We start from the raw sequence: 55,242 nt of genomic DNA, 5'->3' as shown, positions 1-55,242 counted from the left end.
GGTTGATCAAGGAGTTTGCGTCACGATCGCCGGCGTGTCGTGACGCAGACCCCTTGATCAACCCGGCGGGGGTGGGTGGGTTAGGGGGTGGCGGCGGTGTCGACGGTGGTGAGGAGGGTGGCCAGGTCGAAGTCGCCGTCGTGGCGGGTGTCGTTGACGAAGAGGGTGGGGGTGGCGTTCACCCCGCTGCGGATACCGCCGACGAAGTCGTGTCGGATCCGGTCGGCGTTGCCGTGCCGCCCGATCTCCGCGTCCACCTCCTCGACGGGCAGGCCGAGCTGCTCGACGCCGAGCGTCAGGTGCACCGGGTCCAGCTGGTCCTGGTGCTCGAAGAGCCAGTCGTGCATCTCCCAGTACCGGCCCCGCCGCCCGGCGGCCTCCGCCGCCTCGGCGGCGCGTTCGGCGTACGGGTGGAGGTTGGCGATCGGGAAGTGGCGGTAGACCAGGCGGACCGTGTCGGCCCGTTGGCGCAGCACCTCCCGAAGGTTGGCGTGCGCGAGCCCGCAGAAGGGGCACTGGAAGTCGCCGTACTCGACGATCGTCACCGGCGCGTCCGCCGGGCCCCGGACGTGGTCGCGTTCGGTGACGGGAGTGCGGAGCCGCGCAGTGACCTGCAGTGGCGTGGTCAGCCGATCGGTCATGAGTGCCAGCCTCGTACCCGGCCGGGTGAGGGCGGCTCACCCGGCCCGGGTGGTCAGCGCAGCACCGGGGCCACCGCGATGTGGTTCTGTACCTCGCGGATGCCCGGCGCGGACCAGACGACCCGCTCCACCTCGGCCCGTTCGGGCATCGAGTGCACCAGTCCGCCCAGCAACACCGTGTCACCGTGTACGCGCACCGTGACCTGCTCCGCGGCGGTGGCCCGGTTGCGGGCCAGCGCGTCGACGATCCGCTGGGCCAGTGCCCCGCCGTCCGGGCGGACCGCCGGCCGGACGGTGATCCCGCTGCTGACCCCGCGTACGCCGGTCAGCCCGCCGACCGCCTGCTCGGCGGCGCGGCGCTGGTACTCCCACTCGACCTCGCCGTGCAGGGTGACCCAGCCCTGCGAGACGGTCACGTCGAGTTCCTCGACCGGCACGAACGCGTGCCACTGGAGGGCGTGTTCGACGGCCGTGGCGATCTCCGGGTCGGTGCGCTCGGCGCCGGTGACCAGTCGTACGGCGATGTCGTTGGCGACCGCCCGGACCTGGCCGACCCGGTGGGTGGCTCGCTCCGCCGCCCACTTCTTGGCGTAGCTGTCCACCCGCCCGGTCAGGGACACCACGCCCTCGGAGACGGTCACCCCGATCTCGTGCGGTTGCACCCGGGGTTCCCAGTCGAGTTCGTCGAGCACCGCGCTCTGGATGTCCTGGTCGGTGCGGTTGATCGTCGAGATGTTGGCCATCGGTCGCTCCTCTCTCGGAGGCGGTGCGGACCGGGAGGGCGGCCCGCCGTGGAACGAGCCTGGTGACCGATCGGGTGATCCGGCCTCACCCGGACCGGACGAGGCGATGGGAGCGCTTCCAATCCACTTTCGGAAGGGCTAGGGTGAGCGCATTCCTCGGGTGCGGGAGCCGTCGCGCCGGTAGCCGGAGTCAGGGCAGCTCCGACGGGTGTTCCGCGTACGTCGCCCGCCCCGCGTGGGGCACGGGCGTGTCCCCCGAGAGGAACCGCAGATGCGGAGAAGTTTCGTCGGCGCGGTGGTGTCCGCGCTGGTCGCCGCCGCGGCCGTGGTGGCGGTGCCGCTCACGGCCTCCTCGGCGCCGACCGCGCTGGTCGCCGCCGAGGCGTACACCTGGAAGAACGTCCGGATCGACGGCGGTGGCTTCGTCCCGGGCATCATCTTCAACCCCACCGAGAGAAATCTGATCTACGCCCGGACGGACATCGGCGGCGCGTACCGGTGGGACCAGTCGAGCCAGTCCTGGATCCCGCTGCTGGACTGGGTCGGCGAGAACCGGTGGGGGTGGAACGGCGTGGTCAGCCTCGCCACCGACCCGGTGCAGACCAACCGGGTGTACGCGGCCGTCGGCATGTACACCAACAGCTGGGACCCGAACAACGGGGCCATCCTGCGCTCCACCGACAAGGGCAATACCTGGCAGGCGTTCGAACTGCCGTTCAAGAACGGCGGCAACATGCCCGGCCGGGGCATGGGGGAGCGGCTGGCCGTCGACCCGAACCGCAACAGCGTCGTCTACTACGGCGCCGAGGGCGGCAACGGCCTGTGGCGCAGCACCGACTACGGCGCCACCTGGGCGAAGGTGGCCAACTTCCCCAACGTCGGCAACTACCGCGCGGATCCGAACGACAGCAGCGGCTACCAGAGCCAGAACCAGGGCCTGACCTGGGTCAGCTTCGACAAGTCCACCGGTACGCCGGGCAACCTCACGCAGACCATCTACGTTGGCGTGGCTGACAAGGCCAATCCGGTCTACCCGCAGCACCAACGGCGGCAGCAGTTGGGAGCGGATCCCCGGGCAGCCGACCGGTTACCTCGCCCACAAGGGCGTGGTGGACCACGTCGGTGGTCACCTCTACCTCGCCACCAGCGACACCGGCGGCCCGTACGACGGCGGCAAGGGCGACGTCTGGAAGTTCACCCGGGCCACCGGCACCTGGACGCAGATCAGCCCGGTACCGTCCAGCAGCGGCGACGCCTACTTCGGCTACAGCGGCCTGACCATCGACCGGCAGCGGCCGAACACCCTGATGGTGGCCACCCAGATCTCCTGGTGGCCGGACGCCATCTTCTGGCGCAGCACCGACGGCGGGGCGACGTGGAGCCGGATCTGGGACTGGGGCAGCTACCCCGGACGCACCAAGAAGTACACGATGGACATCAGCTCGGTGCCCTGGCTGACCTTCGGCGCCAACCCCCAGCCGCCCGAGGAGACGCCGAAGCTGGGCTGGATGAACGAGTCGGTCGAGATCGACCCACACGACTCCAACCGCTTCCTGTACGGCACCGGCGCGACCATCTACGGCAGCACCGACCTGACCCGATGGGACACCGGCGGTACGGTCACCATCCGGCCGATGGTCAAGGGGCTGGAGGAGACCGCGGTGCTCGACCTGATCAGCCCGCCGTCCGGCGCGCCGCTGGTCAGCGCGCTCGGTGACATCGGCGGATTCCGGCACACCAACCTCGACGCCGTACCGTCGATGATGTTCACCCAGCCGGTCTTCACCAGCACCACCAGCCTCGACTACGCCGAGGCCAACCCGTCGGTGATGGTCCGGGCCGGCAATTTCACCGACGCCGACCGGCCGAACGACAGCCACGTCGCGTTCTCCACCGACGGCGGGGCGAACTGGTTCCAGGGCACCGAACCCGGCGGGATCAACAACGGCGGCACGGTCGCCGCGGCGGCCAACGGCAGCCGCTTCGTCTGGGCGCCGGGCGACGCCGGCCAGCAGGTCGTCCACTCGGTCGGCTTCGGCAACTCGTGGACCGCCTCGACCGGCATCCCGGCCAACGCGATCGTCGAATCCGACCGGGTCAACCCGAACAAGTTCTACGGCTTCAGCGGCGGCCGGTTCTACCTGAGCACGAACGGCGGGGCCAGCTTCACCGCGTCCGCCGCGACCGGGCTGCCGGCCACCGGCAACGTCCGGTTCAAGGCTCTCCCCGGCAAGGAGGGCGAAGTCTGGCTGGCCGGCCAGGGCGGGCTGTGGCGCTCCACCGACTCCGGAGCCAGCTTCACCAGGTCGACCAACGTCAGCACCGCGGGCAACATCGGCTTCGGCCGGGCCGCCCCCGGGCAGACGTACCCGGCGCTGTACCTGTTCGGCACGGTCGGCGGCCAGCCCGGGGTGTACCGGTCGGACGACGTCGGCGCGAACTGGGTACGCATCAACGACGACCAGCACCAGTACGGCAACGCGGGTGACGCGCTCACCGGCGACCCCCGCGTCTACGGCCGGGTGTATCTGGGCACCAACGGCCGGGGCATCCTGGTCGCCGACCGCGTCGGCGGCACCCCGACGCCGACGCCGACCAGTCCCTCACCGAGCCCCACCAGCCCGACCCCGTCACCCACCTCCCCGTCCCCGACGCCCACCAGCCCGCCCCCGACCAGCCCGCCGCCGTCGCCCACCGGCGGGTGCACGGCCACGTACCAGGTGGTCAACTCCTGGCCCGGCGGTTTCCAGGGCGACGTGGTGGTGCGCAACTCGGGCACCGCGCCGATCAGCGGTTGGACGGTCGGCTGGACGTTCCCGAGCGGCCAGCAGATCACGCAGATCTGGGGCGGCACCCACACCCAGACCGGTGCGACCGTCTCGGTCCGGGACGCGGGTTACAACGGCACTCTCGCCCCCGGTGCCACCGGCACCGCCGGCTTCCTCGCCAGCACCACCGGTGCCAACAGTCCACCCACCACCATCACCTGCACCACCCGCTGACCGTCCACACCGCGGCCAGCACAGCGGGCCCCGTCCGACCGGTACGGTCGGGCGGGGCCCGTCGCTCGGTACCGCGTCAGCGGTCGGTCTCGGCGGGAGAGTCGGGGCGTTCCACGTCGACGAAGTCGATGTCCTCGACGGCCCGGTCGTGACTGCCGGCGGCCCGCGCGGCGGTGCCGGCGGCCCAGCCGATCGCGGCACCGACGAGGGCCGCGCCGACCAGCAACGTCCAGGGCAACGCGGGGCGGCGCCCGGCGAGCGCGTCGAAGGCCCGGGTGGCCCGGTGGCGGGCCTCATCGGCGGCCGAGCCCACCAGATCCCCGGCCCCGTCGGCGAGGCCGGCAGAGGTGTGGCGGGCCGAACGGGCGGTGTCGCGGATGCTGTCCCCCGCGGTGTTGACCGCCGAGACGAGGTGCTGCCACGCCTGGTCCGCGATCCGCTCCGGCTTGCTGCGGCGCTCCAGCAGGTTGGTTCCGATCATGGTGCTTCCCTCCTCGACGGTGCCGAGGCCGGTGCCCACATCAGACCTCGGCGGTTTGCCCGGCGTGCGGCGGTTCGCCATCGGAGGCTGTGCCCCGCCGGATGCCGCCGCAAACCCGGCAGAGTCCTCTCGTGGTTGCCGGTCGCCGTGATGCTTTGCACACCTGGCCACCCCTGGCCGGCCGAGTGCAGGTCGGGGGCGGTTTCCGGCAGGCACGCCGAGGTGCCGGATATCGGACGGGCTGGCGCTGGCCCGCTACCCTGGTTCGTCGGCAAGGGCGATGAGCTAACGTCGAGTGGTAGAACCTGAAAAGTCCGGATATGGGGGACTTGACGTGCCCCTGTCCGCGAATTGCTCATCCCGAGGGGTGGCGACCGAGGCCGTCGGAGGAATACTCTCGGTCGCGGCCCGCGTACTGATGAGGCGCCCGTCAGACGGGCGAGTGGAGGTGCTCGCGTGAGCCTGTCGATCCTGCAGACGGTTCGGCCCGGTGGTGTCATCGAGATCGCCCCGCGGGGCGAGATCGACGTCGACACCGCGTACGAGGTGAAAGAGGCCATTGCCGAAGTGCTGGCCAAGGGGCGTCCGGCCCGGATCGAGCTCAACATGCGGCTGGTCACCTTCATCGACTCGGTGGGCATCAGCGCGATGGTCGCCGGCTTCCAGACCGCCGAGGTCAGCGGTGTGAAACTGGTCGTCACGGAGCCGAGCCGGTTCGTCCACCGGCAGCTCTGGGTGACCGGCCTGCTCGGCCTCTTCGGCGCGCCCGAGCCCTATTACGCCGGTGCCGCCGCGACCCCCGAAGTGCTTCCCGGCGCCTGACCGCCACCGTCCCGGCACCACGGCGCCCGGTGCCACGGCGCGTGGCACCGGGCGGACGGGTCCGCGCGTCGCGGGTAGGGCAGACGAACGGCGCCGGGCGGACCGCCCGCTACGGCGGCCCACCCGGCGTCGACGTGGATCAGTACACCGACAGGTGGACGTGGTTGGTGTGGTCGCTGGACGGGTCGCCGCGCCCGCCGCTGTACGCCCGCCACCCGCTGCTGGGCAGCCAGATCTGCTTGTACCAGATCACGTAGAGCACGGCGAGCCGGTCGGAGTTGTTCACGAAGTACGTCGCCAGGTTGTTGCCGTACGTCCGGTCGCCGCCCGTGGCGACCCCGCCGAAGCCGCCCTTCTGGGCCGCGAAGTCACAGGCCCGACCCTTCGGGTGCTCACCCGAGCCGCCGGACCGGTAGCAGGAGACGTACCGGGTGAAGCCGGCCGCCTTGGCCTGGTTCAGCGCGTGCAGCGTACGCGGGGTGATGCAGCCGTTGGCCGGGGTGGGGTCGTTGACGCTGCACGACTCCGCCGGCCACGAGCCGTCCGAGTTGCGGGGCGCGGGCTTGGCCGTGGGGCTTCCGCCGGTACGCGCCGGAGCGCGGTTGGCCCGCTCCGCCGCCTGAGCCCGCTCGGCCGCCTCGGCCCGCTCGTTGGCCACGGTCAACGCCCGCTCGGCCTGCTCCTTGCGCTTGGCCATCACGGCCACCTGCTTGCGCTGCTCCTGAATCTCGCCGTCGAGCGCCTGCTTCGTTCGGCTGATCTCGTCCCGGGTGGCCTGGAGGTCGCGCAGCGCCCGCTCCTCGTTGGCGGCCACCGCGTCCAAAGCCGCCGCCCGGTCCATGAAGCCCGCCGGGGAACCGCTGTTGAGCAGCGCCGACGCGGCGCCGAGCCGCCCGCTGCGATACGCCTGCGCGGCGATCTGGGCGACCTTGGTGCTGCGCTCGGTGAGTTGGCTCTCGGTCGCCTTGAGCTGGTCGGCCAGCTGGCGCTGGCGCTTGACCGAGCGATCGAGCGCGGCCTTGGCGTCGAGGTAGCCCTTGCTGGCCGCCTCCAACTGGGCGCGCAGCGCCGGGGTGCCGCCCTCGTCGCCCACATCGTCGGGAGGCGCCGCGCGCAGCCCCTGCGGCGCGGCTGCGGCGGGTGTGAACGGGGCGAGCGCGACGCCCAGGGCGACGGCGAGCGCCGCGGCGATCAGGGCCGCCATCCGGGCGGCCGGTCTCACGGTTGCCACTGCTGGCATGCACATGTCCTTCCGTCAGCCGCCGACCGGGTTAGCTGACGGGTTCGGGACGGAAGATCCCTACCGCGGACGCGGATGCACCCCAGGAACATGGTTCCCCGGTTCGCCCTGGCGGGCGATTAGGCGGCGGCCGCCGCCGGCACCGGTGGGTGCCGCCTGGCGGGGGCCGGGTCAGAGCCTACCGGTGCTGGTGGGGACGGTGCAGCCGATGTGACTCCTGGTATTTGTTTCACTACCACTCGACCGCCCCGCAGGCCTCAGGGTTCGCTCCCGGCTCGATCTGCAACGTGGCGTGTTCGATGTGGAAGTCCTCGTTCAGCGCCGCCTGGGCCGCCGCCAACACCGCGCCCACCTCGGCGCCGGGTGCCATGGCCAGGTGGGCCGAGGCCACCTCCATGCCGGAGGTGAGCGTCCAGACGTGCAGGTCGTGGACGCCGGCCACGCCGGGCACCGCGGCCAGCCGGTCGTGCACCGCGGTGACCTGGAGGTGCTCCGGGGCGGCCTGCACCAGGATCCGTACCGCGGCCCGGCCGAGGCGCCAGGTGCGCGGCAGGATGAACGTGCCGATCGCGACCGCGACCAGCGGATCCGCCCACCACCACTCGGTCACCGCGATCAGCAGCGCCGCCCCGATCACGCCCAGTGAGCCGAGCAGGTCCGCCAGCACCTCCAGGTACGCCCCGCGCAGGTTGATGCTCTCCCGTGCCCCGGACCGCAGCAGCGTGAACGCCGCCAGGTTGGCGAGCAGGCCGAGTACCGCCACCACCAGCACCGGCCCGGCGAGCACCTCGGGCGGGTTGCCGAACCGGCGTACCGCCTCGACCAGCACGTAGACCGCGACGCCGGAGAGCAGCACGGCGTTGGCCAGCGCGGCGAGCACCTCCAGGCGGTAGAGCCCGAAGGTGCGCTGCGGGTCGGTGCCGGCCCGGCGGGTGGCGGCGACGGCGGCCAGGGCCATCCCGATGCCGAGCACGTCGGTGAACATGTGCCCGGCGTCCGAGAGCAGGGCCAGCGAGCCGGTCCGCAGGGCGGTACCCGCCTCGATCAGCATCAGGACGCTGAGCAGGGCGAACGCCGCCAACAACCGGCCGGAGTGGCGGTGCGCGGCGTTCGACACCGCGGCGTGGTGGTGGTCATGACCCGCGCCCACGCAGACACTTTCCGTCGTCCACCGGACCGGGGCCGGATCTATGCCAACATCGCTATGTATGCAATCGTCGGTCCACCCGCTCAAGCCGGGTCGGCCCGCCGCGCCGGGTCAGCCGGTCGGGTCGACCGTGGTCAGCCGCTGGGTGGCCCGGGACAGCGCGACATAGAGAGTCCGTACGCCGGCACCGGGCTCCGCACGGATCTCCCCCGGGGCGACCAGCACCACCCCGTCGTACTCCATGCCCTTGGCCTCCAGGCTGGTCACCACCTGGAGTCGCTCCCCGCCGAGCCCGCCGAGCCAGGCCGCGACCTCGTCCCGGCGCGGCACCGGGGTGATCACGCCGACCGTGCCCTCGACCTCGCCGAGCAGGGCGCTCGCGGCCGTCACCAGGCTGGTCTCCAACTCCGCCGCGGGCACCGCCAGTTGGACCGGGTCGACCCCGGTGGACCGGACCGCGGTGGGCAGTGCGAGATCCGGGTACGCCCGACGGATCTCGGCCGCCGCCACCGCGAAGATCTCGGCCGAGTTGCGGTAGTTGGTGGTGAGCGTGAAGCGGTGCCGGCGGCGCTGGCCCAGTGCCTGGTCCCGGGCCCGGGACAGCTCCTGCGGATCGCCCGTCCACGCGGTCTGCGCCGGATCACCCACCACCGTCCAGGACGCCAGCCGCCCGCGCCGGCCGATCATCCGCCACTGCATCGGCGAGACGTCCTGCGACTCGTCGACCACCACGTGGGCGTAGTCCCGGTAGTCCTCGGGGCGCTCGCGGGCCGCCTGCCGGGCGGCCCGCTGCCGGTCGGCGAAGGTGCTCAGCTCGCGGACCCCGCCGGCCAGCTGGAACGGGTCCCGCTTCCGGCGGGCGGGTCGCATCGGCTTGCCGAGCAGCGCGTCCAGCTCGTCGAGCAGCGCGACGTCGGCGACGCTCGGCCCCTCGTCGGCCAACCCCCGGTACGCCTGCCCCAGCAGCCGGATCTCGGCGTTGGAGAGGATGCCGGCGGCGTACCGGCGCAGCCGCTCGGGACCGGCCAGCCAGCCGAGCACGTGTCGGGGATGCAACCGGGGCCACCAGACCTTGAGGAAGTCCCGGAAGTCCGTGCGGTCGATCAGCTCGTCCTCGAAGGCACGCTGCTCGGGCAGCCCGGAGATGCCCAGCCGGCGGGCCTGCGACCAGAGTGCGGCGAGCACCCCGTCGAAGCCGGCCCGGCGTACCTCGTTGCGCCGGGCGCCCCGGGGCAGCGCCCGGTCCCGGATCGCGTCCAGTTCGGCCCGTTCCAGCCGCAGCAACTGCCCCCGGTAGAGCAGGCGCAGCTCGGCCGGGGAGTCGGGCACCGCGTCCCGGGCCGCCCGCTCCAGCACCCGGCGCATCCGCAGCGAACCCTTGACCGCCGCCACCTCGGGCGGGTCGGTGCGGCGGGCCACCAGCCCGGGAAAGAGGGTGCCCAGCGAGTGCAGGGTGGCGGTGTTCTCACCCAGCGACGGCAGCACCGAGGCGATGTACTCGACGAAGACCGAGGACGGACCGACCACCAGGATGCCGCCGCCCGCGTACCGGCTGCGATCGGCGTAGAGCAGGTACGCGGCGCGGTGCAGGGCGACCGCCGTCTTGCCGGTGCCCGGACCGCCGGAGACGATCGTGACACCGGAACCGGGGGAGCGGATCGCGTCGTCCTGTTCGCGCTGGATGGTCGACACGATGTCGCGCATGCCCCGCCCGGTGGCCCGGGACAGGGTGGCCAGCAGCGCCCCGTCGCCCACCACCGGCATGTCCGGCGGCGCGGCGTCCGGGTCGAGCAGGTCGTCCTCGATCCGGGTGACCCGCTCCCCGCTGGACTGGATCGTCCGGCGCCGCACCACGCCGAGCGGCTCGGCGGGGGTGGCCCGGTAGAACGCGGCGGCGGCCGGGGCCCGCCAGTCCACCACCAGAGTGGTGGCGTCCTCGTCGCGGATGCCGAGCCGCCCGACGTACAGCACCTGCCCGTCGTGCAGGTCGAGCCGGCCGAAGACCAGCCCCTCGTACTCGGCGTCGAGCAGGTGACGTCGCTGCGCGGCGTGGAAGACCATCGCGTCGCGCTCGACCAGCGCGCCGAAGTTGCCGACCCGGGCCAGCCGGTAGCCGTCCCGTTCCGCGCGCACCGCGGATCGGCGCAGCTCGGCGAGGCGTGCGTACACCCGGTCGAGATGCCGTTGCTCGGCGGCGATCTCCTGATCCAGGGTGCTCTGATCCACCGCTCGCTTCTCCTCGTGACGCCGCCCGGCCAACCGCACGAGATTACGCCCCGCGTCGAAGATGCAAGGAAGGGCACCTTGTTAACGCCTGCGGTAGAGCAGGGGCCCCTTCTTAACGGCGCGCCCGCCGGGCGGCGGTGCGGGCGGGGGTGGCGTCGAGGACCCGGCGCAGCACGGCGGACAGGGCGGCGTTGACCTCGTCGGGGCGCTCCATCATCAGCATGTGGCCGGCACCGGGACAGACGGTCAGCTCGGTGGCCGGCAGCGCGGCGGCGATCGACTCCGCGCACGGTGGCGGGGTGAGTCGATCCCGGTCGCCGACCAGGGCCGCCGCCGGCAGGTGGGCAAGCGCGGCGAGCGTCGCCAGCCGGTGCTGGACGCCGATCGACACCCGGAAGCCGCCGATCGAGCGCAGCGAGGCACGGGCCACCGCCGACGTGACCAGGCGGATGTCGGCCGGGTCGCAGCGGTCGCCGAAGAGCATCCAGCGGATGCTGGGCCGCAGCGCGCGCAGCAGGGCCTGGGGCGGCCGCCACGAGCCGCAGCGGGCCATGATCCCGGCCCCGGTGGTCTCGGCCAGCCGGATCACCCGGGCGACCCGCGGCGACAGGCCGTAGACGGTGTGGGTGTGCCCTTCGGCGGTGGTGGAGACGAAGACCAGCCCGGCCACCCGCCGCGCGAAGTGCCCGGGGTGGCGGTGTGCGTACTCCATGATCGTCATGCCGCCCATCGAGTGGCCGACCAGCACCACCCGGCCGGCCGGGACGACCGCGTCCAGCACCGCCGCCAGGTCGTCACCGAGCTGGGCCAGGGTGGCCGTGGGCAGCGCCATGCAGCTGGAGCGGCCGTGCCCGCGCGCGTCGTAGGTGACCACCCGGACCGACCCGAACGCCGTACGCAGGGCGGCCAGCTGCCGGTGCCAGCTGCGCCCGTCCAGCGTCCAGCCGTGCAGCAGCACCGCGGTGACCTCGGCGTCCGCCGGCCCGGTGGCCTCCACGTGCAGGCGTATGTCGTCGGGCAGTCGTACCTCGACGGGCTCTGGCACGCCACCTCCCCAGGGCCGTGCGGATCCGTAACGCCCGGGATACCCGTTGGTAACACCGGTACCCGCCATGACACCACGCGAACCGGGGTGGTGAGAAGATTTCGGAACCCGGTTCCTTGTCCGCGACGATCCGGTCAAGCTGGGTGACATGGCAGTGTCGCGGGCGGCGCCCCCGGGCTCCGCGCCGGGTGACCGGGCGCGCGGGGGTACGCCCCGGGTGGCCCTGGCCGAACTGCTCGCCGGCAACCGGCGGTTCGTCAGCGGTCAGCCGGTGCACGGGCACGACGTGACCGCGGCGGCGGCGAGCGCCTCCGGCGACCAGCAGCCGTACGCCGTGCTGCTGGGCTGCATCGACTCGCGGGTGCCGCTGGAGGCGATCTTCGACCAGACCTTCGGCTCGATCTGCGTCATCCGGACCGGAGGCCACGTGCTGGACCGGGCGGTGCTCGGCTCGATCGAGTACGTGGTCGACGTACTCGGCGTACCGCTGGTGATGGTGCTGGGGCACGAGCGCTGCGGCGCGGTGGACGCGACGGTCGGCGCGCTGCGCACCGGCCGGCGGCCGGACGGCGCCCTGGCCCACCTGGTCGACCGGATCGCGCCCGCGGTGACCGAGGTGGGGGTCGACGACCCGCAGGTACAGCCGCTGGCGGTCCGCCGACACGTCCACCGTACGGTGGCCGCCCTGCGCGCCGACCCGCTCCTCGCCGAGCCCCTGGCCGCCGGCCGGGTCGCCGTGGCCGGCGCCCTCTACGACCTCTCCACCGGCGAGGTCGCCCTCCTCGACCCCCCGTAACCGGAGTGGGAGTGGGGGGAGACGCGTGAACGCCCGTCGGCGGAGCCGACGGGCGTTCAGGCTTGTGCTTGGTGGGGGAGGGCTCAGCCCTCGAAGACGCCGGCCTCGACGAGGCGCTTCTCGGTGGCGTCCCAGCCGTCGCCCGGGTGGATGGCGTTGAGGCTGTTGATCTCCGCCCGGATCTTGGTGGCGTGACCGGCGGTGGCCAGCGTCCGGATCTCCTCGATGAAGGCCTCGGAGTCCGTGCGCAGGTGCGCGGTCTTGCCGTTGGTCAGGTTCCGCACGTAGGCGTGCTTGCCGCCGTTGAGCGGGATGAGGTACTTGAACTCGCCCAGCACGCTGAGTGCGCCACCCTGGCCAGCCTGGCCGGCCCGGACTGACGCGCGCGCGGTCTTAGAGGTGTTGCTCGCCACGGAGGTACTCCTTGCAAGACGTACGGAGGACGGAATGTCCGGGGGCTGTGCGGGTGACACCGGAGGGGTGACCCCGCGAAAGACGTACGCGGCACAGGCCGCCGATGGAACTGTACACGACCCACGATCCTGGCTGGTCATCGCGGCGTCACGAGGTGGAACGGCAGTCACCTGTCCGGGTATTCCGGCCGGCGGATTCGGCGATTCCCTGGCGCACCATCCGTCACACCAGTCATCATGTGTTCCAAGCAACGCACCCGGCCCGGGTGAGGTCGTAGGGGAAGACGCACCTCGCTCTCCGGGAGGTCACCGTGCCAACGCGTGGCGTCGTATACGTCCACTCGACCCCGCTCGCCGTGTGCTCGCACGTCGAGTGGGCGATCGCGCGCGTCCTCGCCGCGCCGGTCAATCTCCAGTGGACGGCTCAACCCGTCGATCCCGGCTCCCGCCGGGCCGAGTGCGGGTGGTCCGGCCGCCCGGGGACGGGCGCCGAACTGGCCGCTGCCCTCCGGCAGTGGCCCATGATCCGTTTCGAGGTAACCGAGGAGCCCAGTCCGGGGGCCGACGGCGAACGCTTCATGTACGTCCCGGGCCGAGGGCTGTTCCGGGCCACCGTCGGCGCCGCCGGGGACATCCAACTCGGCGAGGACCGACTACGCAGCATCATGGCCGCCGTGCGGGGACCGGAGGCCCTCGCGCACGCCCTCGACAAGGCGCTCGGCAGCGCGTGGGACGCCGAACTGGAGCCGTACCGCTACGCCGGGGACGGCGCGCCGGTGACCCTGCTTACCCGGGTCGGCTGAGCGGCCCGGGGCGACGGCCGGGGCCGGCTGAGCGATCCGGGGCAACGGTCCGGCCAAGGTCGAGTTGCCCCGATACGCGGTGAGCTGGTGGGATGGTCCGCGTGTCGCCTACCCCTCGGCGCGTCACCGCCGCGCTTGTCGCCGTGATCGCACTGCTCGGCTCCGGTTGCTCCGGACCCGGGCAGCGACCGGGATCGCCCCCGTCGTCCGCCCCGGCCACGGATCCGGCCCCGCCGTCGAGCGCACCGCCGGACGACCCCGCCACCCGGGCCGCCGCGCTGATCGCCGAGCTCGCCGACGAGGATCTGGTCGGCCAGGTGCTGATGCCGTACGCGTACGGCGACCGGGCGACCGAGGTCTCGGTCGGCTCGGCGGCCGGCAACCAGGCCCTGGCCGGCGTGGACACCCCGGCCGAGATGATCGAGAAGTACCGCCTCGGCGGGTTGATCCTGGTGGGCTTCAGCGCGGACGACCCCACCCAGAGCAACCAGGCGACCACCAACGTCGACAACCCGAAGCAGGTCCGGGAGCTGACCACCGGGCTGCGTACGGCCGCCGGGAAGCTGCCCGCCGGGGCGGCGCCCTTCCTGATCGGCACCGACCAGGAGTACGGGGTGGTTACCCGGATCACCGACGGGGTGACCATGCTGCCCAGCGCGCTCGCCGCCGGCGCCGCCGGTGACCCCGCGTTGACCGAGGCCGCCTGGCGGGCCGCCGGCGCCGAACTCGCCGCGATGGGGATCAACCTCGACTTCGCGCCGGTCGCCGACGTGCTGGTCACCCGCAGCACGGTGATCGGGTCCCGGTCGTTCGGCGCGGACCCGCAGCGGGCGGCGGAGCAGGTCGGCGGCGCGGTGCGGGGGTTGCAGGCGGTCGGCGTGGCGGCCACCGTCAAGCACTTCCCGGGGCACGGCCACAGCGCCGACGACTCCCACAAGGATCTGCCCGTGCTCGGCCAGCCGCGCAAGAAGCTGGAGACCGAGGCGTGGCCGCCGTTCACCGCCGGCATCGAGGCCGGGGCCCTGGCGGTGATGTCCGCCCACCTCGACGTCCAGTCGGTCGACCCGGGCGTGGCCGCCACCTTCTCGTACAAGCTGCTCACCGAGGTGCTGCGCGGGCAACTCGGCTTCCAGGGTGTGGTGATCACCGACGGGATGAACATGCCGCCGGCCCGCCGCTGGTCACCGGGGGAGGCCGCGGTGCGCGCGCTGAAGGCCGGCAACGACCTGATCCTCATGCCGCCGAACGTCGGCCAGGCGTACGACGGGCTGCTGGCGGCGCTGCGGGACGGCTCGCTGCCCCGGGCCCGGCTGGTGGAGGCGGCCACCCGCGTACTGACCATGAAGTTCACCCTGGCCGGCGGGGAGCAGCCGGAGCTGTCCACGCTCAACACCCCGGCGCACCGCAAGGCAGCAGGTGCGCTGGCCGCCGCCGCGGTCACCGTGCTGCGCGGCCGGTGCGACAGCACCGGGGTGCGTGGCCCGGTCACGGTCACCTCCTCCGGCGGCCGGGCGCACACCCGGGCCGCGTTGACCGAGGCGCTGACCGCGGCCGGGGTGAAGGTGGTGCCCAGCGGCGGCACCGTGGTCCACCTGGTCGGGTACGGCGACGGCGCCGCCGACCTGCGAGACGACGCGGCCGTCACGGTCGCCATGGACACCCCGTACGTGCTGGCCCGGGCGACGTCGCCGAGCCTGCTGGCCACCTACTCGTCGAGCCGGGCCTCGATGGCCGCGCTCGCCGACGTGCTCGCCGGCAAGGCCCGCCCGCAGGGGCGTTCCCCGGTCAAGGTGACCGGGCTGCCCGCCACCACCTGCGCGGACTGACGCCGCGGGTCAGGACGGGCCGGCGAGGGTGTCGCGGGCCAGCCGGTACGCCGGCAGCAGATCGATCGGCTCGCCGAAGCTGGTGCTGCTCGCCTCGACCAGCACCGTCTGGTCACCCACCTGGACGGCCAGCGCCCACTCCCGGAGGTCCTCGTCGGCCAGCATCCGCCGGCTCAGCCAGGTCGCCTCGACCACGTCGAGGTCACCGGGGCGGGTCTCGCGGTACTGCGGCTCGGTCAGCCCCTCCCCGGCGTCGACGAACGCCTCCAGCGCCTGCCGGGCCGGGATGCCGGTGCCGTCGACGGTCCACACCCGTAGGAAGCCCGGGGTCACCGCCCGGCCGTCCAGCTCGCAGCGCACGGTCGATCCGCCGCGCCGGGTCAGCGCCTCGGCCACTTCGATGCCCAGCTCGTCGCCGGGATCCGGAGCCTCGATCGCCGCAGCCTGCCACCCCTCGGCCAGGTCGAACGTAACCGGCAGCGGGCAGGGGCCGCCGGCACCGACCGTGCCGGCGGCCGGGGCCCCGGTCACCTCGTCGTGCCACGGCGCGCCGGTCGCGCCGCCGCCATCGTCCTCGGCCCCGCCACCGGCCCGGTCCGCGCCGTCGGTGCACCCGCCGAGCAGCCCGATGGTCAGTGCCGCGAGTGCGAGCGCGCGTCGTCCCACGATGTCCACTCCCCGTCGATGATCCACAAAGTGCGGTCAGCAAAGCGGTTCGACGGGCCGGGGTCAAATCTCCTCAGCGGCTCGCGCGCAGCGCGGCGATCAGCCACTCCACCACCGGCACGGCGGGCGGGAATGGTGGCCGACGGTTGAGCACCCCGATGAGCTGCCAGTACCGCTCCACCCGGCGGTCGGTGAACGTGGCCATCTCCTCGGCCAGCCGGCGTCGCTCCGGTGCGGAGAGCGTCGGGTCGACCATCTCGTCCAGCACCGCCCGCGCCTGGTCGGAGTCGGGGGCGACGCCGGCGGCCAGCGCGTCCCGGGCCGTCTCGAGCCTCAGCAGCGGTTCCGGTGGTGGAGTGGCGGCCTCCGTCGACCCGGCCTCCGCCATCTCGCGTACCCGGCGACGGAAGTCCGGGTCGGCGACCAGTTCGGCGAGCTCCAGCCAGGCGTCCACCTCGGCGTCGCTGGGCTCGTCGGGTAGCTCCGCGGGCATCGTGCGCATCGCCTGGGCCAGGCCGGCGCCGGGACCGCCGTCGAGGCCGGCGAAGACCTCGGCGACGAAGTCGTCGATGATCTGCTGCCGCTCCTGCGCGGAGAGGCGGGCCAGGTCGTTCATCAGTCTCAGCTCCTCGGTCGTACTGCCACGTCGGGTGACCGACCGCAGCACCGCCCGGCGCAGCCGCAGCGTCCGGATCTCCGCGTCGAGCGCCCGGACGTGCGCCTGCGCCACCTCCCGGACGCTGGTCTGCCGCTCCAGGATCCGACGCACGTCGTCCAGGCCGATCCCCAGATCACGCAGGCTGCGCAGCAGCTCCAGCCGGGCCACCGCGACCGCGTCGTAGAGCCGGTAGCCACCGCCGGAGCGGGTGGTCGGGGGCAGCAGGTCCAGGTCGGACCAGAAGCGGATGGTCCGCACGGACAGCCCGGTCCGGCGCGCCAGCTGCCCGATGGTGAACAGGTCGGTCACCAGGTCACTCTGCACGTTCCAGCCGCTGGAGGGTCAACCCGGAGCACGACGAGGCCCCCGGCCGACACCCGGAGGCGTCGGCCGGGGGCCGGTACGTCGATCTGCTACAGCGGGATGTTGCCGTGCGCGCCGCGGGCGGCCGGCGCGGCTGCCAGGGCCTCGGCGATCCGCCGACGGGTCTGCTCCGGCGTGATCACGTCGTCCACCACGCCGATCTCCAGCGCCCGGTTGACGCCGCCGGCGACCCGGGTCTGCTCCTCGATCAGCTGGGCGCGCAGCGCCTCCCGCTCCTCGGCCGGTGCCGCGGCCAGCTTCTTGCGGTGCAGGATGTTCACCGCCGCGCTGGCCCCCATCACCGCGACCTCCGCGTTCGGCCAGGCGAACACGGCGGTCGCGCCGAGCGAGCGGGAGTTCATCGCGATGTACGCCCCGCCGTACGCCTTGCGGGTCACCAGGGTCACCCGCGGCACCACCGCCTCGGCGAAGGCGTGCAGCAGCTTGGCCCCGCGGCGCACCACGCCGTCCCACTCCTGGCCCAGCCCCGGCAGGTAACCCGGCACGTCGACGAGCACGATCAGCGGTACGCCGAGCGAGTCGCACATCCGCACGAACCGGGCCGCCTTCTCGGCGCTGGACGCGTCGAGGCAGCCACCGAGGCGCAGCGGGTTGTTGGCGATCACGCCGACCGTGCGGCCGGCGAACCGGCCCAGCGTGGTGACGACGTTCGGCGCCCACTTGGCGTGCAGCTCCACGCCCGGTGCGTCGAGCAGCGCCTTGACCACCGGTCTGACGTCGTACGCCCGGTTGGCCTCGGCCGGCATCCTCGCGGCCAGGTCGTGCCCGCCCTCGCCGGTGGCGGGCACGTCGTCGGGGGACAGCCGGCCCTGGTGGCCGAGCAGCGCGGCGAGTTTGCGCGACTCGGTGATCGCCTGCTCGTCGTCGGAGCATGTCACGTGCACCACGCCGGAGCGCCGGCCGTGCGGCTCGGGGCCGCCGAGGCGCTCCATGTCGACCTGTTCGCCGGTGACGCTGCGGACCACCTCGGGACCGGTCACGAAGATCCGGCCCGCGCCGCTCATCACCACGATGTCGGTCAGCGCCGGACCGTACGCCGCGCCACCGGCCGCCGGACCGAGCACCACAGAGATCTGCGGTACCCGGCCGGAGGCCCGGACCATGGCGGCGAACACCTGCCCGACGGCGTCGAGCGCGACCACGCCCTCGGCCAGCCGGGCGCCGCCGGAGTGCCAGAGGCCGAGCACCGGTACCCGCTCCCGTACCGCGGTGTCGATCGCGTCGACGATGTGCCGGCACCCGTCGGTGCCCATCGCCCCGCCCATCCTCGTCGCGTCGGTGGCGTACGCGATGGCGGGCGTGCCCTCGATCTCGCCGCGCGCCCAGAGCACACCCGAGGTGTCCCGGGGGGCCAGCAGGCGCAGCGACCCGGCGTCGAAGAGCGCCCGGAGCCGGACCTCTGGGTCCCGGTGGTCGACGGCGGCCGTCCCGGCCCCGGCAACGGTCGTGCTCACGTGCGCCTCCAAAGGCGGTGCGCTCAGGCCCGCGTGAAGACGAGAGCCACGTTGTGGCCCCCGAAGCCAAACGAGTTGTTCAGCGCGGCAGGGACGTCCATGTGGCGCGGCTTGTGGGCGACGACCTCCAGGTCGAGGCCGTCGTCCGGGTCGTCCAGGTTGATCGTCGGCGGCACCACACTGTCGCGGATGGCCAGGATCGTCGCGATCGACTCCAGCGCGCCGGCCGCGCCGAGCAGGTGCCCGGACATCGACTTGGTGGCGGTCAGCACCGGGTGGTCACCCAGGGCGCGGTGCAGCGCCTTGATCTCGGCCAGGTCGCCCACCGGGGTCGACGTGGCGTGCGCGTTGACGTGGGTGATGTCGGCCTTGGCCACGCCCGCGTCGGCGATCGCCTTGGCGATGGCCCGGACCGCGCCGGCTCCCTCCGGGTGCGGCTGGACGATGTCGAAGCCGTCGGAGGTGATGCCGGCCCCGGCCAGCCGCGCGTACACCCGGGCGCCCCGGGCGGCGGCGTGCTCGGCCCGCTCCAGCACCACGATGCCGGCGCCCTCGCCGAGGACGAACCCGTCGCGGCCCTTGTCCCACGGCCGGGACGCCCGCTCCGGGTCGTCGTTGCGGGTCGACATGGCCCGCATCGAGGCGAAGCCGGCGATCGGCAGCGGGTGGATCACCGCCTCGGTGCCGCCGGCCACCACCACGTCGGCGCGGCCGGCCCGGATCATGTCCAGGCCCAGCGCGATCGCCTCCGCGCCGGTGGCGCAGGCGCTGGCCACCGAGTGCACGCCGGCCTGCGCACCGAGTTCCAGGCCCACCCAGGCGGCCGGGCCGTTGGGCATCAGCATGGGCACGGTGTGCGGGGACACCCGGCGCGGGCCGGACGCCTCCAGGATGTCGTCCTGGGCGAGCAGGGTCACCGCGCCACCGATGCCGGAGCCGACGCTGACCCCCAGCCGCTCCGGGTCCAGCCCGGAGTCGGCCAGGCCGGCGTCCGCCCAGGCCTGATGGGCGGCGATCAGCGCGATCGCCTCGGAACGGTCCAGCCGGCGCAGCTTGACCCGGTCCAGCAGAGTGGCCGGATCGACCGCGAGCTGGCCGGCGATCCGGACCGGCAGCTGCGCGGCCCACTCCTGGGTGAGCGCACTCACCCCGGAGCGGCCGGCGAGCATGGCGTCCCAGGTCGACGCGACGTCCCCGCCCAGCGGGGTGGTCGCGCCGAGCCCGGTGACGACGACGTCGGAGCGACTCATGATCAGGACTGCGCCTCGATGTAGCTGACGGCGTCCCCGACCGTCTTGAGGTTCTGCACCTCGTTGTCCGGGATCTTGACGCCGAACTTCTCCTCGGCCGCCACCACGACCTCCACCATGGAGAGCGAGTCGACGTCCAGGTCGTCGGTGAAGGACTTCCCCTCGGCCACGTCGTCCGGGTTCACCCCGGCAACCTCTTCGAGGATCTCGGCGAGGCCGGCGGTGATCTCGTCACGGGTCATTACGGTGGGTTCCTCTCATCGGGTTTCTCTCGACGGCGGCGACGCCGCCGGTCGCTCCTCGGCGCTGGCGCGCCGGGGGTATCAGGGGCAGCGGACGACCTGACCGGCGTAGGTCAGGCCGCCGCCGAAGCCGAACAGCAGCACCGGTGCGCCCGAGGGCACCTCACGGCGCTCGACCAGCTTGGACAGGGCCAGCGGGATGCTGGCCGCAGAGGTGTTGCCGGACTCGACGATGTCCTTGGCGATGATCGCCTGCGGGATGTTCAGCCGCTTGGCGATCCCGTCGATGATCCGGGAGTTGGCCTGGTGCGGGACGAACGCGGCCAGCTCGGACGGGTCGACCCCGGCCCGCTCGCACGCCTGCAACGCCAGCGGCGCCAGCGCCGTGGTGGCCCAGCGGAACACCGTCTGGCCCTCCTGCGCGACGTACGGGCGCCAGCCCTCGATGCGTACCGCGTCGCCGCGCTCGGGCACCGAGCCCCAGACCACCGGGCCCACGCCGGCCGGCTCGTCCTCGGCGGCGGCGGTGACCACGGCGGCGCCCGCGCCGTCGGCGAAGATGATGCAGGTGGAGCGGTCGGTCCAGTCGGTGAAGTCGGACAGCTTCTCGGCACCGATCACGATCGCGTTGCGGGTGGCACCGGCCCGGATCGCGTGGTCCACGATGCCCAGGCCGTACGCGAAGCCGGAGCAGGCGGTGTTGACGTCGAACGCCCCGGGCGCGTTGATGCCCAGCTTGGCCGCGACCCGGCAGGCCACGTTCGGGCTGCGGTCGACCGAGGTGCAGGTGGCGACCACGACCAGGTCGATGTCGGCGGCGGTCAGGCCGGAGTTGGCCAGCGCCTTGTCGGCGGCGGCGGCGGCCATGTCGGCGACCGTCTCGTCACCGGCGATCCGCCGGGAGACGATGCCGACCCGGTCGCGGATCCACTCGTCACTGGTCTCCACCAGCTGGGCGATCTCGTCGTTGGTCACCACCCGGGACGGCTGGTAGTGCCCCAGCGAGAGAATCCTGCTGCCGGTCATGCGTGGCCTCCGATGCGGGCGAGCGGTTGGCCCGGGGCGACCGGGTCGTCGTGGTGGGCGAGCCACTCGGTGAGCACGCCGCTGTCGTGGGCGGTCACATCGGCCGGGCCCTGCCGGGTGGCGACGTGGCCGATGATCTGGCCGGCGCGGACCGTGTCGCCCTCGGCGAGCTGCTCGGCGGGCACGAAGGTGCCGGCCGAGGGGGCCACCACGACGCGGAACGCGATGGCCGGCTCGTGGCTGGGCGGCATGCCGTGCCGGGCGATCAGGTCGCGCGCGGCGGGCAGGTCGTCCGGGGTGTTCAGGGTGACGATCTCCGGTGCGCCGGCACCCTTGAGCTCGCGCTTGACCAGCCCGGCGAGCGTGCCGGCGGGCGGCAGCTCGATCACGCCGGTCACGCCGAGGTCGGCGAGGGTGGCCATGCAGAGGTCCCAGCGGACCGGGGCGGTGACCTGGCGGACCAGCCGCTGGAGGATCTCCCGGCCGTGGTTGACCGCCGCGCCGTCGAGGTTGGACAGCAGGATCCGGGTCGGGTCGCTCGGGGTGATCCCGGCCGCGACGGTGGCCAGCGCCGCCTCCGCCGGGGCCATGTACGGGGTGTGGAACGCCCCGGCCACCTGGAGCCGGATGACCCGGGCCCGGGTCGGTGGCTCGGCGGCGAGCTTCTCCAGCCCGGCGACCGCGCCGGCGGCGACGATCTGACCGCTGCCGTTGCGGTTGGCGGGGTACAGCCCGTGCCCGGTGATCGCGGCGACCACCTCGTCCGGGTCGCCACCGAGCACGGCGGCCATGCTGGTCGGCTCCAGCGCGCAGGCGGCGGCCATCTCCCGGCCGCGTACGCCGGCCAGGGTGATCGCAGCCTCGGCCGGCAGCACGCCGGCCAGCGCCGCCGCGCCGAGCTCACCGACGCTGTGCCCCGCAGTCAGTGCGACGTCGTACATCGGCAGGTGCTCGGCGGCGAGCAGCGCCGCGGCGACCAGCAGCGGCTGGGTACGGGCGGTGTCCCGGATCTCGTCGGCGTCGGCGGCGGTGCCCAGGTGCACCAGGTCGACGCCGGCCAGCGCGGACCACCAGCGCAACCGGGCCTCGGCGCCGGTCAGGTCGAGCCAGGGCGTCAGGAAGCCGGGTTTCTGAGAACCCTGGCCGGGGCAGAGTACGGCGAGCACGTCTATGACTCTCCCGGATACCCATGGGTTGCGCTGTGCCGGCTGCCACCAAACCGCACTAGTACCTTTGGAGAGATCCTACAAAGATTGGCGCTGATCATCGCCGGGCTGTGATCTTTTGCCGACGGGTGGGGTCAATGTCTGGGCCGGCACCACCGGATCCAGCCGGCCCACGGTCAGCGCGACCCGCAGGGCGAAGGCGTCCCGGGCGGTCAGCGGGCTGAAACCGGTGACCTCGGAGATCCGCCGCAACCGGTAGCGCACGGTGTTCGGGTGCACGTACAGCGCCCGCGCGGCGCTCTCCAGCGTACCGCCGGCGGCGAAGAAGGCGTCCAGCGTCTCCAGCAGCTCGCCGCCGGCGCGGACCAACGTCGCGTACACGTCGTGGCGCAGCCGCCGGCGGGCCTCGGCGTCGCCGGCGAGGGCCCGCTCGGGCAGCAGGTCGCCGGCGTGGACCGGTCGGGGCGCGGCCGGCCAGGCCGGTGCCGCCCGGTAGCCGGCCAGGGCGGCCCGGGCCGACTCGGTGGCCTCGTCCAGGCTCGGCACCGCCGGGCCGACCACCACCGGCCCCTCCCCGAAGGCGGTTAGCAGCTTCGCCGTGGCCGAGACCGGCTCCGCCGCCCCGCCGAGCACGATCACCAGGCGGTCGCCGTGCACGCCGCCGATCACCTCGACCCCGATCCGCCGGGCCTGACGGTAGACGGTGTGCAGCACGGCGGAGACCTCGCCGCCGGGCGACCGGCCGACCGCCACCGCCACCGGCGGCGCGTCCGTCCAGCCGAGCGCGGCGGCCCTGCTGGCCAGCACGTCCGGGGAGTCGCCGCGCAGCAGTGCGTCCACCAGCAGGGCCTGCAGGCGGGCGTCCCAGGAGCCGCGCGACTCGGCGGCCCGGGCGTACACCCGGGCGGCGGCGAAGGCGATCTCCCGGCTGAACCGCAGCACCGCCTCGCGCAGCTGCGGCTCCTCGCCGGGGGCGGCGAGGTGGCCGACCTGCTCCTCGACCACGTCGATGGTGACCTTGATCAGCGCGACGGTCTGCTGGAGGCTGATCGAGCGGGCCAGCGCCTGCGGCGCCGTGGCGAACACCTCGTCGGAGACCTCCTGGGTGCCCTCCCCGGTCCCGCCGCCGGAGCGTAACCACTGGACCAGGGAGCGGGCGCCGGCCTGGGCCACGAGCATCACCCACGACCGCTGGTCGGCGGGCAGCTCCCGGAACCAGGGCAGGGTCTCGTCCATCCGGGCCACGCTGACCGTGGCCAGCGCCCCGGCCGCGCGCTCGATTCGGCGCAGCGTGGCCGACAGGTCCGTCCCGCCCGACTCACTCACCCGCCTAGCCTGACATGCCCTGACCTGGACCTCCACGGCAGGCGTCGCGGGGGGCCGCACCGGGACGCCGAGCCCCGACCTGGGTATGCGCTGCACGGCCCGTCGGGGCCGGCCAGTACGGTGACATTGCACGTCCGGGTGGGCACCGGCGGGTGAGGGCGAGAGCGTGAGGAGAGGCCGATGGCGCACGGGGAGGCCGACCACGGTTGCGCCCAGGGGGAGCCGTGCCGCCCGGGCCCGCACGAGCAGCCGGCCGCCAAGCACCACCGCCGGCCCACCGGCCTGACCCATCCGGTCGAACCGGCCGCCGGGTGGACGCCCGAGCGTCCCGAGGAGGAGAGCATGCCCGCTCGGCCCCGTGGCGCCGAGCCCGCCGTGCCCCGCCAGCGGGCCGTCGAGCCGCCACCGTCGGACCCGCCGCCGCCCGCCGCCGCCGGCTGCCGCAGCGACCTGCCCGGCTGGGCCGGCGCGCACCGGCACGGCCCGGTCCGCCCGGCGCACCGCAACGCTCGGCGGGAACGCCCCCCACGTCGCTGGTGCTGACCACGTCGCTCGTGCTGGCCGTGTCGCTGGTGCTGGCTGCGTCGGCGGGGTTGACCGCGTCGCGCCCCGGTGTCGTGGTCGGGACCGGGGCGCGAGTGGCCTGAGCTGTCGGTCAGCGGGTCCGGCGGCGGATCAGCAGCGCGATCCCGGCGAGCCCGAGGGTGATCACCAGCATCACCGCGACGTTCAGCAGGAGCAGGCGCCGCAGTTCGCCGAACGCCTCGTTGATGTCCTCGGCGGGGTTGAGCGAGTCCTCCGGGATGATTCGTTCGCCACCGCCGACCCCGCCGCTGACCGACTCGTACGTCCGCTCCAGCGGCACACCGGCGGTGCGCAGCGTCTCGGACATGCTGACCCGGCCGAGGAACCAGGCCGCGGTGGTCTTGCGCGAGTCCGGCTGCTTGGCCGGGCGGAAGACCCGCGGCCCGCCCACCGCCTGCGGGTAGAGGTCGTACGTCTGCTTTGGAACGTCGCCGGCCAGCACCACGACCGTGTACTTCGGACCGAGGTCGGCCGCCTTCGGCTTGCCCGACTGGCGGACCAGGGCCCGGAGGGTGACCTGCTCGATGACCGCTACGACGTGCTGGGGGTGGGACTCCGCGCGAAGCCGCAACGGCTCGGTCATCCCGTCCCCGGTGATGTCCACCCCGGCCGGTGGCGCCTTCGGCGCAGCCTTGACCGGCTCGGCGAGGGTGAACGACAACAGCAGTGCCGCGAGTCCGCCAACCGCCACCCCAGCCAGTCGCCTCATCCGTCGGACCATGCCGCCTCCTCGCCCCGTTCGATGGGTGGCTGTGCTGCAGGGGTCACGCGTTGGAAGGTTGACGGCGGTGACCGTGCCCACAGGACGGGTACCCACCTCAAAGACTCCGCGGAACGTCGATCGGTTGCAGCTGGTGGAACACTATTTGGAACTATCTGCGATCGCGACTCGACTAACGAGCAGCCGTGGACCAGCGGGCGGATCTTACCTTTGCGGAGGCCGTGATGGGGGGCAGGATACCGCGTATGGCGCGGGCCTGGGCAGTTGTTCTCGGCGTGGCGTTCGGCGTTTCGCTGCTGCTGCCGGCGGCGCCGGCAGCCGCGCACAACGCGTTGACCGGCAGCGATCCGCGTGACGGCGCCCGGGTGGCCAACGCACCGGAGCGCATCGAGCTGCGCTTTCTGGCCAGGACCGACCCGGCTACGACGAAGATCACAATTACCGGGCCGGACGACGTCGCGGCGGTCGGCGGCGAGCCGCGCTTCTCGGGCAACCGGGTGAGCGTGCCGTTCACCCCCGGCGGGGCGGGCCTGTACACCGTCGGATACGAACTGGTCTCCGGCGACGGTCACCCGATCACCGGCATGATCCGGTTCACCCTGACCACCGGTACGCCCGCCGACCCGACCACGACCCCGGAGCCGACCGCGACCCCGGAGCCGACCGCGACCCCGGAGGCCAACGCCGCGGCCACGGCAGCAGCCGAGCCCACCCCGACGAAGAGCCCCGCACCGAAGCAGGCAACACCCATGCCCAGGGCCGAGTCAACCGGTCCGGGCTGGTGGTGGGCGGGCATCGCGGCCGTGGTCCTGCTCGCCGTCCTGGCAATCGCTCGACTGCTCCGCAGGCGCGCCGCCCGACGCTGAGCGCCGGTCAGAAGAGGCGAACCCGGGCGGCGCGCAGTCGGGTCAGGGTGCGCTCGGGGCCGAGCACCTCCAGCGACTCGAACAGCGGCAACCCGACGGTACGGCCGGTGACCGCGACCCGTACCGGGGCCTGTGCCTTGCCGAGCTTGAGGCCGCGCGCCGCACCGACCGTCTCCAGGGTGGCCTTGAGCGTCTCCGCGTCCCAGGATTCGACGTTCTCGAAGGCGGCGATGGCGTCGTCCAGCAGTTCCGCCGAGCCCTCCTTCATCGCCTTGGCCCAGGCCGCCTCGTCGATCAGCGGCGAGGCGACGAAGAGGAAGTCGACGTTCGGCACGATCTCGCTGAGCACCGCGATCCGGGTCTGGGCCAGCGGCGCGACCGCGGCGAACGCCGCCGGGTCGAACTCCTCCGGCTGCCACGGCGGCGGCGCGATGGTGCCGGTGCCGGTCAGCCACGGCTGGCAGACCTCGACGAACTCCTCGACCGGCAGCGCCCGGATGTACTCCCCGTTGAACGCGCGCAGCTTCTTCTCGTCGAAGAACGCCGGTGACGGGTTGACCTCCGCCAGCCGGAACTCGTCCTCGATCACCGACCAGGGCACGATTTCCCGGTCGCCGGAGGGGGCCCAGCCGAGCAGCATCAGGTAGTTGCGCATCGCGGCGGCGAGGTAGCCCTCGTCCCGGTACGCCTCCAGGGCGACCTTGTCGCGGCGCTTGGACAGCTTCTGCCGCTTCTCGTTCACCACCACCGGCACGTGCGCCCAGATCGGCGGCTTCACCCCGAGGGCGTCCCAGAGCAACTGCTGCTTGGGGGTGTTGGGCAGGTGCTCCTCGGCCCGGATCACGTGGGTGATCCCCATGGTCATGTCGTCCACCACGTTGGCCAGCAGGAAGACCGGCGAGCCGTCGCCGCGGGCGATGACGAAGTCCTCGATGAGCTTGTTCTCGAAGGTCGGCTCGCCGCGGATCAGGTCGACGACCACCGTCGCGCCCTCGTCCGGTGTGCGGAAACGCAGCGCCCGGCCCTCGCCGGCCGGCAACCCCCGGTCACGGCAGTACCCGTCGTAGCCGGTGTACTGGTTGCCGGTGCGGGCCTGCACCGCCTCCCGGGTGCAGTCGCAGTAGTACGCCCGGCCCGACTCGGACAGCCGCCGCGCGGCGGCCCGGTGCTCGTCGGCGTACGAGGACTGGAAGTAGGGGCCCTCGTAGCTGCCCCGCTCGATGCCGATCCAGTCCAGCGCCGACAGGATGCCCTCGGTCCACTCCGGCTTGTTGCGCGCGGCGTCGGTGTCCTCGATGCGCAGCACGAACACCCCGCCCTGCTGCTTGGCGTAGATCCAGTTCTGCAGCGCCGAGCGGGCACCGCCGACGTGGAACATACCGGTCGGGGAAGGGGCGAAGCGCACACGTACCGTCACGACCCCAAGCCTACGGCCGCCCGCCGGGATGCAAGGAGGGGCCCCTTGTTATCGCCTGGTGTCGTACCGGGGCCCCCTTTTAACACTGCGGGCGGTCACGGGACCGAGCGGATCTTCAGCACCAGGACGCTGCCGAGCAGGGTCACCGCGGCGGTGGTCGCGTAGAGCGCCGGGTAGCCGCCCAGGTACACCACGATCGGGGCGGAGATGGCCGGGCCGAGCACCTGGGGTGCGGAGTTGGCAATGTTGATCACGCCGAGGTCCTTGGCCCGGTCGGTGGCCCTCGGCAGTACCTGGGTGATCAGGGCGGCGTCCACCGACAGGTACACCCCGTAGCCGGCACCGAGCAGCAGCGCGGCGGCCAGCGCCATCGGCCAGGTCGGCGCGACGGCCAGCAGCAGGGCCGCCACCGCTATCACCACCCCGGCGGCGATCACGAAGACCTTCCGCTTGCCGGAGCGGTCGGACAGCCGGCCGGCGACCACCGTGGTGGCCATCAGGCCGGCGGTGTAGAGCAGGATCAGCACCAGCAGCCCGCCCTCGGGATCGGCCATCCGCACCTCGTCGGTGAGGAAGTAGAGCAGGTAGAGGGTGCCGAAGGCGTTACCGAGCTGGACCAGGAACCGGGTGATCCAGGCCCAGCCGAAGTCGGGGTGCTGGCGCGGCGACACCCACATTTCCGAGAGCAGGCCGCGCAGCGCCGGCCGGTGCGTGCGGGGCAGCGGGTCGTCCGTCGTACGCAGGGCGAACGGCAGCGCGAGCAGCAGCGCGGCCGCGGCGATCGCCAGGTACCCGGCGGCGTTGCCGGTGACCACGGCGGTGACCAGCACCACGCCGAGCACCAGCCCCAGCGCCTGAGGGATGCCGATCCAGCCGGAGACGCCACCGCGCTGCGCGACCGGGACCCGGTCCGGTACGGCGGCGGTCAGGCTGGCCAGCATCGCGTTGAAGCAGACCTGCGCGGCGACCCAGCCGACCGCCACCCCGACCATCGTGCGCGCCTCGGCGAGCAGCACCAGGGCCAGCGCGCCGAGTACCGCGCCACCGAGCGTCCAGGCGTGCCGTCGGCCGAACTCCCGCCCGCCCAGCCGCAGGCAGGTCCGGTCCGACAACGCCCCGGCGAGCGGGTTGGCGATCACCGCGGCCAGCGCGCCCAGCCCGGTGACCACCGCCAGCATCGCTTCCTTGCTCGCCGGTGCGATCTGCCCGATCTGCTGTGGCAGCAGCACCTGGATCGGGGTGAAGAACGCCATCCAGACGCCGAGGTTCGCGGCGAACAACAGCGCGATCCACCCCCGCCGGACCGGCACGATCGGCTCGGCGAGCGCCGCCGGCAGCGACGTCGGGGTCGGGCCGACGGTGGTCACCGGACCGGATCCCGCCGGGCCGCCGCGATCACCTCGCGCAACCAGGCGTACGACGACTTCGGCGTGCGCCGCTGGGTGCGGTAGTCCACGTGCACTAGGCCGAAGCGCTTGGTGAAGCCCTCGGCCCACTCCCAGTTGTCCAGCAGCGACCAGACGAAGTAGCCGGTCACGTCGACCCCGTCGTCGATCGCCGCGCGGACCGCCCGGAGATGGCCGCCCAGGTAGGCGATCCGGTCCGGGTCGTGCACCCGGCCGTCGGCGTCGGGCGCGTCGTCGTAGGCGCAGCCGCTCTCGGTGATCTGGATCGGCGGCAGGTCCGCGTCGTAGCGGCGGTGCAGCCAGCCGAGCAGCTCGCGCAGCCCGTCCGGGACCACCGGCCAGTCGAAGGCGGTACGCGGGTAGCCGGTGAGCGGCACCAGGTCGAACGGGAGCGGCGAGCCCTCCTCGGGCGCGCGTACGCCGGTCGGGTTGTAGTAGTTGACGCCGAGCACGTCGATCGGGGCGGCGATGACGTCGAGGTCGCCGTCGCGCAGCACGGCCGTGTCGAAGCCCAGCTCCGGCGGGTACCCACGACCGAACAGCGGGTCGGTGAACAGCCGGTTGTGCAGCGCCTCGTAGGCCGCCGCGGCGGTGGCGTCGGCCCGGCTGCCGCCGACCACCCGCACCGGCGAGTAGTTGTTGGCGATGGCGACCGGGCCGGCGCCGCGGACGCGCAGCGCGGCGACCGCGAGGCCGTGGCCGAGCAGTTGGTGGTGGGCGACCGGGAAGGCGTCGAAGAGCAGCATCCGGCCGGGCGCGTGCACGCCCATGCCGTGCCCGAGGCTCATGTGGATGAACGGCTCGTTAAGGGTGATCCAGAGCTTGACCCGGTCGCCGAGACGGGCGGCCATCAGGTCGGCGTACTCGGCGAAGCGGTGCGCGGTGTCCCGGTTCAGCCAGCCGCCGGCGTCCTCCAGCGGCTGGGGGAGGTCCCAGTGGAAGAGCGTGGCGATCGGGTCGATGCCGTGCCCGAGCAGTTCGTCGACCAGCCGGTCGTAGAAGTCCAGCCCGACGGGGTTGACCGCGCCGGCACCGGTCGGCAGCACCCGGGGCCAGGCCACCGAGAACCGGTACGCGGTGACGCCCAGTCCGGCCATCAGGGCGACGTCCTCGGCGTACCGGTGGTAGTGGTCGCAGGCCACGTCGCCGGTGCTGTCGTCGACGATCCGGCCGGCGGAGTGGGCGAAGGTGTCCCAGATGGACGGTCCGCGCCCGTCGGTGCCGGCGGCGCCCTCGATCTGGTAGGCGGACGTGGAGACGCCCCAGCGGAATCCGGTGGGGAATTCGGGCATCGGTGCGGTCGGCATGCGCCCTCCCGGCGAAACGCGAAATGTGCTCGGAACTTTAGGGCGTGCCGGGGCTCCGGTCCATAGGCGGATCTGCACCGAAGGGCAATACCTTTCGGCGTGTCTTTTACGAACCCGTCCATATACGTCCGTTTTTGCGCATACAGTGCCGATATTGTGGGATGTCCTCACTGGAGGAAGACGGAAATGATCCTCGTGGAACGCAGCGCGCATGTGGCGGCGCCGGTGGAAGCGGTCTGGGATGTGGTGCAGCGGGCCGAGCAGTTGCCGGCCTGGCTGGCCGGGGTCCGTGCGGCCGAGGTCCTCTCGGGGGAGGGCTTCGGTCGGCGGCAGCTGGTCCAGGCCGGACGCGGCGCCGCGCATGAGGCCGAGGTGATCGCCTACCAGGAGCCGACGCTGATCGGCTGGCGCGAACGCGCCAAGGGCGCCGGTGCCCGAGCGGAGGCGCGCACCGAGATATATGTCCAGCTCACGCCGGACGAGGAGGAGGGCGGGACGGTCGTACGGCTCATCGTCGTACGCTGGCCGGCCGGTCCGGTCAAGGCCGCCCTGCTCCGCCTCGGCCTGCGTCGGGTCGGCGCCGATCTGGAGGACTCGCTGGCCCGGCTGACCGACCTGGCCGCCGTCGGCTGAGCGGCCGCGTCCTGGCGTCACCCGCGACGGTGGCGGCCCCGGTGTCCCTACCAGGTGCACCCGGGCCGCCACCGCTTTCGGCCCTGGGTCCTCCGAGGCGTGTGTTAAGAGGGGGCCCCTTCACTACGCGAGGCGTTAAGAAGGGGCCCTTCCTTACACCAGGGCCCGGCGCGGGGGTTACCGCGCCGGGCCCTGGTGTGTGCGTTTGCTAGCTGTCGCCGCCGGTCTCGCCGACCGGGGCGGCGTTGACGTCGTCGATGGCGTACTTCTTGGCCGCCTCGGCCGGTACGTGGGCCGGTACCGCCCCGCGCAGCGCGAGCTGCCGCAGCGTCGCGACCGCGACCGACTCCGCGTCGACGTGGAAGTGCCGGCGCAGCGCGTGCCGGGTGTCGGACAGGCCGAACCCGTCGGTGCCCAGGGAGGTCCAGTCGCCGGGGATCCAGCGGGAGATCAGGTCCGGCACCGCGCGCATCCAGTCGCTGACCGCGACCTTCGGCCCCTCGGCGTCGGCCAGCTTCCGCTGGATGTACGGCACCCGCTGCTCGGCGCCCGGGTGCAGGAGGTTGTACTCCTCGCACTCGATGGCGTCCCGGCGCAGCTCGGTCCAGGAGGTCACCGACCAGACGTCGGCGGCCACCCCCCAGTCCTGGGCGAGCAGCTGCTGGGCCTTGAGCGCCCACTGCATGCCGGTGCCGGAGGCCAGCAGGTTCGCCCGGGGCGCGTTCCCGTCCACCGAGGGCGCGGGGGAGTAACGGTGGATGCCCTTGACGATGCCCTCGACGTCCACGCCCTCCGGCTCCGCCGGCTGGTGGATCGGCTCGTTGTAGACGGTCAGGTAGTAGAAGACGTTCTCCTGCTCCGTGCCGTACATCCGGTGCAGGCCGCGCTCCATGATGTGCGCGATCTCGAACGCGAACGCCGGATCGTACGCGACCACCGCCGGGTTCGTGGCGGCGAGCAGCAGGGAGTGGCCGTCCTCGTGCTGCAGGCCCTCACCGTTGAGCGTGGTGCGGCCGGCGGTGGCGCCGAGCACGAAGCCGCGGGCCATCTGGTCCGCCGCCGCCCAGAAGCCGTCACCGGTGCGCTGGAACCCGAACATCGAGTAGAAGATGTACATCGGGATCATCGGCTCGTCGTGGGTGGCGTACGACGTGCCGGCCGCGGTGAACGAGGCGACCGAGCCGGCCTCGTTGATCCCCTCGTGCAGGATCTGCCCGGCGGTCGACTCCTTGTACGACAGGAACAGCTCCCGGTCGACCGAGGTGTACCGCTGCCCGTGCGGCGAGTAGATCTTGGCGGTCGGGAAGATCGAGTCCAGGCCGAAGGTACGCGCCTCGTCCGGGATGATCGGCACCCAGCGCTTACCGAACTGCTTGTCCTTCATCAGGTCCTTGAGCAGGCGGACGAAGGCCATCGTGGTGGCCACCTTCTGCTTGCCCGAACCGCGCTTGACGTCGGCGAAGCGCTCGCTGCCCGGGATGGCCAGGGCCTTGGCGCTGGTCCGCCGGGTCGGCAGGTAGCCGCCGAGCTGCTGGCGCCGCTCGTGCAGGTACCGCATCTCGTCGGACTTCTCGTCCGGCCGGTAGTACGGCGGCAGGTACGGGTTCTCCTCCAGCGCCGAGTCCGGGATGTCCAGGTAGAGCCGGTCGCGGAAGGTCTTCAGGTCCTCCAGCGTCAGCTTCTTCATCTGGTGGGTGGCGTTGCGGCCCTCGAAGTGCGAGCCGAGCGTCCAGCCCTTGATGGTCTTGGCCAGGATCACCGTCGGCTGGCCGGTGTGCTCCGTCGCCGCCTTGTAGGCCGCGTAGAGCTTGCGGTAGTCGTGCCCGCCCCGCTTGAGGTTCCAGATCTCGTCGTCGGTCAGACCCTCGACCATCTTGCGGGTACGCGCGTCCCGGCCGAAGAAGTGCTCCCGCACGTACGCCCCGGACTCCGCCTTGTAGGTCTGGTAGTCGCCGTCGGGCGTGGTGTTCATGAGGTTGACCAGCGCGCCGTCGGTGTCGGCGGCGAGCAGCGGGTCCCACTCCCGGCCCCAGACCACCTTGATCACGTTCCAGCCGGCGCCCCGGAAGAACGCCTCAAGCTCCTGCATCACCTTGCCGTTGCCGCGGACCGGGCCGTCGAGGCGCTGGAGGTTGCAGTTGATCACGAAGGTGAGGTTGTCCAGCTCCTCACGGGCGGCCACGCCGATCGCGCCGAGGGTCTCCGGCTCGTCCATCTCGCCGTCCCCGAGGAACGCCCAGACGTGCTGGTCGGAGGTGTCCTTGATGCCCCGGTGGTGCAGGTACCGGTTGAACCGGGCCTGGTAGATGGCGTTCAGCCCACCCAGCCCCATGGAGACCGTGGGGAACTCCCAGAAGTCCGGCATCAGCCTCGGGTGCGGGTACGACGGGAGACCGCCGGCGGGGTGCGACAGCTCCTGCCGGAAGCCGTCGAGCTGGTCCTCGCTGAGCCGGCCCTCGAGGAACGCGCGGGCGTACATGCCGGGGGACGCGTGGCCCTGGTAGAAGATGTGGTCGCCGCCGCCCGGGTGGTTCTTGCCCCGGAAGAAGTGGTTGAAGCCCACCTCGTACAGCGACGCTGAGCTGGCGAAGGTGGAGATGTGGCCGCCGACGCCGATCTCTGGACGCTGCGCGCGGTGCACCAGCATCGCCGCGTTCCACCGCACGTACGCCCGGATCCGGCGCTCGACGTGCTCGTCACCGGGGAACCAGGGTTCGCGCTCCGGCGGGATCGAGTTGATGTAGTCGGTGGTGGTCAGCGACGGCACCCCGACCTGGCGCTCGCGGGCGCGCTCCAGCAGACGGAGCATCACGTAGCGGGCTCGCTTGGTGCCACGTTCGTCGATGACACCGTCGAGCGACTCGACCCATTCGCTGGTCTCTTCAGGGTCGATGTCCGGAAGCTGGCTCGGCAGGCCGGCCGTGATCACCGGGCGCTTGCGTTCCGTAGCCACAGGCGTTCCCTCGGTTGTGTGTGGGATAGGTCTCTAGCGCCATCCTGCCCCGTCGTGGCACTCGGCGTCACGTCCACCCGTCCGAAGGGCGACGCTCGACACAGGTACTCACCAGTAACTTTACCCCTCCGGGGCGGCTGGGAGCGGCTGCGGTGGGAGCGCGCCCGGCTCTCCCGTACCAAGATCTTGAAGGGTTGCGGTGGGGGCGGCGGCGCGGAGCGGCACAATGCCACGTATGCGCAGTGAGGTGATCACCGTCCGGACCGGTTCCCGGCCGACCGTCCGGGACATCACCACGGAGGCCGAGCAGTTCGTCTCCGGCCAGGGTGACGGGCTGCTGCACGTGTTCGTGCCGCACGCCACCGCCGGGGTGGCCATCATCGAGACCGGTTCCGGCTCGGACGACGACCTGCTCACCGCGCTGGACGACCTGCTGCCCGCCGACGACCGGTGGCGGCACCGGCACGGCTCGCCGGGGCACGGACGCGACCACGTGCTGCCCGCCTTCGTCGCCCCGTACGCGACCCTGCCGGTGCTGGGCGGTCGCCTGGCCCTGGGCACCTGGCAGGCGGTCTGCCTGGTCGACACCAACGGTGACAACAGCAGCCGGCAGGTCCGGTTCTCCTTCCTGCCCGGCTGATTCTCCTTCCGGCCCGGGCTGAGGTGCCGCCTGAGCAGCCCGATCGCAGGAATGATCGACTGGTCGGTCGTCAGTAGGATGCGAGCCATGGCGCAGCTCACCGTCCCCCGCACCGGCCCCGAGCCGGGCGACCGCGCCGGGCTGGCCGGCGAAACGGTGCGCCGCCTGATGCACGTCGCCGCCGCGCTGCGGCACCAACAGGATCTCGACATCGCCGCGCTGGGGCTGACCCCGGCGGTCGCTCGCGCCCTCTTCCAGCTCGACCCGGATCGCCCGCTGCCCGCCCGCGAGCTGGCCGGCCAGCTGCGGTGCGACCGGTCCAACGTCACCGCCCTGGTCGACAAGCTGGAGCAGGCCGGGCTGGTCGAGCGCCGGGTCGACCCGGCCGACCGGCGGCAGAAGACGCTGCTGGTGACCGAGGCCGGCCGGCGGATGCGCGAGCAGGTGCACCGCGTACTGTCCGACTCCCGACTCCTGGCCGGGCTGACCATCGAGGAGCTGACCACCCTCCGGGAGCTGGTCTGGAAGGTCTCCGACGCCGGCTACCCAGAACCCTGCGTCCCCCAGTAACCCCCCGATCCCGCTCTTGATCAACCGGCGCCGCCTCGGGGGTGGGCGTTTCTCATGTGGTTGAGGGGTGCGTTGGTCGGTAATGCTGTCGGACGTGACCACCCCGCAGGATCTCGACGACCGTTTCCGGGAGTCCCTGGCCGCGCTCGCCGCGCCGCAGCATCGCGGTGACCCGGCGCAGCCGCTGGCCGACGGTGCGGCACTGACCGGCGCTCAGCTGTTGGACCTCTTCGACGCCCAGGTCACCAGCCGTCAGCTCGATCTCGCCGGACGCTGGCTGCGCAGCTTCGGCGAGGGCTACTACACCATCGGCTCGGCCGGCCATGAGGGCAACGCCGCGGTCGCGGCCGCCCTGCGGCCCGACGATCCGGCGCTGCTGCACTACCGCTCCGGCGCGTTCTACTGCGTCCGCGCCGCCCAGGCCGCCGACCCGGCAACCGCCAGCGGCGGGGATGTCGCCGGTCAGGATGCCGCCGCCGGTCAGGAGGCGGTTGCCGGCGTGGAGACCAGCGCCGGTGCCGACCCCGGGGAACGCGAGGTGGCCGGCAGTATCGACGGCCCCGCCGCGACCGCACCGGACGGCGAGGCGGCGGCCGATCCGAACCTGGAGGACGAGCCGGCCGCGACCGTGCCGTCGGCGGATCCCGAGCCGCCGACCGGGACCGCGTCGACCGCCAGCGGGCCGGTGGCGGCCGGGGAGGACGAGGTCGACACCGCTGTGTCGATGACATCGGTGCGGCGGCCGGTGGCGCGGGCGTACACCGAGGCGGCGCGGGACGTGCTTCGCGGGATGGTGGCCTCCAGCCGGGAGCCGATCGCCGGTGGCCGGCACAAGGTTTTCGGCCGGGCCGATCTCGCCGTGGTGCCGACCACGTCCACCATCGCCTCGCACCTGCCCCGGGCGGTCGGGATGGCCCTCGCGGTGGAACGGCTGCGCCGGCTCGACGCCCGGCGCGGGGCGGCAGGGCCCGGTGACCCGGCGACGCCGGCACCCTGGGCGTCGGACGCGATCGTGGTCTGCTCGTTCGGGGACGCCTCGATCAACCACGCCAGCGCCGCCGCCGCGTTCAACACCGCCGGCTGGTACGACCACACCGGCCTGCGCATTCCGGTGCTGTTCGTGTGCGAGGACAACGGCCTGGGCATCAGCGTCCGCTCGCCGCAGGGCTGGGTGGCGACCGCCCTGCGGTCGAAGCCGGGCATCCGGTACTTCGCCGCCGACGGCGCCGACGTGGTCGGGGCGTACGCGGTGGCGGCCGAGGCGGCGGCCTGGGTGCGCCGGCACCGGCGTCCAGCGGTACTGCACCTGACCACGGTCCGGCTGATGGGTCACGCCGGCGCAGACGCCGAGAGCGCGTACCGCACTCCCGGGGAGATCGCCACCGACGTGGCCGCGGATCCGGTGGTCGCCACCGCACGCCGGCTGGTCGAGGCGGGCCTGGCCAGCGGCGCGGAGCTGCTGGGCCGGTACGACGAGGTCGGCTGGCAGGTCCGCCGGATCGCCGAGCAGGTGCTCGACGAGCCGAAGCTGACCAGCCCCGCCGAGGTGATCGCCCCGCTGGCCCCCCGCCGGCCGTTGCGGGTGGCCCGGGCGGTGGCCGACGCGGGTACCCGGGCGGCCGGGCCGCGGGCGGGAGCGCGGGCGGAGGTGTTCGGCGGCAAGCCGCCCGAGCTGGCCGGCCCGCTCACGCTCGCGCAGAGCATCAACGCGGCGCTCACCGACGGACTGCTCGACCACCCGCAGATGGCCGTCTTCGGCGAGGACGTCGCCGCCAAGGGCGGGGTGTACGGGGTGACCAAGGGGTTGCGCGACCGGTTCGGTGCGGCGCGGGTGTTCGACACCCTGCTCGACGAGACCTCGATCCTCGGTCTCGGCCTCGGCGCGGGGCTGGCCGGGATGCTGCCGGTGCCGGAGATCCAATACCTGGCGTACCTGCACAACGCCGAGGACCAGTTGCGCGGCGAGGCGGCGACCATGGGGTTCTTCTCCCAGGGCGCGCTGCGCAACCCGATGGTGGTGCGGGTGGCGGGGCTGGCGTACCAGGAGGGCTTCGGCGGGCACTTCCACAACGACAACTCGGTGGCCGTCCTGCGGGACGTGCCCGGCCTGGTGATCGCCGTACCGGCCCGGCCGGACGACGCGGCGGCGATGCTGCGGACCTGCCTGGCGAGCGCCGCGGTGGACGGCAGCGTCTGTGTGTTCCTGGAGCCGATCGCGCTCTACCACACCCGCGACCTCTACGCCGACGGCGACGGCGAGTGGTTGGCCCCCTATTCGGAGCCGGGGGCCTGGGCCGGCGGGCACGTGCCGGTCGGCCGAGCCCGGGTGTACGGCGTCGGCTCGGCCGAGGACGTCACCATAATCACCTTCGGTAACGGGGTACGGATGTCGCTGCGGGCCGCGTCGAGGATGGCCGACGAGGGCATTGGCACCCGGGTGGTGGACCTGCGCTGGCTCGCGCCGCTACCGGTGGCCGATCTCATCCGGGAGGCGACCGCGACCGGCCGGGTGCTGGTGGTGGACGAGACGCGCCGGTCCGGCGGAGTGGGCGAAGGGGTGATCGCGGCGCTGGTGGACGCCGGATATGTCGGCGCGGCGCGACGAGTGGCCGGAGTTGACTCTTTTGTACCATTAGGTCCGGCTGCCCGGCAGGTGCTGGTGTCCGAGGAGGCCATCACCCAGGGTGCCCGTACGCTGCTGGCACGGTAAATTTCGTTCCACCCGGTGCGCCACTTGCGCAGGGCGGAACAACTGTGTGGACTTTGCCTGACGGCGTCGAGCAGACGCCGCGAGCTCGGATTGAGATGAGGAGGCACGCGACAGTGAGCGCGACCGCTGGTCAGGCTGCCGACGGGGTACGCAGTCTGGCGGACCGGTTCGGCATCGAGCCGGGGATGGTCGTCATGGAGATGGGCTACGACGACGACGTCGACCAGGATCTCCGAGACGCCCTGACCGACCGTTGTGGAGAGCTGGTCGACGAGGACACCGACGAGGTGGTCGACGCGGTGCTGGTGTGGTACCGGGACGGCGACGGTGATCTCTTCGAGCTGCTCGTCGACGCCCTCGGCCCGCTGGCCGACAACGGGGTCGTGTGGCTGCTGACGCCCAAGGCCGGCCGCGAGGGACACGTCGAACCGAGCGAGATCGCCGAGTCCGCGCCCACCGCCGGCCTCCAGCAGACCTCGACGGTGAACGCCGGCAAGGACTGGAGCGGTGCCCGTCTCGTGCTGCGCCGCGGCGCCAAGGGCAGGAAATAACCCCGCCCGCCTGGTGTGACAGGCTGAGGCCATCCCGACTCGACCCAAGGAGTTCGCATGCCGATCGAGGTTGGCGCCGAGGCGCCCGACTTCGTGCTGAAGGACCAGAACAACCAGGAGGTCCGGCTCTCCGACTTCCGCGGCCGGCGTACCGTCCTGCTGGTCTTCTACCCGCTGGCCTTCACCGGCGTGTGCCAGGGCGAGCTGTGTGAGGTGCGGGACAACCTCAACGAGTACGTCAACGACGACGTCCAGGTGCTGACCGTGAGCGTCGACTCGGTCTACGCGCACAAGATCTGGGCGGACCGGGAGGGCTACCAGTTCCCGCTGCTGGCCGACTTCTGGCCGCACGGTGCCGTCGCCCAGGCGTACGAGGTCTTCAACGACGTCGCCGGCATCGCCAACCGGGGCACCTTCGTCATCGACAAGACCGGTGTGGTCCGCTTCGCCGAGATGAACATGCCGGGCGAGCCCCGCGACCAGCAGGGCTGGCGCAAGGCCCTGGCGGAGGCCACGGCCTGATCCGGTCCCAACCGGTGTGACCGTCCGGCCGGGCCGGTGGGCGGCAGGGTAAGCTTGCCAACCGCCGGTCCGCCGCACGGCGTTTCCGGGCGCGTAGCTCAGTGGGAGAGCACCCGCCTTACAAGCGGGGGGTCGCAGGTTCGAAACCTGCCGCGCCCACCACCTATCCCGCGCAGCGGCCTGCGGCCCGGCGTGCCAGCCGGGCGCGCGGGCCACCGAGCGCGGCTAGAACGTGATGCGGTCGCAGGCGCCGCCACCGGCGACAATGGTGTGCTGCATCGCGCGGGCGGTCTGCGGGCCGTACACCCCGTCAGCCGGGATACCGAGGCTGGACTGCACCTGCTTGAGCGCGTCGCGGGTCTTCGGACCGAACTCCCGGTCCACTGCGAGACCCTTGCGGTAGCAGTTGTTCAGGCTGCTCTGCAGGGTGCTGACGTGGTTGCCCACGGCACCGACGCCCATCACGCAGTTGGGTGACAGGTTGGTGTTGCCCGGCACGTAGTTGTTCTGGTGGTACAGAGAGAGCACGCACTGGGGCGTGGCCGCCGCCGCCGGGCTCGCGGTGACGACCGGCAGGACGGCGGCAGCGGTCAGCATCACGGCAGCCGCGGCAATCTTGGACAAACGCATGCGGGATGGTTCCTTCCTGGTCGGCCTGGTGGGAGGCCCGGAGAACGCGGGGCACCCCAGGGGGTCGGGTGACATCCTGGCGTCGTCCACCACTGATCCGTCACTGATGCGTCACTGGCTGCATGGCGCCACATCCGCCGTCGACGTCGTACGGCTCCGCTTGGATGGGGGCATGAGCTACGCGGAGGTCAACGGGCTGCGCCTGTGGTACGAGGAGCACGGCGACGGCCGCCCGCTGGTGCTGCTGCACGGCGGGTTCGGCGCGGTGGAGCAGTTCGCCGCGATCCGGCCAGCGCTGGCGCCGCGGCGCCGGGTGATCAGCGTCGACCTGCAGGGCCACGGGCGTACCGCCGACGTCGACCGGCCGTTGCGGTACGAGTCGATGGCCGACGACGTGGCCGCGCTGATCGTCCACCTCGGTCTGGCCGAGGCCGACGTGCTGGGCTTCTCCCTCGGCGGTGGGGTGGCCCTGCGGCTGGCGATCCAGCACCGGGAACTGCTCCGCCGGCTGGTGGTCGTCTCCGCACCGTGCCGGCGCCAGGGCTGGTTTCCCGAGGTGCTCGCCGGAATGCCCGAGCCCGACGAGGCGGCCGGCGAGCGGATGCGGGGCACCCCGCCTCACCAGCTCTACCAGGAGGTCGCGCCGCGCCCGCAGGACTGGCCGCGGCTCTGGGCCAAGACCGGCGAGCTGCTGCGCCGCGAGTACGACTGGTCGCCAGAGGTCGCCGCGCTGACCACACCTACCCTGCTGGCCTTCGCCGACGCGGATTCGATCCGCCCCGGGCACATGGTGGAGTTCTTCGGCCTGCTCGGCGGCGGGCACCGGGATGCGGGCTGGGACGGCACCGACCGGCCGGACGCCCGGCTGGCCGTGCTGCCCGGCCTCACCCACTACGACATCGTCGACTCGCCGGCCCTGCCGTCGGCGGTGCTGCCCTTCCTCACCCACACCCTGCCCGCTACCCCCACCCGCTGAACCGGCCCGGCCCGCGCTGTGGGCGGCGCGGGGCGCGTCCCGGGTGCGGTGCACCGCGGGGAGTTGAGCGGGTCAGCGTCCCAGTCGCTCGGCCAGCCACCCGAGCAGCGCGTCGGCCTGGGCCCGTTGGAACGCCCGGAGGGTGGGGATGCCGGGCGGCGGGGGCCGGCGGGCGCGGTCGGTGAAGAAGCCGGCCAGGCCGGCGTAGAGGCCGGTCAACGCGTCCGGGTCGGCATCTGCGGTGAGCGGCAGCCGACGCAGCAGGGCCTCGGTGTCGTGCCCGCCGTGCAGGCATACGTCCAGCAGCAGCATCGCGGTGTCCAGCCAGGCCGGCCCGCGGGCGACCCACGGCCAATCGACCACGGTGACCCGGCCGGTCGCGTCGACGAGCAGGTAGCCGGCGCGGAGGTCCACATGGCACCGCCTCGACCACCCGGTCACCGAGGATCCGCTCCACGGCGGCTCGCACCGGCTCGGGCAGGTCGGCCCAGCCGAGCCGGCGGGGGACAGCGACGTTCATTCGCCCACCGTCGGTGACCCCCGGTCCGGTCGGCAAGCCGTTTACCGCGTATAGCGCAGCACGACCACCCCGCCGCCGATGGGTGTGGCGTCGACCAGGGTCAGGTGCTGCGGGTCGAAGGCGCGGGCAACCAGCGGGATGCCGCTGCCGGCGACGATCGGGTTTAGCTTGACGACCAGCTCGTCCACTTCGGCCAGCAGCTGGCCGGCGAGTTGGCCGCCGCCGCAGAGCCAGATGTCGCCGCCGGCGCGTCGCTTGAGGTCGCGGACGAAGGTCACCGGGTCGCCGGAGACGATCTCCACCGCCGGGTCGTCCGACGGGGGCAGCGAGCGGGTGAAGACGTACTGCGTCAGGTGGGCGTACGGGCTGGTGACGCCGAGCCTCAGCGCGGGGTCGTAGGTGCGTCGGCCCATCACCACCGCGTCGAATCGGCCCTGCGGGCGGTCGATGCCGAGCTGCGGGTGGGCGAAGGTCGGGAAGGTCTGCGGCCAGTGCGTGGCGAGGTGTCGCGCCACCTCGGGGTCGAGGCCGAAGAACTCGGCCGACCCGTCGGGGGCGGCGATGAAGCCGTCGATGGTGCTGGCCACGTAGTACACGAGTTTGCGCAAGCCGTACTCCAAACACTACGGATGTTGTGGTTTGACAATCTACAACACCTGTCGTGGTTCCTGCTAGGATTTCTTCATGGCGCGGAACCCCGAGCGGCGGGCGGCCCTGGCGGACGCCGGGTTGCGGGTGCTGGCAGCGAACGGTGCCCGAGGGCTCACCCACCGGGCCGTCGATGCCGAGGCGGGAGTGCCCGTCGGCACCGCCTCCAACTACTTCCGCTCCCGGGACGCACTGCTCGGCGCGCTCGGAGAGCGGATCTTCGAACGGTTCGCCCCCGACGACGCGGTCCTGGCCGAACTGGCCGACCGGGAACCGTCGCCGGCCCTGCTCACCGACTACGTCCGATATGTCGTCGAGCGGACCACCCGGCAACCGGAACTCACCCGCGCCCTGATCGAGCTGCGTCTGGAGGCGGCCCGCCGCCCCGATCTGGCCCGGATCCTCGGCGACACGTTGCGCCGGGGCTATCGCGAGGACGTCGCGTTCCACGTCGCCGCCGGACTGCCCGGCGGCGCGTTCGAGGTGGCCCTGCTGCACTACGCCGTGGACGGGCTCCTGCTCGACCTGCTCACCACCTCGATCGACGCCGGATTCGACCCCGACGAGGTGGTTGCCGCCCTGGTGTCCCGCCTGACCGCCGGGTGCCCGACCGGCGCCTGAGGCATCCCGGGCCTAGTGCCGAGCGGCGCTGAGCCATCCCCGGTACGGCGATGACTGTTCAGTGGTGCAACGGGGAAAGGGAAAACGTCGAGGCGGACGCACCTGGGGAGGAGCGACGGATGACGCGTGCCGGACTGACCATCGGCGTGCTCGGCTCGTACGGCGGGCGCAACCTCGGCGACGAGGCCATCCTCACCGGCCTGCTGACCGACCTGCGGCAGCAGGAGCCGAACGCCCGGATCATCGTCTTCTCGCGCGACCCGGAGCACACCCGGCTGGCTCACCCGGACGTGGAGGCGGTGCCCTGGGAGGGGGTCAGCCGCACCGACTCCGCCCTCGTCCTCTCCCAACTGGACCTGCTCATCCTCGGCGGCGGCGGCATCCTCTACGACAAGGAGGCGCGCCGTTACCTGCGGGTGGTCCGGGTTGCGCAGGAGCGCGGCCTGCCGCTGCTGACCTACGCCGTCGGCGTCGGGCCGCTCAGCGAGATGGTGGACACCGGCATGGTCCGGGAGACGCTGGCCGGCGCCGCTCAGGTGACCGTACGCGACCAGGAGTCGCGGATGGTGTTGGAGGAGGCCGGACTGCTCAACCCGATCACCGTCACCGCCGATCCGGCGTTCCTGCTGGAACCCGAGGAGTTCCCCGCGGAACTGCTGCGCGAGGAGGGCGTGCCGGCCGGCAAGCGGCTGGTCGGGATGAGCGTGCGGGAGCCGGGCCGGGCCGCGGAACGGCTCGACGTGGACGGCTACCACCGGCTGCTGGCCCAGATCGGTGACTTCCTGGTGCACCGGATCGACGCGCACGTGCTGTTCGTGCCGATGGAGCGCGACGATATCCGGCACTCACACGGCGTGCTGTCGCACATGATCGCCGCGGAGCGGGGACGCATCCTGCACGGCACCTACACGCCGCAGCAGGTGCTCGGGTTGATGCGCCACTTCGACCTGGCGGTCGGCATGCGGCTGCACTTCCTGATCTTCGCCGCGATGATGGGTACGCCGTTCCTGCCCCTGCCGTACGCCGGCAAGGTCTTCGACCTGGCCCAGCGATTGGGGGTGCCGGCGCTGCGCGGCGTGGAGCGGGAGGTGGAGGGCCCGCTGTTGGCCGAGGTGGACCAGTTGTGGGACGAACGCGACCAGCGTGCCGAGACCACCGCTCAGCGGGTGGCGCAGGTCTGCGAGGAGGCGCGGGGCACCTCACAGGTGACCCGGGCGGTGCTGGAGAGCCTGCGCAGCCGTTCCCTCGTCGAGGTCGGTGCCTGACCCCGGCGGTTGCGGTCAGACCGCCGGCCCTCGCCAGCAGTAGCGCCACTGCTGGCCGTCCGTGCCGATCGACTCCAGCTCGTAGATGTCCGCCTCGGCCAGGCCCTCCGGCCCCAGGTGGTGGTGGGTCAGCGGAGGCCGGCCGTGCGGGTCCAGCTCGACGGTGACGTGCTCGCCGTCGGCCGAGCCGCCCACCAGCGGGATCTCAACCGTTGATGCCATGCGCCCATCCTGCCCCGACCGCCGTCGCCCCGCAGCGGATCACGGTGGCGGGAAGGCCCGCACCCACTACCCGAGCAGTCGGGCGGGGTCAGGGCCGGGGGAGCAGGTCGGGCGGGTACTCCATGCCGTCGTGGGTGCAGGCCGCCGCGGCCACCCGGGCCGCGTACCCGGCCGCCTCCGCCCAGGTCGCGCCGCGCAGCCGGGCCGCGATCAGGCCGGCCGCGAAGGCGTCCCCCGCCCCGTTGGTGTCGACCACCGGGCCGGGTGGCACGGCGGCCGGCACCCGGCTGACCTCGCCGCCGAGGTGCAGGTCCGCGCCGTCGGCGCCCCGGGTCACCAGCACCGGGCGCGGTGCCAGCGTGGCGGCCACCGCCGCCCGGTCGCCCAGCGCGGTGCCGCTGACCAGGACCAGCTCCGCGACCTCGGCGAACGGTCGGTGGTACGGGTTGTGCCCGTCCCAGTCGTGCAGGTCGGTGGAGGTTCCCACCCCCTCGGCGAGCACGTCGCCGAGGGCGGGCAGCAGGTCGCGGGCCCAACCCATGATCGACAGGTGGACGTGGGTGGTGTCCCGGATCAGCTCCGCCAACCGCGTCGCCGCGAACGGCGGCGGCCCGCCCGACGGCCGAGGGTCGTAGAGCGACATCCGCCGCCCGGCAGGATCGACCATGTTCACCGAGCGGCGGGTGCCGGCCGGGTCCTCGGCCAGTACGACGTGCACCCCGGTGCGGCCCAGCGCGGCCCGCACCACGTCACCGGCCGGGTCCGCGCCCACCGTGTCGACCACCGCGACCCGCAACCCGAGCGCGTGGGCGGCGAGCACCACACCGGCGCCGGTGTTGCCGATCCGCAGTTCGATCGGGTCGACGGTGACGGAGTCGACCACCGGCAGCGGCAACGCGGGCACCCGTACCCGTACGTCGACCCCGAGACCGCCGATCACCAACAGGTCGTACATGGCGCCGACGGTAGCCGTCCGGCGCCACCTATCCTGACCCGGGTGTTGACCGGGGCCCCGGGCGTCCAGGGCCTCTCGGTGGAGGGGGGAATGCGTGCTGGTCGTCCACGGGATGTGGCTGCCCGGCCGGGGCGTCGCCATCTGGGCCGAGGACAGCACCCGGCCGCCGCACGCCCCGCGCCGTCCCGGCCGGGCGCCCCGGGAACGCCCGCACCCGTTCGCCGCCGAGCACGCCACGCTGGTCGCCGTGCTGGCCGAGGCCGCCGAACCGGCCGACCTGGGCACCGTGCTGGTCAGCCTGCCGACCCGGGCCGGCTCACCGCTGGACTCGCCCGAGCTGGTCCGGACCACCGTCGTGGAGCCGGTCCGCGGCCCGGTCACCCTGGCCGGCTGGCGGGTCCCCGTCCTGGCGTACGCCCCGGACGCCGCGCTGCCGCTGCTGCGTACCCTCGACGGCCTGGCCGCCGCACCCGGTGCGACCCTGCGGCACCTGGCCGAGCTGGCCTCCTTCGCCGTCGACCTGGCCACCCGAGGCCGGGTCCTGCCCGGCCTCGCCGACCCGCCCCTCCCGTCCGGCCCCGCACACGCGTCCGGCCGGGCGCATGCGTCCGCCTTGGCAGGCGCTGCCGTCGGGGCAGGCGGCGGCCGGTCCGCTCCGGACGTGCCGGGCGCGCCGGCCGCTGGCGGCATGGCACTCGCCCGGGCCGTCTGGCGCCCGCTGCTCACCGGCACCGACGCCGGCTGGGCCCGGGCGCTGGCCCTGGCCCTGCCGCCGGCCGCCCGCGCGGTGATCGAGGCGGACCTGCCCGGGATGCCGGCCGCTGACGCCCACCCCGCTCGGCGGGCGGTCCGATCCGGTCGGCCGCACCGCGACCCGGAACAGCCGGTCACCGGCAGCCCGTCGGGATCCGTGGTCGAGGCTCCGGGGGCGCTGGTCGCCGACGCGCTCGACGCGCTCACCGACGCGGCCGTGCGCGCGGCGCTGCCGGAGACCTCGCTGGCCCGAGGGGTGCGGCGCAACGGTGCGGTGACCCCGTGGCTGGGCGCGCTCACCGGGCCGCGCCGCGAGTTCACCGCCGAGCCGGCGGCGCTGCACACCCTCCGGTCCGAACTGGACGCCTGGCAGCGCGACGCCGCCGGCGGTGCGGTGCGGGCCAGCTTCCGGCTGGTCGAGCCGCAGGACGAGGAGGTCACCGGCCCGGTGACGGTGGTGCCGGCCGATTCCGGGGCCGTCGACGCCGGCCGGTGGCGGCTGGAGTTCGGGCTCCGCGCGGCCGACGAGCCGGGCCTGCACGTCGACGCCGGTCAGGTGTGGCGCGGTGCCCGCCTCCCGGTCGCCGGTGACAACCCGCAGGAGACGATGCTGGCCGAGCTGGGCCGGGCCAGCCGCCTCTGGCCCGAGCTGGACACGGCGCTGCGTACCGCCACGCCGGAAGCGCTGGACCTGGACGCCGACGGTGCCCACCGGTTCCTGCGCGAGGGCGCGCCGATGCTGCACGCGGCGGGCTTCACCGTGCTGCTGCCGTCCTGGTGGCGGCGGCCCTCGTCGCGGCTCGGCGCGCGGCTGCGGGCCACCTCCCGGACCGCTCCCGGCACGGTCACCGGCCCCGGTGACGGGGTCGGGCTGGACGCGCTGGTCGACTACCGGTGGGAACTGGCCCTGGGCGACCAGCCGCTGACCGAGGACGAGCTGGCCCGCCTGGCGGAGCTGAAGACCCCGCTGGTACGGCTGCGGGGTCGCTGGGTCGAGCTGGACCCGAAGCGGCTCGCCGCCGGTCTGCGGCTGCTGCGCTCCACCGGCGAACTGACCGTCGCCGACCTGCTGCGGCTGGGGCTCGCCGACGCCGAGCAGCCGGACGCGTTGCCGGTGCTGGAGGTGGCCGCCGACGGGGCGCTGGGCGACCTGCTCGCCGGGGCCGTGGAGCGCCGGCTCGCGCCGATCGAGGAGCCGCCGTCCTTCCACGGCACGCTGCGGCCGTACCAGCGGCGGGGGCTGGCCTGGCTGACGTTCCTGCAGTCGCTCGGGCTGGGTGGGGTGCTCGCCGACGACATGGGGCTCGGCAAGACGGTGCAGCTGCTGGCGCTGCTGGCGGCCGACCCGCCGGAGGCCGGGCCGACCCTGCTGATCTGTCCGATGTCACTGGTCGGCAACTGGCAGCGGGAGGCTGCGCGGTTCGCCCCGGGGCTGCGCGTACACGTGCACCACGGCGCGTTGCGGGCGCGGGGCGAAGGGTTCGTGACCGCCGTACACGCGGCGGACCTGGTCCTCACCACGTACTCGGTGGCTGCCCGCGACGCGGCCGACCTGGCCGGGATCGACTGGCACCGGGTGGTGGTGGACGAGGCCCAGGCCATCAAGAACGCCGCCACCCGGCAGGCGGAGGCGGTCCGTGCGCTGCCGGCCCGGCACCGGATCGCGGTGACCGGTACGCCGGTGGAGAACCGGCTGGCCGACCTGTGGTCGATCATGCAGTTCGCCAACCCGGGGCTGCTCGGCCCGGCGGCGACCTTCCGCAAGCGGTTCGCCGAGCCGATCGAACGGCACGGCGACGCCGAGACCGCCGAACGGTTACGCCGGATCACCGGCCCGTTCGTGCTGCGCCGGCTCAAGACGGACTCGTCGATCATCTCCGACCTGCCGGAGAAGCTGGAGATGGAGGTGTTCTGCAACCTCACCGCCGAGCAGGCGGCGCTCTACCGCGTGGTCGTCGACGACATGTTGGCGCGCATCGAATCCAGCGACGGCATCGAGCGGCGTGGCCTCGTGCTGGCCACCATGACCCGGCTCAAGCAGGTCTGCAACCACCCCGCCCAGCTGCTGCGCGACGGCTCCTCGCTGGACGGCCGATCCGGCAAGCTGGCCCGGCTGGAGGAGATCCTCGACGAGGTCCTCGCGGCGGGGGAGAAGGCCCTGCTCTTCACGCAGTACGCGGAGTTCGGCGGGATGCTGCGCGGGCACCTGTCGGCCCGGTTCGGTCGGGAAGTGCTGTTCCTGCACGGTGGGGTCAACAAGGCCGGCCGGGACGAGATGGTCGCCCGGTTCCAGTCCGACGGCGGTCCCGCCCTGTTCGTCCTCTCCCTCAAGGCCGGCGGGACCGGGCTGACCCTCACCGCCGCCAACCACGTGGTGCACGTCGACCGGTGGTGGAACCCGGCGGTGGAGGACCAGGCCACCGACCGGGCATTCCGGATCGGGCAGCGCCGCCGGGTGCAGGTACGCAAGTTCGTCTGCGCCGGCACGGTGGAGGAGAAGGTGGCCGCGCTGATCGCCGACAAGCGTGGCCTGGCCGCGTCGGTCGTCGGCACCGGCGAGCAGTGGGTCACCGAGCTGTCCACCGCCCAGCTGCGTGAGTTGTTCACCCTGGAGGCCGGGGCGGTGGCCGAGTGAGCGCCCAGGACGCCGCCGGTGGTGCCGGGCGGGTCGGGCGTTCGGTCACCGGGGGTGGCGGGCGGGACACCGGCGCAGGCGACCGCGGCAGGTTCGCCGAGTACGGTCCACCCCGGCGGGTCGACGGTGGGCTACGGGCCCGCAGCACCCGCGGCGCGATCGGCGTGTCCTGGTGGTCCCGCCGGTTCCTGGAGGTGCTGGAGTCGTTCGCGCTCGGCACCCGGTTGACCCGGGGCCGGTCGTACGCCCGCGCCGGCCAGGTGGTGAGCCTCGACGTCGCCCCCGGCGTGGTGAGCGCGGTCGTGCAGGGCTCGCGGGCCCGGCCGTACCAGGTCCACATCGCACTGGCGCCGTTCCCGGCGGAGCTCTGGACGCGGGTCGAGGCGGAGCTGGCCGCCCAGGCGTTCTTCAGCGCCCGGCTACTCGCCGGCGACCTGCCGGCCGAGCTGGAGGAGCTGTTCGCCGCCGCCGGGGCACCGCTGTTCCCCGCCGCGGTGACCGACCTGAAGCAGCGCTGCTCGTGCCCGGACGTCGCAGTGCCCTGCAAACACCTCGCGGCCACTTTCTACCTGCTCGCCGAGGCGTTCGACGCGGACCCGTTCGCGCTGCTGCACTGGCGCGGGCGAGGCCGGGCCGAGCTGCTCGACCGGCTACGCGAGCTGCGTTCCGCCGGCTCGTCGGCGCAGCCACGCGGCGCCGGCGCCGGCGCCGGCTCGCCGACCGGCCACCCGTCCGGTGCCGCCGACGGCGCAGCGCCCGGCGCCCAGCCGGCCGGCCCGCACGGTGCAGCCGTCCCGGCGGCCGGGGCGGCGCGGGCGCTCGCCGACCTGCCCAACGCGCCGCTGGCCGATGCGGTGGACCGGTTCTGGCTACCGCCCGTGCCGCTGCCGGACCGTCCGCCCAGCCTGACCAGCCGGCCGGATCTGCTGTTGCGCCAGCTCGGCGCGCCCGCACCGGCGATCGGCGGGCCGGGCCTGGCCGAGCGGTTGCGCCACGCGTACCGGCTGCTCGGACGCTAGTAGTCCCGGCGTGGCGGGCGGTCACAGCCAGCGGTGGCGGAACCGCCACATGAGCGCCGAGTTGGCCAGCAGCAGTACGGCGCAGATCGCGCCGGCTGGCCGCCCGATGAGTACGGTGGTCGCCGGCAGCGACGCCCACAGCAGGATGGTCAACAGCAGCAGCCACCGGCCGCGCCGGACCCGGGCCCGCTGGTCGAGCCGGGCGAAGAATGCCGGGTCGCTCTCCCGCAGGTGGCGGGTGATCTGCTCAAATCTGCGCTGATCCTCTTTGCTGAGCATGTGCCTTCCCCTCACGCGTTCAGCAACGGTGCGGCGGAATACCCACTGCGGCGCGGACTCACGCGCTCTTGCTGTTGCTACTTTGGCCCCGGCGGCACGAAACCCGTCCGGCGGACGCCGCCCGGCGGCTGAGCGGGGCTTATGTTTGGCCGTGTGGACGAACGGGCCTGCCGTGGCCGGCCGGGGGGAATGTCCCGTCCGGGTAGCGGGTTTCCGAACATCCTGCTCGCGAGGTACGTACCCGAACTGACCGGTAGCCCGGTCCGTTCGCCTGCGGGTGGCTCAGGTCCAGCGCGTCGGTCGGTGCGTGGTCGCCGGGCGGGAGCCGGGCGGCCGGGGCCGTCCGGGCCGGGAGCCCGGCGGTCGGGTGGCGGCCCACCGGCGGCCAGGGCGGTGCTGCCGGGGCGGCTCGGCTCCGCCCGGGTGGTGCGTGGTGTCGTCCGTGGACATCGGATCCCCGCTCCCGGCGCGGGTGCGCCGTCGTGGTGCTCAACGAGCGCCCGCCGTCGCGCGTCGCTGCCCGGTCGGTGGGGACCTCGCCGCCGCCTACTGCCAATGGGCCGAATCGGGCCGGTGGAGCGGCTTCGTCGGCCGGCGCCCGGGCGAGCGGGTGTGGACGGGCGGGTCAGCGGCCCCGGCGGGGCAGCGGGAGGTGGCCGGGGACCAGCGCCGAGGTCAGCGTGATCCCGGCCGCGCGCAGCGCGTCGACGAGCGTGTTCTGCAGCAGGTAGGAGTCCGGTAGCTGCCACCGGGCCTGTTCGGGTGCCACCGCCCAGCGGACCTGCCCCTCGGGCAGTCGGGTGGGGGGTGCCGGCACCCACGAGCCGGGGCCGTGCCGCACCACGTGGAAACAGTGCTCCAGTTCGGGTCGCAGCGGGTCGCCCGGGCGGACCAGGAACATCCAGCGCCCGGTCGGGGTGATCAGCACCGGGCCGCGTACGCCGGGACCGGCGGGGTGCGCCCGTACCGCGTCCAGCACCGGCCGGCCCAGGTGGGCGGGGACCTCCAGCACGTCGAAGGAACGGCCGGTGGGCAGCAGTACGCCGTGCGGACGCGACCGCCACCAGGTGGCCACCCGGGCCGGGTCGGCGCTGGCCGCCTGCTCCCAGTCCTCGAGAGCCGGATGGCAGCCGACCGTCGGGCAGCCGGCCCGCCCGCAGACGAAACGGCTGCGGGCCAGGCAGGCACCGGGGGTCACCTCCCAGCCGTGCATCGCGTACCGCACCGCGACCCGGCGCAGCCGTACCCGCTCCAATGGCGACAGATGTGCCACGCGTGGTCCGACGTTCCCCCACATTGGTGCCATCTCCCCTCGCCGGCCCGACCGGCGCCAGCTCGTATGTCGAGCACCGTCACTGCCGTGGCCCGCGCTCGTTGCTTTGACAAAGTGGCCGATGCAACTTGCACGAAAGCTAAGAGGACTGGCCGTATGGCTGACGTACAACTTGTGCGACCAGCGGAAACCTGAGATACGGACGGATCGGCACGCCCGCGGATCGGCCCCCGGCACCTGGGCCAGGGCTCCAGCAAGGGGAGGACTGGGGATGGACGAACTACCCATAGGTCGGCGGGTGGCGTACTGGCGGGGGCGGCGGAAGATGTCGCAGCAGGTCTTCGCCGACCGGTTGGGCAAATCGAAGAGCTGGGTCGACAAAATCGAGCGCGGTGTGCGCCGGTTGGACAAGTTCTCCGTGCTCTACGAGATCGCCGACATCCTCCAGGTGGACGTGCAGCTGCTGCTCGGCAAGGACCCGGAGCGGCGCACCGACACGCTGAACTGCATCGACCAGGTCGAGGTCGAGGAGATCCGGGCCGCCCTGGAACGGTACGACTCGATCAGCGCGTACTTCGACGCGGCGCCGTACCCGCCGCCGCTGAACGACATGGGCAAGGCCGTGACGCACGCCTGGCTCACCTACCAGTACGGCCGCTACGGGATGCTGACCCGGGCGCTGCCGAAGCTGCTGCGCGACGCCCAGGCGGCCGACGCCGCGTACGGCGGCAGTGACCAGGGGCAGCGAGCCGCCCAACTGCTCGGGCAGGTCTACCAGATCGCCTCCTCGGTGCTGCGCAAGTTGGGCGAGTGCGACCTCGCCTGGCTCGCCGCCGACCGGTCCATCGCTGTCGCCCAGCGCGCCGACGACCAGCTGCTCGCCGGCATCGCCACCACCCGGGTCTGCAACGCCCTGGTCGCGATGGGGCGGGCCCGGCCGGCGCTGGAGCTGAACGTCGCCATCGCCAACCGGCTCGCCCCCGGCGGCGGCAACGACACCCGCCCGGAGCGGGTCTCGGTCTACGGGATGCTGCTGTTGCAGGGCGCGATGGCCGCCGCGCGGATCGGCGACACCGCCACGGTGGAGGACCTTCTCAACGGTGCCCACGCGGCGGCGGCCGAGCTCGGCAGCGACCAGAACCACTACTGGACGTCGTTCGGGCCGACCAACGTGGAGCTGCACCGCGCGGCGGCGGCCGTCGAGCTGGGCGACGGCGGTCGGGCGGTCGAGGTGCATCGCCAGAAGATCCAGGACGCGCCGTTCGACGCGATGCTGCCCGAGCGTCGGGCGCACCACCTGCTCGACCTGGCCCGGGGCTTCGCGCAGATCGGCGACGTGGCCAACGCCGGCGAGATGCTGCTGCGCGGTGACCGGCTGGCCCCGTCCGAGATCCGCTGCCGGCCGATCGCCCACGAGGTGATGTCGGACGTCCTGCGTCGCACACGTGGTGCGCCGCCTTCTCTGATCGCAGAGTTGGCTGAGCACATGGGAGTAGGAGTATGACTTCGGAGCCGGCATGACCGGTTCGCACCGCCATGACGGGCACCGCGAGGTGCTCTACATCATTGCCTGCGGCTCACCGCTGGCCCGAGACGTCGGCCGGCTCGTCGAGCTGGCCCAGCAGGACGGGTGGGATGTCTGCGTGATCACCACGCCGGACGGCGCGAAGTTCGTCGACCGGACGGCGTTGGCCCGCCAGACCGGCTACCCGGTACGTACGCACTACAAGAACCCCGGCGACCCGGACGTGCTGCCACCCGCCGACGCCATGATCGTCTGCCCGGCCACGGTCAACACGGTCAACAAGTGGGTGGCCGGCATCGCGGACACGCTCGCCCTAGGGCTGCTGGTCGAGGCGCAGGGCCGGGGATTACCACTGGTGGCCGTGCCGTACACCAACTCGGCGATGGCGGCCCATCCGGCCTTCCGGACGGGCATCGACCGGCTCGCCGAGTGGGGGGTGAGCGTGCTCTTCGGCGACGACATATTTCCGCTGCACCCGCCCGGGACGGGGGAGCGGTATCAGCACGCCTTCCCCTGGGCCCTGCCGCTGACCGCCGTCCGCGACCGGCTCTGCCGGACCGGGTGAAAGGAGGGGCCCCCTGTTAACGCCTCCGGTAGTAGAAGGGGCCCCTTTGAACACCTCAGCTCCGTTGGCTGGCACCCCTCGGCCCGGGTCGTGGCGGGGGCCGCGGCCCGGGCTTCGTGCCGGAGGCGCACAGGTGGCGCCCCGGGGTCGGCCAGGTGACGTCCCGCAATGCCGCCGACGCCGGTAAGCTGGCCCGCCGTGAGCACAACCGCAGCCCTGCCGACCGTCGCCGACGTGGTGGCCGAGCTGGAGCGGCGTTATCCGCCGGCCTGGGCCGAGGAGTGGGACCGGGTCGGGCTGGTGCTCGGCGAGCCCTTCGCCCCGGTACGCCGGGTCCTCTGCGTCGTCGACGTGGTCCCCGAGACGGTCGAGGAAGCCCTCGCCGTCGACGCCGACATGATCATCGCCCACCACCCGTTGCTGCTGCGTGGCGTCTCGTCGGTGGCACCGACGACGTACAAGGGCCGGATCATCCACCAACTGATCAAGGCCGACGTGGCGCTGTACGTCGCGCACACCAACGCCGACGTGGCCGTTCCCGGGGTTTCCGACGCCCTCGCCGACCGGCTCGGGCTGGTCGAGCTGCGCCCGCTGCAACCGTCCCGACCGGGTACGCCCGCCGCCGGCGAGGGCCGGGGAGCCGGCCGGATCGGCCGACTGCCGGAGCCGATGACCCTGGCCGAACTGGCCCGGCACGCCGCCGCCGTACTGCCGGCCACCGCCGTCGGGGTACGCGCCGCTGGCGACCCGAACCGGACCGTGCGTACCCTGGCCGTCTGTGGTGGTGCCGGGGACAGTTTCCTGGCGGACGCGACCGCCGCCGGGGTGGACGCGTACCTCACCTCCGACCTGCGCCACCACCCGGCCGGCGAGCATCTCGCCACCGACGGGCCGGCGCTGCTCGACGCGACCCACTGGGCCACCGAGCGGCCCTGGCTGGACGACCTGGCCGCGGTACTGCGGGCCGCGCCGGGCGTCGAGACGCTGGTGTCCGACCTGGACACCGACCCGTGGACCGTACACGCCGCCTCACCCGCCGCGGGCGAACCCGCAGCGGACGACAAGGAGTCCCGACCGTGAAGGCTGACCCCCAGGTCCAGCGCCGCCTGCTCGACCTCCAGGCGATCGACACCGCCCTCGCCCAGCTCGCCCACCGCCGACGCGCGTTGCCGGAGCGGGCCGAGCTGGAGGCCCTCGCGCGGGAGCTGTCCGCCCTCGAGGACGAGCGGGTCCGGGCCCAGGTGGCGGTCGACGACCTGGACCGGGACATCGCCCGGATTGAGAAGGACGTCGACCAGGTGCGGGCGCGCAAGGCCAAGGACGAGGACCGGCTCGCGGCCGGCACCGGCCCGGCCCGCGAGCTGGAGGCGTTGCAGCACGAGCTGGTCTCGCTCAACCGCCGGCAGAGCGACCTGGAGGACGCCGAGCTGGAGCTGATGGAGCAGCGGGAGACCGCCCAGTCGGTGCTGGACGGCGTGGAGCAGCGACTGGCCGAGGCGCGCGAGCGGCGGGCCGCCACCGAGCAGCGGCGGGACGACAGCCTTGGCGAGATCGGCCGGGAGGAGGAGTTCAAGCGCTCCGCCCGGCAGCCGCTCGCCAACGACCTCCCCGCCGACCTGGTGCAGCTCTACGACCGGATCCGCACCGACACCGGGCTCGGCGCCGCGCTGCTCGCCGCCGGCCGCTGCGGCGGGTGCCGGCTGGAACTCTCCGGCGCCGACCTGGCCCGCATCCGCAAGGCCGCCGCCGACGAGGTGGTCCGCTGCGAGGACTGCCGCCGGATCATGGTCCGCACCAACGAGTCCGGGCTGTAACCCGGTGGCACCGCGTACCGTCCTGGTCGAGGCCGACGGCGGGTCCCGGGGCAACCCCGGTCCGGCCGGGTACGGCGCGGTGGTCCGCGACCCGGCGACCGGTGCGGTGCTGGCCGAACGCAGCGAGGCGATCGGCACCACGACCAACAACGTCGCCGAGTACCAGGGGCTGATCGCCGGCCTGGCCGCCGCCGCCGAGCTGGGCGCCAGCGAGGTCGAGGTCCGGATGGACTCCAAACTCGTGGTCGAACAGATGAGCGGCCGTTGGCAGATCAAGCACCCGGGCCTGCGCCCGCTCGCCGCCCAGGCGGCGCAGCTGGTCGGCCGGTTCGCCGCGGTCCGATACGAGTGGATTCCCCGGGACCGCAACACCCACGCCGACGCCCTGGCCAACGCCGCCATGGACGCCGCCGCCGCGTCGGGCGTCGCCACGCCCACCGTCGCGCCGCCGCGCGTGGTCGAGCCACCGCGGCGGCTGGGTGGCCCGGAGCCGGCCGGCGGAGGGGCGGCGGAGGTCGCCGCCCGGGCCGAGGCGCCGGGTGCCGACCTGACCACCGCCCCGGTCTCCTGGGAACCGCGACCGAGCTTCACCGCGACCCGGCTGATCCTGGTCCGGCACGGCGAGACCGAGTACACCGAGCAGGGCCGCTACTCCGGCCGCGGCGACATCGCGCTCACCGGAGCGGGCCGGGCCCAGGTGCGGGCCACCGCCGCCCGGGTGGCCACGCTCGCCCCGAACGCCGCGGCCGTGATCAGCTCGCCGCTGTCCAGGTGTACGGCGACTGCCGAGGCGATCGCCGCCGCGCTCGGCGACGTGCCGGTACGCCGCGACGACGACCTGATCGAGTGCGACTTCGGTGCCTGGGAGGGGCGCACCTTCGCCGAGGTACGCGAGCGCTGGGCCGGCGAGCTCGACGCCTGGCTCGCCTCCACCCGGGTCGCCCCGCCGGACGGCGAGTCGTTCGCACAGGTCGCCGATCGGTGCGGACGGACGGTCGAGCGGCTGCTCGGGGCGTACCCCGGTCAGACCGTCGTGGTGGTCTCGCACGTCTCGCCGATCAAGCTGATCCTGCGCGACGCGCTCGCCGCCAGCGACGCCTTCCTGCACCGGCTCTACCTCGACGCGGCCGGCATCTCGGTGCTGGACCGCTGGCCCGACGGCGGCGTCGCGGTCCGCTCAGTAAACGAAACCACCCACCTCGCCGCCCGCTAACCTCCCGGCGGCCCGCGCGGTGCTGGCCGGCACGGTGGAGACCGCGGTGAACGCGCTGTGGGACGCCGCGCCGCTGGTCGGCGACCGGGTC

The 55,242-nt window shown here is 73.2% G+C and carries 52 protein-coding genes, 1 tRNA gene and 1 riboswitch; of the genes, 24 read left to right on the top strand and 29 right to left on the bottom strand.

Translation table 11 applies throughout. The annotated features are described in order from the left end of the window. Positions 1 to 80: 80 nt before the first annotated feature. From AB0M52_RS00820 to AB0M52_RS00810, 3 genes are all read right to left on the bottom strand, one after another. On the bottom strand, positions 81 to 629 hold the full coding sequence (locus AB0M52_RS00820) for a DsbA family protein (protein WP_363946977.1): 549 nt from the start codon (positions 627 to 629) through the stop codon (positions 81 to 83). Between the two features lie 65 nt (positions 630 to 694). Further along, positions 695 to 1,384 carry a BON domain-containing protein gene (locus AB0M52_RS00815; RefSeq protein ID WP_363946966.1) on the bottom strand — a complete coding sequence of 230 codons (690 nt, stop codon included), beginning with the start codon at positions 1,382 to 1,384 and terminating at the stop codon, positions 695 to 697. Between the two features lie 465 nt (positions 1,385 to 1,849). Next, a complete protein-coding gene (locus AB0M52_RS00810; RefSeq protein WP_363946964.1) occupies positions 1,850 to 2,050 on the bottom strand; it encodes a hypothetical protein in 201 nt (66 codons plus the stop codon). Positions 2,051 to 2,385: 335 nt separating this feature from the next. On the opposite strand from AB0M52_RS00810, the gene AB0M52_RS00805 reads away from it, so the two are divergent. Continuing rightward, positions 2,386 to 4,386, top strand: coding sequence for a cellulose-binding domain-containing protein (locus AB0M52_RS00805; protein WP_363946962.1), 2,001 nt, complete (start codon positions 2,386 to 2,388; stop codon positions 4,384 to 4,386). Between the two features lie 76 nt (positions 4,387 to 4,462). On the opposite strand, the gene AB0M52_RS00800 is transcribed toward AB0M52_RS00805, so the two are convergent. Further along, positions 4,463 to 4,867, bottom strand: a complete 405-nt coding sequence (locus tag AB0M52_RS00800) for a hypothetical protein (protein ID WP_363946959.1) — start codon at positions 4,865 to 4,867, stop codon at positions 4,463 to 4,465. 456 nt (positions 4,868 to 5,323) lie between these two features. Between AB0M52_RS00800 and AB0M52_RS00795 the strand changes: the two genes are divergently transcribed. Beyond that, on the top strand, positions 5,324 to 5,689 hold the full coding sequence (locus tag AB0M52_RS00795) for an STAS domain-containing protein (RefSeq protein WP_111218982.1): 366 nt from the start codon (positions 5,324 to 5,326) through the stop codon (positions 5,687 to 5,689). 139 nt (positions 5,690 to 5,828) lie between these two features. On the opposite strand, the gene AB0M52_RS00790 is transcribed toward AB0M52_RS00795, so the two are convergent. From AB0M52_RS00790 to AB0M52_RS00775, 4 genes are all read right to left on the bottom strand, one after another. Further along, complete coding sequence (locus tag AB0M52_RS00790; RefSeq protein ID WP_363946956.1) at positions 5,829 to 6,929, bottom strand: hypothetical protein; 1,101 nt, start codon at positions 6,927 to 6,929, stop codon at positions 5,829 to 5,831. A gap of 4 nt (positions 6,930 to 6,933) precedes the next feature. Beyond that, positions 6,934 to 7,065: riboswitch (cyclic di-AMP (ydaO/yuaA leader) on the bottom strand. A 96-nt stretch (positions 7,066 to 7,161) separates the two neighbouring features. Next, positions 7,162 to 8,079 (bottom strand): cation diffusion facilitator family transporter, encoded by a 918-nt coding sequence (locus tag AB0M52_RS00785; protein ID WP_363946953.1) that lies wholly within the window; start codon positions 8,077 to 8,079, stop codon positions 7,162 to 7,164. Between the two features lie 108 nt (positions 8,080 to 8,187). Continuing rightward, entirely contained in the window at positions 8,188 to 10,302 is a 2,115-nt protein-coding gene (locus tag AB0M52_RS00780; RefSeq protein ID WP_363946951.1) for an AAA family ATPase, read from the bottom strand. Between the two features lie 112 nt (positions 10,303 to 10,414). Further along, positions 10,415 to 11,347, bottom strand: coding sequence for an alpha/beta hydrolase (locus AB0M52_RS00775; RefSeq protein WP_363946949.1), 933 nt, complete (start codon positions 11,345 to 11,347; stop codon positions 10,415 to 10,417). Positions 11,348 to 11,495: 148 nt separating this feature from the next. Between AB0M52_RS00775 and AB0M52_RS00770 the strand changes: the two genes are divergently transcribed. Further along, complete coding sequence (locus AB0M52_RS00770) at positions 11,496 to 12,143, top strand: carbonic anhydrase (protein ID WP_363946946.1); 648 nt, start codon at positions 11,496 to 11,498, stop codon at positions 12,141 to 12,143. Between the two features lie 83 nt (positions 12,144 to 12,226). On the opposite strand, the gene AB0M52_RS00765 is transcribed toward AB0M52_RS00770, so the two are convergent. Next, positions 12,227 to 12,556: a hypothetical protein gene (locus tag AB0M52_RS00765; protein WP_363946944.1), complete on the bottom strand. Its 330-nt coding sequence runs from the start codon at positions 12,554 to 12,556 to the stop codon at positions 12,227 to 12,229. 311 nt (positions 12,557 to 12,867) lie between these two features. On the opposite strand from AB0M52_RS00765, the gene AB0M52_RS00760 reads away from it, so the two are divergent. Beyond that, a complete protein-coding gene (locus AB0M52_RS00760) occupies positions 12,868 to 13,359 on the top strand; it encodes a DUF3145 domain-containing protein (protein ID WP_363946941.1) in 492 nt (163 codons plus the stop codon). A 92-nt stretch (positions 13,360 to 13,451) separates the two neighbouring features. Continuing rightward, complete coding sequence (locus tag AB0M52_RS00755; RefSeq protein ID WP_363946938.1) at positions 13,452 to 15,185, top strand: glycoside hydrolase family 3 N-terminal domain-containing protein; 1,734 nt, start codon at positions 13,452 to 13,454, stop codon at positions 15,183 to 15,185. 9 nt (positions 15,186 to 15,194) lie between these two features. Here AB0M52_RS00755 and AB0M52_RS00750 read toward each other — a convergent pair whose 3' ends face one another. The 8 genes from AB0M52_RS00750 to AB0M52_RS00715 form a co-directional block, all read right to left on the bottom strand. Continuing rightward, complete coding sequence (locus AB0M52_RS00750; protein WP_363946935.1) at positions 15,195 to 15,851, bottom strand: lipoprotein; 657 nt, start codon at positions 15,849 to 15,851, stop codon at positions 15,195 to 15,197. 73 nt (positions 15,852 to 15,924) lie between these two features. Next, complete coding sequence (locus AB0M52_RS00745; RefSeq protein WP_363946932.1) at positions 15,925 to 16,818, bottom strand: MerR family transcriptional regulator; 894 nt, start codon at positions 16,816 to 16,818, stop codon at positions 15,925 to 15,927. A 104-nt stretch (positions 16,819 to 16,922) separates the two neighbouring features. Further along, positions 16,923 to 18,347, bottom strand: coding sequence for a carboxyl transferase domain-containing protein (locus tag AB0M52_RS00740; protein ID WP_363946930.1), 1,425 nt, complete (start codon positions 18,345 to 18,347; stop codon positions 16,923 to 16,925). Between the two features lie 23 nt (positions 18,348 to 18,370). Continuing rightward, on the bottom strand, positions 18,371 to 19,597 hold the full coding sequence (fabF, locus tag AB0M52_RS00735) for a beta-ketoacyl-ACP synthase II (RefSeq protein ID WP_363946927.1): 1,227 nt from the start codon (positions 19,595 to 19,597) through the stop codon (positions 18,371 to 18,373). A 2-nt stretch (positions 19,598 to 19,599) separates the two neighbouring features. Further along, entirely contained in the window at positions 19,600 to 19,839 is a 240-nt protein-coding gene (locus AB0M52_RS00730) for an acyl carrier protein (RefSeq protein WP_007072348.1), read from the bottom strand. Between the two features lie 81 nt (positions 19,840 to 19,920). Further along, on the bottom strand, positions 19,921 to 20,865 hold the full coding sequence (locus AB0M52_RS00725) for a beta-ketoacyl-ACP synthase III (RefSeq protein ID WP_363946925.1): 945 nt from the start codon (positions 20,863 to 20,865) through the stop codon (positions 19,921 to 19,923). After that, positions 20,862 to 22,031 carry an acyltransferase domain-containing protein gene (locus AB0M52_RS00720; protein WP_363946923.1) on the bottom strand — a complete coding sequence of 390 codons (1,170 nt, stop codon included), beginning with the start codon at positions 22,029 to 22,031 and terminating at the stop codon, positions 20,862 to 20,864. Before AB0M52_RS00720 ends, AB0M52_RS00725 begins: the two co-directional genes overlap by 4 nt. A 78-nt stretch (positions 22,032 to 22,109) precedes the next feature. After that, on the bottom strand, positions 22,110 to 23,444 hold the full coding sequence (locus AB0M52_RS00715) for a helix-turn-helix domain-containing protein (RefSeq protein ID WP_363946974.1): 1,335 nt from the start codon (positions 23,442 to 23,444) through the stop codon (positions 22,110 to 22,112). 93 nt (positions 23,445 to 23,537) lie between these two features. Between AB0M52_RS00715 and AB0M52_RS00710 the strand changes: the two genes are divergently transcribed. Next, positions 23,538 to 23,900, top strand: coding sequence for a hypothetical protein (locus AB0M52_RS00710; protein WP_363946920.1), 363 nt, complete (start codon positions 23,538 to 23,540; stop codon positions 23,898 to 23,900). Between the two features lie 112 nt (positions 23,901 to 24,012). On the opposite strand, the gene AB0M52_RS00705 is transcribed toward AB0M52_RS00710, so the two are convergent. After that, positions 24,013 to 24,663, bottom strand: coding sequence for a hypothetical protein (locus AB0M52_RS00705; protein ID WP_363946917.1), 651 nt, complete (start codon positions 24,661 to 24,663; stop codon positions 24,013 to 24,015). A 245-nt stretch (positions 24,664 to 24,908) separates the two neighbouring features. Here AB0M52_RS00705 and AB0M52_RS00700 point away from each other — a divergent pair, with 245 nt between their 5' ends. Next, on the top strand, positions 24,909 to 25,529 hold the full coding sequence (locus AB0M52_RS00700) for a copper resistance CopC family protein (protein WP_363946914.1): 621 nt from the start codon (positions 24,909 to 24,911) through the stop codon (positions 25,527 to 25,529). A 7-nt stretch (positions 25,530 to 25,536) separates the two neighbouring features. On the opposite strand, the gene gltX is transcribed toward AB0M52_RS00700, so the two are convergent. The 3 genes from gltX to AB0M52_RS00685 form a co-directional block, all read right to left on the bottom strand. Then, positions 25,537 to 26,946 carry a glutamate--tRNA ligase gene (gltX, locus tag AB0M52_RS00695; RefSeq protein ID WP_363946911.1) on the bottom strand — a complete coding sequence of 470 codons (1,410 nt, stop codon included), beginning with the start codon at positions 26,944 to 26,946 and terminating at the stop codon, positions 25,537 to 25,539. A 95-nt stretch (positions 26,947 to 27,041) separates the two neighbouring features. Continuing rightward, positions 27,042 to 28,313 (bottom strand): MFS transporter, encoded by a 1,272-nt coding sequence (locus AB0M52_RS00690; RefSeq protein ID WP_363946909.1) that lies wholly within the window; start codon positions 28,311 to 28,313, stop codon positions 27,042 to 27,044. Further along, on the bottom strand, positions 28,310 to 29,659 hold the full coding sequence (locus tag AB0M52_RS00685; protein WP_363946907.1) for a GH1 family beta-glucosidase: 1,350 nt from the start codon (positions 29,657 to 29,659) through the stop codon (positions 28,310 to 28,312). The genes AB0M52_RS00690 and AB0M52_RS00685 overlap by 4 nt, the downstream gene beginning before the upstream one ends. Positions 29,660 to 29,845: 186 nt before the next feature. Between AB0M52_RS00685 and AB0M52_RS00680 the strand changes: the two genes are divergently transcribed. Further along, positions 29,846 to 30,292 (top strand): SRPBCC family protein, encoded by a 447-nt coding sequence (locus AB0M52_RS00680; RefSeq protein ID WP_111214946.1) that lies wholly within the window; start codon positions 29,846 to 29,848, stop codon positions 30,290 to 30,292. A gap of 208 nt (positions 30,293 to 30,500) precedes the next feature. On the opposite strand, the gene aceE is transcribed toward AB0M52_RS00680, so the two are convergent. After that, a complete protein-coding gene (gene aceE, locus AB0M52_RS00675; RefSeq protein ID WP_363946903.1) occupies positions 30,501 to 33,245 on the bottom strand; it encodes a pyruvate dehydrogenase (acetyl-transferring), homodimeric type in 2,745 nt (914 codons plus the stop codon). A 235-nt stretch (positions 33,246 to 33,480) separates the two neighbouring features. Here aceE and AB0M52_RS00670 point away from each other — a divergent pair, with 235 nt between their 5' ends. The 6 genes from AB0M52_RS00670 (at position 33,481) to AB0M52_RS00645 (ending at position 38,400) form a co-directional block, all read left to right on the top strand. After that, a complete protein-coding gene (locus AB0M52_RS00670) occupies positions 33,481 to 33,885 on the top strand; it encodes a YjbQ family protein (protein WP_363946900.1) in 405 nt (134 codons plus the stop codon). A gap of 87 nt (positions 33,886 to 33,972) precedes the next feature. Then, positions 33,973 to 34,455 (top strand): MarR family transcriptional regulator, encoded by a 483-nt coding sequence (locus AB0M52_RS00665; RefSeq protein ID WP_363946898.1) that lies wholly within the window; start codon positions 33,973 to 33,975, stop codon positions 34,453 to 34,455. A gap of 82 nt (positions 34,456 to 34,537) precedes the next feature. After that, on the top strand, positions 34,538 to 37,165 hold the full coding sequence (locus AB0M52_RS00660) for a thiamine pyrophosphate-dependent enzyme (protein ID WP_363946971.1): 2,628 nt from the start codon (positions 34,538 to 34,540) through the stop codon (positions 37,163 to 37,165). A 113-nt stretch (positions 37,166 to 37,278) separates the two neighbouring features. Next, a complete protein-coding gene (locus AB0M52_RS00655; protein ID WP_204038375.1) occupies positions 37,279 to 37,716 on the top strand; it encodes a DUF3052 domain-containing protein in 438 nt (145 codons plus the stop codon). A gap of 57 nt (positions 37,717 to 37,773) precedes the next feature. Beyond that, positions 37,774 to 38,238: a peroxiredoxin gene (locus AB0M52_RS00650; RefSeq protein ID WP_363946895.1), complete on the top strand. Its 465-nt coding sequence runs from the start codon at positions 37,774 to 37,776 to the stop codon at positions 38,236 to 38,238. 87 nt (positions 38,239 to 38,325) lie between these two features. Further along, positions 38,326 to 38,400: transfer RNA gene (locus AB0M52_RS00645), tRNA-Val, on the top strand. A gap of 63 nt (positions 38,401 to 38,463) precedes the next feature. Here the strand turns inward: AB0M52_RS00645 and AB0M52_RS00640 are convergent. Next, positions 38,464 to 38,868, bottom strand: coding sequence for a peptidoglycan-binding domain-containing protein (locus AB0M52_RS00640; protein WP_363946893.1), 405 nt, complete (start codon positions 38,866 to 38,868; stop codon positions 38,464 to 38,466). A 172-nt stretch (positions 38,869 to 39,040) separates the two neighbouring features. Between AB0M52_RS00640 and AB0M52_RS00635 the strand changes: the two genes are divergently transcribed. Continuing rightward, positions 39,041 to 39,844: an alpha/beta hydrolase gene (locus AB0M52_RS00635; RefSeq protein WP_363946890.1), complete on the top strand. Its 804-nt coding sequence runs from the start codon at positions 39,041 to 39,043 to the stop codon at positions 39,842 to 39,844. 72 nt (positions 39,845 to 39,916) lie between these two features. Here the strand turns inward: AB0M52_RS00635 and AB0M52_RS00630 are convergent, their stop codons facing one another. Next, a complete protein-coding gene (locus AB0M52_RS00630) occupies positions 39,917 to 40,258 on the bottom strand; it encodes a hypothetical protein (RefSeq protein WP_363946887.1) in 342 nt (113 codons plus the stop codon). Positions 40,259 to 40,405: 147 nt separating this feature from the next. Continuing rightward, entirely contained in the window at positions 40,406 to 40,972 is a 567-nt protein-coding gene (locus AB0M52_RS00625; protein ID WP_363946884.1) for a dihydrofolate reductase family protein, read from the bottom strand. Between the two features lie 76 nt (positions 40,973 to 41,048). Between AB0M52_RS00625 and AB0M52_RS00620 the strand changes: the two genes are divergently transcribed. Together AB0M52_RS00620 and AB0M52_RS00615 are read left to right on the top strand one after the other, a co-directional pair. Then, positions 41,049 to 41,633 carry a TetR family transcriptional regulator gene (locus AB0M52_RS00620; RefSeq protein ID WP_363946881.1) on the top strand — a complete coding sequence of 195 codons (585 nt, stop codon included), beginning with the start codon at positions 41,049 to 41,051 and terminating at the stop codon, positions 41,631 to 41,633. Positions 41,634 to 41,752: 119 nt separating this feature from the next. Then, positions 41,753 to 42,898, top strand: a complete 1,146-nt coding sequence (locus AB0M52_RS00615; protein WP_363946878.1) for a polysaccharide pyruvyl transferase family protein — start codon at positions 41,753 to 41,755, stop codon at positions 42,896 to 42,898. 15 nt (positions 42,899 to 42,913) lie between these two features. Here AB0M52_RS00615 and AB0M52_RS00610 read toward each other — a convergent pair whose 3' ends face one another. Further along, complete coding sequence (locus AB0M52_RS00610) at positions 42,914 to 43,120, bottom strand: hypothetical protein (protein ID WP_111218775.1); 207 nt, start codon at positions 43,118 to 43,120, stop codon at positions 42,914 to 42,916. Positions 43,121 to 43,208: 88 nt separating this feature from the next. Further along, positions 43,209 to 44,075 (bottom strand): PfkB family carbohydrate kinase, encoded by an 867-nt coding sequence (locus AB0M52_RS00605; RefSeq protein ID WP_363946875.1) that lies wholly within the window; start codon positions 44,073 to 44,075, stop codon positions 43,209 to 43,211. Positions 44,076 to 44,169: 94 nt separating this feature from the next. Between AB0M52_RS00605 and AB0M52_RS00600 the strand changes: the two genes are divergently transcribed. Continuing rightward, positions 44,170 to 47,463 carry an SNF2-related protein gene (locus AB0M52_RS00600; protein ID WP_363946872.1) on the top strand — a complete coding sequence of 1,098 codons (3,294 nt, stop codon included), beginning with the start codon at positions 44,170 to 44,172 and terminating at the stop codon, positions 47,461 to 47,463. Next, a complete protein-coding gene (locus AB0M52_RS00595; RefSeq protein WP_363946869.1) occupies positions 47,460 to 48,482 on the top strand; it encodes an SWIM zinc finger family protein in 1,023 nt (340 codons plus the stop codon). Before AB0M52_RS00600 ends, AB0M52_RS00595 begins: the two co-directional genes overlap by 4 nt. Before the next feature lie 21 nt (positions 48,483 to 48,503). On the opposite strand, the gene AB0M52_RS00590 is transcribed toward AB0M52_RS00595, so the two are convergent. Next, positions 48,504 to 48,761, bottom strand: coding sequence for a DUF3040 domain-containing protein (locus tag AB0M52_RS00590; RefSeq protein WP_363946866.1), 258 nt, complete (start codon positions 48,759 to 48,761; stop codon positions 48,504 to 48,506). A gap of 625 nt (positions 48,762 to 49,386) precedes the next feature. Then, complete coding sequence (locus AB0M52_RS00585) at positions 49,387 to 50,058, bottom strand: bifunctional DNA primase/polymerase (RefSeq protein WP_363946863.1); 672 nt, start codon at positions 50,056 to 50,058, stop codon at positions 49,387 to 49,389. 247 nt (positions 50,059 to 50,305) lie between these two features. Here AB0M52_RS00585 and AB0M52_RS00580 point away from each other — a divergent pair, with 247 nt between their 5' ends. The 5 genes from AB0M52_RS00580 to AB0M52_RS00560 all read left to right on the top strand — a co-directional run bounded on the left by AB0M52_RS00580 (position 50,306) and on the right by AB0M52_RS00560 (position 55,151). Then, positions 50,306 to 51,538 carry a helix-turn-helix domain-containing protein gene (locus AB0M52_RS00580; protein WP_363946860.1) on the top strand — a complete coding sequence of 411 codons (1,233 nt, stop codon included), beginning with the start codon at positions 50,306 to 50,308 and terminating at the stop codon, positions 51,536 to 51,538. Between the two features lie 13 nt (positions 51,539 to 51,551). Continuing rightward, on the top strand, positions 51,552 to 52,124 hold the full coding sequence (locus AB0M52_RS00575; RefSeq protein ID WP_363946857.1) for a flavoprotein: 573 nt from the start codon (positions 51,552 to 51,554) through the stop codon (positions 52,122 to 52,124). Positions 52,125 to 52,358: 234 nt separating this feature from the next. Continuing rightward, positions 52,359 to 53,204, top strand: coding sequence for a Nif3-like dinuclear metal center hexameric protein (locus AB0M52_RS00570; protein ID WP_363946968.1), 846 nt, complete (start codon positions 52,359 to 52,361; stop codon positions 53,202 to 53,204). After that, a complete protein-coding gene (locus tag AB0M52_RS00565) occupies positions 53,201 to 53,938 on the top strand; it encodes a C4-type zinc ribbon domain-containing protein (RefSeq protein WP_363946854.1) in 738 nt (245 codons plus the stop codon). Before AB0M52_RS00570 ends, AB0M52_RS00565 begins: the two co-directional genes overlap by 4 nt. A gap of 4 nt (positions 53,939 to 53,942) precedes the next feature. Beyond that, a complete protein-coding gene (locus AB0M52_RS00560) occupies positions 53,943 to 55,151 on the top strand; it encodes a bifunctional RNase H/acid phosphatase (protein ID WP_363946851.1) in 1,209 nt (402 codons plus the stop codon). The last annotated feature ends 91 nt before the right edge of the window (positions 55,152 to 55,242 follow it).

The sequence above is a fragment of the Micromonospora sp. NPDC051296 genome, from assembly GCF_040682255.1.
GTDB lineage: Bacteria > Actinomycetota > Actinomycetes > Mycobacteriales > Micromonosporaceae > Micromonospora > Micromonospora craterilacus.
Note: the sequence above shows the minus strand (reverse complement) of the source record. Positions and strands in the feature narration are given on the sequence as shown.

Bases quoted from the DNA above. Each gene is read 5' to 3' on its own strand.
- AB0M52_RS00680 (WP_111214946.1), top strand. From the start codon at position 29,846: ATGATCCTCGTGGAACGCAGCGCGCATGTGGCGGCGCCGGTGGAAGCG.
- AB0M52_RS00685 (WP_363946907.1), bottom strand. From the start codon at position 29,659: ATGCCGACCGCACCGATGCCCGAATTCCCCACCGGATTCCGCTGGGGC.
- AB0M52_RS00575 (WP_363946857.1), top strand. From the start codon at position 51,552: ATGACCGGTTCGCACCGCCATGACGGGCACCGCGAGGTGCTCTACATC.
- fabF (WP_363946927.1), bottom strand. From the start codon at position 19,597: ATGAGTCGCTCCGACGTCGTCGTCACCGGGCTCGGCGCGACCACCCCG.
- AB0M52_RS00610 (WP_111218775.1), bottom strand. From the start codon at position 43,120: ATGGCATCAACGGTTGAGATCCCGCTGGTGGGCGGCTCGGCCGACGGC.
- AB0M52_RS00620 (WP_363946881.1), top strand. From the start codon at position 41,049: ATGGCGCGGAACCCCGAGCGGCGGGCGGCCCTGGCGGACGCCGGGTTG.
- AB0M52_RS00730 (WP_007072348.1), bottom strand. From the start codon at position 19,839: ATGACCCGTGACGAGATCACCGCCGGCCTCGCCGAGATCCTCGAAGAG.
- AB0M52_RS00665 (WP_363946898.1), top strand. From the start codon at position 33,973: ATGGCGCAGCTCACCGTCCCCCGCACCGGCCCCGAGCCGGGCGACCGC.
- AB0M52_RS00650 (WP_363946895.1), top strand. From the start codon at position 37,774: ATGCCGATCGAGGTTGGCGCCGAGGCGCCCGACTTCGTGCTGAAGGAC.
- AB0M52_RS00810 (WP_363946964.1), bottom strand. From the start codon at position 2,050: ATGGCCCCGTTGTTCGGGTCCCAGCTGTTGGTGTACATGCCGACGGCC.
- AB0M52_RS00670 (WP_363946900.1), top strand. From the start codon at position 33,481: ATGCGCAGTGAGGTGATCACCGTCCGGACCGGTTCCCGGCCGACCGTC.
- AB0M52_RS00585 (WP_363946863.1), bottom strand. From the start codon at position 50,058: ATGTGGGGGAACGTCGGACCACGCGTGGCACATCTGTCGCCATTGGAG.
- AB0M52_RS00580 (WP_363946860.1), top strand. From the start codon at position 50,306: ATGGACGAACTACCCATAGGTCGGCGGGTGGCGTACTGGCGGGGGCGG.
- AB0M52_RS00790 (WP_363946956.1), bottom strand. From the start codon at position 6,929: ATGCCAGCAGTGGCAACCGTGAGACCGGCCGCCCGGATGGCGGCCCTG.
- AB0M52_RS00635 (WP_363946890.1), top strand. From the start codon at position 39,041: ATGAGCTACGCGGAGGTCAACGGGCTGCGCCTGTGGTACGAGGAGCAC.
- AB0M52_RS00770 (WP_363946946.1), top strand. From the start codon at position 11,496: ATGGCAGTGTCGCGGGCGGCGCCCCCGGGCTCCGCGCCGGGTGACCGG.
- AB0M52_RS00640 (WP_363946893.1), bottom strand. From the start codon at position 38,868: ATGCGTTTGTCCAAGATTGCCGCGGCTGCCGTGATGCTGACCGCTGCC.
- AB0M52_RS00700 (WP_363946914.1), top strand. From the start codon at position 24,909: ATGGCGCGGGCCTGGGCAGTTGTTCTCGGCGTGGCGTTCGGCGTTTCG.
- AB0M52_RS00660 (WP_363946971.1), top strand. From the start codon at position 34,538: ATGCTGTCGGACGTGACCACCCCGCAGGATCTCGACGACCGTTTCCGG.
- AB0M52_RS00725 (WP_363946925.1), bottom strand. From the start codon at position 20,865: ATGACCGGCAGCAGGATTCTCTCGCTGGGGCACTACCAGCCGTCCCGG.
- AB0M52_RS00815 (WP_363946966.1), bottom strand. From the start codon at position 1,384: ATGGCCAACATCTCGACGATCAACCGCACCGACCAGGACATCCAGAGC.
- AB0M52_RS00590 (WP_363946866.1), bottom strand. From the start codon at position 48,761: ATGCTCAGCAAAGAGGATCAGCGCAGATTTGAGCAGATCACCCGCCAC.
- AB0M52_RS00800 (WP_363946959.1), bottom strand. From the start codon at position 4,867: ATGATCGGAACCAACCTGCTGGAGCGCCGCAGCAAGCCGGAGCGGATC.
- AB0M52_RS00755 (WP_363946938.1), top strand. From the start codon at position 13,452: ATGGTCCGCGTGTCGCCTACCCCTCGGCGCGTCACCGCCGCGCTTGTC.
- AB0M52_RS00705 (WP_363946917.1), bottom strand. From the start codon at position 24,663: ATGGTCCGACGGATGAGGCGACTGGCTGGGGTGGCGGTTGGCGGACTC.
- AB0M52_RS00615 (WP_363946878.1), top strand. From the start codon at position 41,753: ATGACGCGTGCCGGACTGACCATCGGCGTGCTCGGCTCGTACGGCGGG.
- AB0M52_RS00710 (WP_363946920.1), top strand. From the start codon at position 23,538: ATGGCGCACGGGGAGGCCGACCACGGTTGCGCCCAGGGGGAGCCGTGC.
- AB0M52_RS00605 (WP_363946875.1), bottom strand. From the start codon at position 44,075: ATGTACGACCTGTTGGTGATCGGCGGTCTCGGGGTCGACGTACGGGTA.